This is a genomic window from Bacillus sp. VT 712 (assembly GCF_001614195.1).
Taxonomy (GTDB): domain Bacteria; phylum Bacillota; class Bacilli; order Bacillales; family Bacillaceae_H; genus Priestia; species Priestia flexa.
Genome location: NZ_LWBK01000018.1, coordinates 1 through 53,688, shown reverse-complemented (window position 1 = coordinate 53,688; position 53,688 = coordinate 1). Strand labels below are relative to the sequence as shown.

General features: G+C 36.5%; 53 protein-coding genes, 2 tRNA genes and 3 rRNA genes. 3 read left to right on the top strand and 55 right to left on the bottom strand.

Translation table 11 applies throughout. The features are described from left to right. The 18 genes from A2U94_RS10880 to spoIIE all read right to left on the bottom strand — a co-directional run. Positions 1 to 448 (bottom strand): 16S ribosomal RNA (locus A2U94_RS10880); the annotation flags it as partial. A gap of 318 nt (positions 449 to 766) precedes the next feature. Continuing rightward, positions 767 to 3,658, bottom strand: a complete 2,892-nt coding sequence (pulA, locus tag A2U94_RS10875) for a type I pullulanase (protein WP_226372987.1) — start codon at positions 3,656 to 3,658, stop codon at positions 767 to 769. A 166-nt stretch (positions 3,659 to 3,824) separates the two neighbouring features. Then, positions 3,825 to 5,309, bottom strand: a complete 1,485-nt coding sequence (lysS, locus tag A2U94_RS10870) for a lysine--tRNA ligase (protein ID WP_025909854.1) — start codon at positions 5,307 to 5,309, stop codon at positions 3,825 to 3,827. 329 nt (positions 5,310 to 5,638) lie between these two features. Then, positions 5,639 to 6,151, bottom strand: a complete 513-nt coding sequence (gene folK / locus A2U94_RS10865; protein ID WP_025909853.1) for a 2-amino-4-hydroxy-6-hydroxymethyldihydropteridine diphosphokinase — start codon at positions 6,149 to 6,151, stop codon at positions 5,639 to 5,641. Further along, positions 6,151 to 6,510 carry a dihydroneopterin aldolase gene (gene folB, locus A2U94_RS10860; protein ID WP_025909852.1) on the bottom strand — a complete coding sequence of 120 codons (360 nt, stop codon included), beginning with the start codon at positions 6,508 to 6,510 and terminating at the stop codon, positions 6,151 to 6,153. The genes folK and folB overlap by 1 nt, the downstream gene beginning before the upstream one ends. Then, positions 6,503 to 7,357, bottom strand: a complete 855-nt coding sequence (gene folP, locus A2U94_RS10855) for a dihydropteroate synthase (protein WP_025909851.1) — start codon at positions 7,355 to 7,357, stop codon at positions 6,503 to 6,505. The genes folB and folP overlap by 8 nt, the downstream gene beginning before the upstream one ends. After that, positions 7,335 to 8,228, bottom strand: a complete 894-nt coding sequence (gene pabC / locus A2U94_RS10850; protein ID WP_025909850.1) for an aminodeoxychorismate lyase — start codon at positions 8,226 to 8,228, stop codon at positions 7,335 to 7,337. The genes folP and pabC overlap by 23 nt, the downstream gene beginning before the upstream one ends. Positions 8,229 to 8,231: 3 nt before the next feature. Beyond that, positions 8,232 to 8,813 carry an aminodeoxychorismate/anthranilate synthase component II gene (gene pabA / locus A2U94_RS10845; protein ID WP_025909849.1) on the bottom strand — a complete coding sequence of 194 codons (582 nt, stop codon included), beginning with the start codon at positions 8,811 to 8,813 and terminating at the stop codon, positions 8,232 to 8,234. A gap of 6 nt (positions 8,814 to 8,819) precedes the next feature. Beyond that, positions 8,820 to 10,226, bottom strand: coding sequence for an anthranilate synthase component I family protein (locus A2U94_RS10840; RefSeq protein WP_025909848.1), 1,407 nt, complete (start codon positions 10,224 to 10,226; stop codon positions 8,820 to 8,822). A 147-nt stretch (positions 10,227 to 10,373) separates the two neighbouring features. After that, on the bottom strand, positions 10,374 to 11,318 hold the full coding sequence (cysK, locus tag A2U94_RS10835; RefSeq protein WP_025909847.1) for a cysteine synthase A: 945 nt from the start codon (positions 11,316 to 11,318) through the stop codon (positions 10,374 to 10,376). A 201-nt stretch (positions 11,319 to 11,519) separates the two neighbouring features. Beyond that, positions 11,520 to 12,398 carry an Hsp33 family molecular chaperone HslO gene (gene hslO, locus A2U94_RS10830; protein WP_025909846.1) on the bottom strand — a complete coding sequence of 293 codons (879 nt, stop codon included), beginning with the start codon at positions 12,396 to 12,398 and terminating at the stop codon, positions 11,520 to 11,522. A 17-nt stretch (positions 12,399 to 12,415) separates the two neighbouring features. Continuing rightward, positions 12,416 to 13,183, bottom strand: coding sequence for a type III pantothenate kinase (locus A2U94_RS10825; protein WP_025909845.1), 768 nt, complete (start codon positions 13,181 to 13,183; stop codon positions 12,416 to 12,418). Between the two features lie 157 nt (positions 13,184 to 13,340). Beyond that, positions 13,341 to 15,254, bottom strand: a complete 1,914-nt coding sequence (gene ftsH, locus A2U94_RS10820; protein ID WP_025909844.1) for an ATP-dependent zinc metalloprotease FtsH — start codon at positions 15,252 to 15,254, stop codon at positions 13,341 to 13,343. Between the two features lie 93 nt (positions 15,255 to 15,347). Continuing rightward, the gene (hpt, locus tag A2U94_RS10815; RefSeq protein WP_025909843.1) at positions 15,348 to 15,887 is read right to left on the bottom strand and encodes a hypoxanthine phosphoribosyltransferase; all 540 of its coding nucleotides are present in this window, start codon (positions 15,885 to 15,887) and stop codon (positions 15,348 to 15,350) included. A 27-nt stretch (positions 15,888 to 15,914) separates the two neighbouring features. After that, a complete protein-coding gene (gene tilS / locus A2U94_RS10810) occupies positions 15,915 to 17,294 on the bottom strand; it encodes a tRNA lysidine(34) synthetase TilS (protein ID WP_025909842.1) in 1,380 nt (459 codons plus the stop codon). An 84-nt stretch (positions 17,295 to 17,378) separates the two neighbouring features. Then, positions 17,379 to 18,341, bottom strand: coding sequence for a serine/threonine protein kinase PrkT (gene prkT, locus A2U94_RS10805; protein ID WP_035320698.1), 963 nt, complete (start codon positions 18,339 to 18,341; stop codon positions 17,379 to 17,381). Then, positions 18,310 to 19,053, bottom strand: coding sequence for a vWA domain-containing protein (locus tag A2U94_RS10800; RefSeq protein ID WP_025909840.1), 744 nt, complete (start codon positions 19,051 to 19,053; stop codon positions 18,310 to 18,312). The genes prkT and A2U94_RS10800 overlap by 32 nt, the downstream gene beginning before the upstream one ends. 70 nt (positions 19,054 to 19,123) lie before the next feature. Continuing rightward, a complete protein-coding gene (gene spoIIE / locus A2U94_RS10795; protein WP_025909839.1) occupies positions 19,124 to 21,601 on the bottom strand; it encodes a stage II sporulation protein E in 2,478 nt (825 codons plus the stop codon). Positions 21,602 to 21,927: 326 nt separating this feature from the next. On the opposite strand from spoIIE, the gene A2U94_RS10790 reads away from it, so the two are divergent. After that, positions 21,928 to 22,001 (top strand) — tRNA-Met (locus tag A2U94_RS10790). Positions 22,002 to 22,012: 11 nt separating this feature from the next. Then, positions 22,013 to 22,084 (top strand) — tRNA-Glu (locus A2U94_RS10785). Between the two features lie 106 nt (positions 22,085 to 22,190). Here A2U94_RS10785 and A2U94_RS10780 read toward each other — a convergent pair. From A2U94_RS10780 to metG, 25 genes are all read right to left on the bottom strand, one after another. Beyond that, a complete protein-coding gene (locus tag A2U94_RS10780; protein ID WP_025909838.1) occupies positions 22,191 to 22,658 on the bottom strand; it encodes a S1 domain-containing RNA-binding protein in 468 nt (155 codons plus the stop codon). 89 nt (positions 22,659 to 22,747) lie between these two features. After that, on the bottom strand, positions 22,748 to 23,119 hold the full coding sequence (locus tag A2U94_RS10775; protein WP_025909837.1) for an FtsB family cell division protein: 372 nt from the start codon (positions 23,117 to 23,119) through the stop codon (positions 22,748 to 22,750). A gap of 4 nt (positions 23,120 to 23,123) precedes the next feature. After that, the gene (yabQ, locus tag A2U94_RS10770) at positions 23,124 to 23,747 is read right to left on the bottom strand and encodes a spore cortex biosynthesis protein YabQ (protein WP_025909836.1); all 624 of its coding nucleotides are present in this window, start codon (positions 23,745 to 23,747) and stop codon (positions 23,124 to 23,126) included. After that, positions 23,744 to 24,031, bottom strand: a complete 288-nt coding sequence (gene yabP / locus A2U94_RS10765) for a sporulation protein YabP (RefSeq protein WP_483295843.1) — start codon at positions 24,029 to 24,031, stop codon at positions 23,744 to 23,746. Before yabP ends, yabQ begins: the two co-directional genes overlap by 4 nt. A gap of 117 nt (positions 24,032 to 24,148) precedes the next feature. Then, entirely contained in the window at positions 24,149 to 24,412 is a 264-nt protein-coding gene (locus tag A2U94_RS10760) for an RNA-binding S4 domain-containing protein (RefSeq protein ID WP_025909834.1), read from the bottom strand. Positions 24,413 to 24,432: 20 nt separating this feature from the next. After that, positions 24,433 to 25,887, bottom strand: coding sequence for a bifunctional methyltransferase/pyrophosphohydrolase YabN (yabN, locus tag A2U94_RS10755; protein WP_025909833.1), 1,455 nt, complete (start codon positions 25,885 to 25,887; stop codon positions 24,433 to 24,435). Between the two features lie 27 nt (positions 25,888 to 25,914). Next, positions 25,915 to 27,510: a putative polysaccharide biosynthesis protein gene (locus A2U94_RS10750; RefSeq protein ID WP_025909832.1), complete on the bottom strand. Its 1,596-nt coding sequence runs from the start codon at positions 27,508 to 27,510 to the stop codon at positions 25,915 to 25,917. 220 nt (positions 27,511 to 27,730) lie between these two features. Beyond that, positions 27,731 to 28,267 carry a stage V sporulation protein T gene (gene spoVT / locus A2U94_RS10745; RefSeq protein WP_025909831.1) on the bottom strand — a complete coding sequence of 179 codons (537 nt, stop codon included), beginning with the start codon at positions 28,265 to 28,267 and terminating at the stop codon, positions 27,731 to 27,733. A 196-nt stretch (positions 28,268 to 28,463) separates the two neighbouring features. Continuing rightward, positions 28,464 to 31,994: a transcription-repair coupling factor gene (gene mfd / locus A2U94_RS10740; protein WP_025909830.1), complete on the bottom strand. Its 3,531-nt coding sequence runs from the start codon at positions 31,992 to 31,994 to the stop codon at positions 28,464 to 28,466. Between the two features lie 68 nt (positions 31,995 to 32,062). After that, a complete protein-coding gene (fin, locus tag A2U94_RS10735) occupies positions 32,063 to 32,293 on the bottom strand; it encodes an anti-sigma-F factor Fin (protein WP_025909829.1) in 231 nt (76 codons plus the stop codon). A 61-nt stretch (positions 32,294 to 32,354) separates the two neighbouring features. Continuing rightward, positions 32,355 to 32,912, bottom strand: a complete 558-nt coding sequence (gene pth / locus A2U94_RS10730; protein ID WP_025909828.1) for an aminoacyl-tRNA hydrolase — start codon at positions 32,910 to 32,912, stop codon at positions 32,355 to 32,357. Between the two features lie 89 nt (positions 32,913 to 33,001). Next, a complete protein-coding gene (locus tag A2U94_RS10725) occupies positions 33,002 to 33,634 on the bottom strand; it encodes a 50S ribosomal protein L25/general stress protein Ctc (RefSeq protein WP_025909827.1) in 633 nt (210 codons plus the stop codon). 149 nt (positions 33,635 to 33,783) lie between these two features. Further along, positions 33,784 to 34,737 (bottom strand): ribose-phosphate diphosphokinase, encoded by a 954-nt coding sequence (locus A2U94_RS10720; protein ID WP_025909826.1) that lies wholly within the window; start codon positions 34,735 to 34,737, stop codon positions 33,784 to 33,786. Between the two features lie 18 nt (positions 34,738 to 34,755). Continuing rightward, on the bottom strand, positions 34,756 to 36,135 hold the full coding sequence (glmU, locus tag A2U94_RS10715) for a bifunctional UDP-N-acetylglucosamine diphosphorylase/glucosamine-1-phosphate N-acetyltransferase GlmU (RefSeq protein WP_025909825.1): 1,380 nt from the start codon (positions 36,133 to 36,135) through the stop codon (positions 34,756 to 34,758). A gap of 195 nt (positions 36,136 to 36,330) precedes the next feature. Next, positions 36,331 to 36,621: a septation regulator SpoVG gene (spoVG, locus tag A2U94_RS10710; RefSeq protein ID WP_025909824.1), complete on the bottom strand. Its 291-nt coding sequence runs from the start codon at positions 36,619 to 36,621 to the stop codon at positions 36,331 to 36,333. 144 nt (positions 36,622 to 36,765) lie between these two features. Beyond that, positions 36,766 to 37,143, bottom strand: coding sequence for a RidA family protein (locus A2U94_RS10705; RefSeq protein ID WP_025909823.1), 378 nt, complete (start codon positions 37,141 to 37,143; stop codon positions 36,766 to 36,768). A 20-nt stretch (positions 37,144 to 37,163) separates the two neighbouring features. Continuing rightward, entirely contained in the window at positions 37,164 to 37,985 is an 822-nt protein-coding gene (gene purR, locus A2U94_RS10700) for a pur operon repressor (protein ID WP_025909822.1), read from the bottom strand. A gap of 56 nt (positions 37,986 to 38,041) precedes the next feature. Further along, complete coding sequence (ispE, locus tag A2U94_RS10695; protein WP_025909821.1) at positions 38,042 to 38,911, bottom strand: 4-(cytidine 5'-diphospho)-2-C-methyl-D-erythritol kinase; 870 nt, start codon at positions 38,909 to 38,911, stop codon at positions 38,042 to 38,044. Positions 38,912 to 39,091: 180 nt separating this feature from the next. Beyond that, positions 39,092 to 39,265 carry an alpha/beta-type small acid-soluble spore protein gene (locus A2U94_RS10690; RefSeq protein WP_025909820.1) on the bottom strand — a complete coding sequence of 58 codons (174 nt, stop codon included), beginning with the start codon at positions 39,263 to 39,265 and terminating at the stop codon, positions 39,092 to 39,094. Positions 39,266 to 39,412: 147 nt separating this feature from the next. After that, entirely contained in the window at positions 39,413 to 39,646 is a 234-nt protein-coding gene (veg, locus tag A2U94_RS10685; RefSeq protein ID WP_025909819.1) for a biofilm formation stimulator Veg, read from the bottom strand. A 291-nt stretch (positions 39,647 to 39,937) separates the two neighbouring features. Then, positions 39,938 to 40,804, bottom strand: coding sequence for a sporulation peptidase YabG (gene yabG / locus A2U94_RS10680; protein ID WP_025909818.1), 867 nt, complete (start codon positions 40,802 to 40,804; stop codon positions 39,938 to 39,940). Between the two features lie 85 nt (positions 40,805 to 40,889). Further along, entirely contained in the window at positions 40,890 to 41,768 is an 879-nt protein-coding gene (rsmA, locus tag A2U94_RS10675; protein ID WP_025909817.1) for a 16S rRNA (adenine(1518)-N(6)/adenine(1519)-N(6))-dimethyltransferase RsmA, read from the bottom strand. Then, a complete protein-coding gene (rnmV, locus tag A2U94_RS10670) occupies positions 41,765 to 42,325 on the bottom strand; it encodes a ribonuclease M5 (RefSeq protein WP_025909816.1) in 561 nt (186 codons plus the stop codon). Before rnmV ends, rsmA begins: the two co-directional genes overlap by 4 nt. 167 nt (positions 42,326 to 42,492) lie before the next feature. Continuing rightward, a complete protein-coding gene (locus A2U94_RS10665) occupies positions 42,493 to 43,263 on the bottom strand; it encodes a TatD family hydrolase (RefSeq protein ID WP_025909815.1) in 771 nt (256 codons plus the stop codon). A 72-nt stretch (positions 43,264 to 43,335) separates the two neighbouring features. Beyond that, the gene (gene metG, locus A2U94_RS10660) at positions 43,336 to 45,348 is read right to left on the bottom strand and encodes a methionine--tRNA ligase (protein ID WP_226372975.1); all 2,013 of its coding nucleotides are present in this window, start codon (positions 45,346 to 45,348) and stop codon (positions 43,336 to 43,338) included. A gap of 504 nt (positions 45,349 to 45,852) precedes the next feature. Between metG and abrB the strand changes: the two genes are divergently transcribed. Then, positions 45,853 to 46,137: a transition state genes transcriptional regulator AbrB gene (gene abrB / locus A2U94_RS10655; RefSeq protein WP_025909813.1), complete on the top strand. Its 285-nt coding sequence runs from the start codon at positions 45,853 to 45,855 to the stop codon at positions 46,135 to 46,137. A gap of 24 nt (positions 46,138 to 46,161) precedes the next feature. Here abrB and rsmI read toward each other — a convergent pair whose 3' ends face one another. The 12 genes from rsmI to A2U94_RS10595 form a co-directional block, all read right to left on the bottom strand. Further along, positions 46,162 to 47,037: a 16S rRNA (cytidine(1402)-2'-O)-methyltransferase gene (gene rsmI, locus A2U94_RS10650; RefSeq protein WP_025909812.1), complete on the bottom strand. Its 876-nt coding sequence runs from the start codon at positions 47,035 to 47,037 to the stop codon at positions 46,162 to 46,164. Continuing rightward, on the bottom strand, positions 47,015 to 47,302 hold the full coding sequence (locus A2U94_RS10645; protein WP_025909811.1) for a GIY-YIG nuclease family protein: 288 nt from the start codon (positions 47,300 to 47,302) through the stop codon (positions 47,015 to 47,017). Before A2U94_RS10645 ends, rsmI begins: the two co-directional genes overlap by 23 nt. Further along, a complete protein-coding gene (locus A2U94_RS10640) occupies positions 47,289 to 48,035 on the bottom strand; it encodes a tRNA1(Val) (adenine(37)-N6)-methyltransferase (protein ID WP_025909810.1) in 747 nt (248 codons plus the stop codon). The genes A2U94_RS10645 and A2U94_RS10640 overlap by 14 nt, the downstream gene beginning before the upstream one ends. A 50-nt stretch (positions 48,036 to 48,085) precedes the next feature. Then, positions 48,086 to 48,451 (bottom strand): DNA replication initiation control protein YabA, encoded by a 366-nt coding sequence (yabA, locus tag A2U94_RS10635; protein ID WP_025909809.1) that lies wholly within the window; start codon positions 48,449 to 48,451, stop codon positions 48,086 to 48,088. Positions 48,452 to 48,465: 14 nt separating this feature from the next. Continuing rightward, entirely contained in the window at positions 48,466 to 49,293 is an 828-nt protein-coding gene (locus A2U94_RS10630; protein ID WP_025909808.1) for a PSP1 domain-containing protein, read from the bottom strand. 4 nt (positions 49,294 to 49,297) lie between these two features. Beyond that, positions 49,298 to 50,290, bottom strand: a complete 993-nt coding sequence (holB, locus tag A2U94_RS10625; RefSeq protein WP_025909807.1) for a DNA polymerase III subunit delta' — start codon at positions 50,288 to 50,290, stop codon at positions 49,298 to 49,300. Between the two features lie 37 nt (positions 50,291 to 50,327). Then, positions 50,328 to 50,657 carry a cyclic di-AMP receptor DarA gene (gene darA, locus A2U94_RS10620; protein ID WP_025909806.1) on the bottom strand — a complete coding sequence of 110 codons (330 nt, stop codon included), beginning with the start codon at positions 50,655 to 50,657 and terminating at the stop codon, positions 50,328 to 50,330. Between the two features lie 54 nt (positions 50,658 to 50,711). Next, positions 50,712 to 51,338: a dTMP kinase gene (tmk, locus tag A2U94_RS10615; RefSeq protein ID WP_025909805.1), complete on the bottom strand. Its 627-nt coding sequence runs from the start codon at positions 51,336 to 51,338 to the stop codon at positions 50,712 to 50,714. A 13-nt stretch (positions 51,339 to 51,351) separates the two neighbouring features. Beyond that, positions 51,352 to 52,785 (bottom strand): aminotransferase class I/II-fold pyridoxal phosphate-dependent enzyme, encoded by a 1,434-nt coding sequence (locus A2U94_RS10610; RefSeq protein WP_062687040.1) that lies wholly within the window; start codon positions 52,783 to 52,785, stop codon positions 51,352 to 51,354. A gap of 113 nt (positions 52,786 to 52,898) precedes the next feature. Then, entirely contained in the window at positions 52,899 to 53,081 is a 183-nt protein-coding gene (locus A2U94_RS10605; RefSeq protein WP_025909803.1) for a sigma factor G inhibitor Gin, read from the bottom strand. Between the two features lie 151 nt (positions 53,082 to 53,232). Further along, positions 53,233 to 53,348 (bottom strand): 5S ribosomal RNA (gene rrf, locus A2U94_RS10600). Between the two features lie 103 nt (positions 53,349 to 53,451). Further along, positions 53,452 to 53,688 (bottom strand): 23S ribosomal RNA (locus tag A2U94_RS10595); the annotation flags it as partial.

Sequence of the window (53,688 nt, the reverse complement as noted above, 5' to 3'; positions counted from 1 at the left end):
AACAGAGTTTTACGACCCGAAAGCCTTCATCACTCACGCGGCGTTGCTCCGTCAGACTTTCGTCCATTGCGGAAGATTCCCTACTGCTGCCTCCCGTAGGAGTCTGGGCCGTGTCTCAGTCCCAGTGTGGCCGATCACCCTCTCAGGTCGGCTATGCATCGTTGCCTTGGTGAGCCGTTACCTCACCAACTAGCTAATGCACCGCGGGCCCATCTGTAAGTGATAGCCGAAACCATCTTTCAATTTTCTCTTATGCAAGAGAAAATGTTATCCGGTATTAGCTCCGGTTTCCCGGAGTTATCCCAGTCTTACAGGCAGGTTGCCCACGTGTTACTCACCCGTCCGCCGCTAACGTCATAGAAGCAAGCTTCTAATCAGTTCGCTCGACTTGCATGTATTAGGCACGCCGCCAGCGTTCATCCTGAGCCAGGATCAAACTCTCCGAAGAAATGTTTGACTTGCTCATAAAAGTTTAAAAAATTAACGTTGCGTTTTTCGCTTTGTTCAGTTTTCAAAGTTCAACCGTCGCTCTTAAGCGACTTTTCTATCTTACCAAGTTTCGAACTCAGTGTCAATAGTTTTTTTATTTCCTTTGAGATTCGTTTGTGTCTCTCAAGGACATTTATAAATATAACAGACATATTATCATATAGCAATACCAAAATAATAAGTTTAAATTTTCTAATATCTTCTATTCGTTATATCAGTTGAATAAAAAGGAAAAAGACAGCTTTTAAACTATCTTTTTCTAAGTAATAGTTAAACTTTACTTCCTAAAAGTATTACCTTCTAAAATAAATGTACTAAAAGCCGGTACAGTTACATTATCACTTTTTATTTTCTTTATAGACTTTGTACCAGCTTTTTTTCCATCGACAAGCAGGGATAGATTGCCTTTGCTAGAGACTTTCATTTTTATCTCATTGGAATTGGCATTGTGTATGATAGTTAGTTGATTTTTGTTTTTACCTTCCAATGTATAAGCTACTACATTTTTAGGTGCATTTAAGAATGATAGGTTCTGACGAATCTCAGAGGCAGTTGTCATACGAAATACTGGATACTTTTTACGAATCTCAATTAAACCTTTCATATATTCAACCTCTTGATTAAATGCTAAACGCCGCTCCCAATCTAGTTGATTTACAGAGTCTGGTGATTTGTAGCTATTATGGTCCCCACCTTTAGTTCTCATAAACTCTTGACCAGCATGTATGAAAGACACTCCTTGTGAAGTTAACACCATAGATGAAGCAAGCTTATGCATTTGCTTACGCTCAAGCTCAGTAGCATTTGGATTCGTTAATAGTAGTTTGTCCCATAAAGTATGATTATCATGGGCTTCTACATAAGTTACTACTTGTTCAGGATCTTGATAAGTAGATGTTGAAGAATCGTATTGAAGGCCACCTGCTATACTCTTTTTCATCGTGTCTTCCATACCTTGTTTGCCATTTACAAAGCCGCTATCTTCATCATAAAATACACTACCTTTTAAACCATCACGAATAACATCATTAAAATGCGCTACGCCTGGCATTTTGTTTGCATTCTTCTGGTTTGCTTTTTGGTCAGCAGGTAAAGGCGTATTTAAATCCCAACCCTCTCCTAAAACAATAATACTCGGATCAATTTTATTTAAAGCGTCTCGTACCTCTTTCATGGTTTCTACATCATGAATTCCCATTAAATCAAAGCGAAAACCGTCTAAATTATATTCTGTTGCCCAATATTTTACAGAGTCTACAATAAACTTCCTCATCATTTTACGCTCTGATGCTGTATCGTTTCCAACACCTGTTCCATTAGCTAACGTTCCATCTTCATTATATCGGAAATAGTAACCTGGTACCAACTCATTAAAGTTTGACTCACTTACAGCATACATATGGTTATACACAACATCCATAATTACGCGTAAATTATTTTTGTGCAGTGATTGAACCATCTGCTTCATTTCTTTAATTCTTACTTTAGGTTCATATGGATTTGTAGAATAAGAACCTTCCGGCACATTATAGTTCTTTGGATCATATCCCCAATTGTACTGCGGCTCGTTTAATTTTGTTTCATCCACTGTGCGGTAATCATAGATAGGAATAAACTGCACGTGCGTCACACCTAAATCTTTAATATGATCTAATCCTGTTTTAACTCCACCAGGTCCTCTTGTTCCTTCTTCAGTAATGCCTAAAAACTTACCTTTATTTTTAATTCCACTATTTGGATCAATCGATAAATCCCGTACGTGCAGCTCGTAGATAATAGCATCTTCGCGGTTTTTCAAGAATGGCTTTTTCGCTGGCCACTTCTCTGGGTTTGTGGTTTTTAAATCTACCACTACACCTTTATCTCCGTTTACAGTTACAGCACGTGCATACGGATCAACAGCCTCATTCCACTTATCTCCAATTTTAACTTTATACGTGTAGATTAATCCATCTTGATTTCCTTTTAATTGTGTAGTCCATGTACCTCGCTCTGCTTTTTTCAGTGGAATTTCTGTTCCGCTAGTTGAGTCCCACCTTTTATATGAGACTAGTTTAGCTTCAGTAGCAGTAGGAGCCCATAAGCGAAAAGACGTTTTATCTTTTTTATACGTATTTCCTAAGTCATTTCCATCATAATAAAACATGTCATCAAATTCTTTAGAACGCACTGCTGCTCCAATTTCAACCGTCGCGCTTCCAAACAAGGATTTCGATATCTTATATACCTTTGTTAAATCTAAGTTATTTTTCGTCACAACTCGAACCTTGTTCGTTGTTTTTTCTTCCTTATTTAATGGTATCACTTCCTTAATTTCTACTCCTTCTAATGTAATACCAGAGTTATCTGCCTCTTCTATAGCGAATGGAACGTTTGTTTGAAGCGTAATTTCATTCATTTTATCAATAGTAGCTCCAACAATCTTTGGATTTAAATCAATTTGGCTTGGATCGTAGAATACACGCTCGATTCCTTGAGCAATCCAAATTTCAGCTGATCCATCTTCTTTAAATTTCGTGATATAGCGATTATCTAATTCTTTATTCCCCCATTCGTCTCCATTTATGCTTTGTCGAGCAATAAACCCTACCTTTTGAATACCTTGGGGATCATTCAATTCAAAAGTAGCAACTTTTCCAAAATCATCTTCATCTTTAAACTGAACGGCTTGTCCACTCTTTCCATCTGGCCAGACCCACAAATCCCAGTCTTTATAGTTCTTATCATAACGTGCATAATGAATGGTTACTTTAACGTTCTCATAAGATGGTAAATCACGATACTCTCCATCTGGTGGCTCGTTATATACTGTGTTATCTCCACTTTTTATCCATACTTCCCCTTCACCATTTTGGATATCAACCCAGCGATCTTCCCCATCTTTTTCCCAAGTATCTGTCCGGACAATAAATCCTACCTTTTTGGTGTTTGTAGGAATTTCAATCTCAGCAACTTTTCCAAACGCATCTTCCCCTGTAAAGTCGTACGCTTTCCCTTCCCCGCCTTCAGGCCAAATCCATAGGTTCCAATCTTTTGTGTTATTCGGCGCTTCTTGATAATGAATAATTACTTTCCCTGCATTTGCAAACGTTTGCATAGGGAAGCTCGAAAAAGCGGAGGCAAACATTGCAAAAACGATTAGAACAACAAAACATCGATTAATTTTCATAAAGCCCATCCCCTTTGTTTATAGTCGATAACAAATCTATTATATAAAAACTGAAAACGTTTTCACAATATAAAATTTTTAATTTTCGAAAATTAAATCCAAAAGACCTATTAAAAAAAATAGATAATAATAAATAAAAAAGACAGCCAATTAGCTGTCTTTTTTATTAACGGTGGCGCATTTGCGGGAATAACAGTACATCACGAATAGAAGGAGCGTTTGTTAATAGCATAACTAATCGATCAATACCAATTCCTAAACCACCAGTTGGCGGCATACCATATTCTAACGCTTCAATGAAGTCATCATCCATCTCATGTGCTTCATCGTTACCTTGTTCTTTTTCTTTTAACTGCGCTTCAAAGCGTTCACGCTGATCAATTGGATCGTTTAACTCCGTGAAGGCATTTGCATGCTCTCTTGCTACAATAAATAACTCAAAGCGATCAGTAAAGCGAGGGTCATCCTCATTCTTTTTCGCTAATGGTGAGATTTCTACAGGATGTCCGTAAATGAATGTTGGTTGAATTAATTGCTCTTCTACTTTTTGTTCAAAGAATTCATTTACAATGTGCCCGTATAACATATGCTCTGTAATTTCAACATTGTGTTCTTTTGCAAGAGCACGTGCCTCTTCAACAGATGTTTCTTTCCAGAAATCAACGCCTGTATATTGCTTAATAGCATCTACCATATGAAGTCTTGTCCATTCTGGAGTTAAGTCTACTTCATACTCCCCATACTGGATTTTAGTCGTTCCTAATACTTCCTGAGCAATATGTGCAATTAAGTTTTCAGTTAATGCCATAATATCTTTGTAATCAGCGTATGCTTCATAAAGCTCAATCATTGTAAATTCTGGGTTGTGACGAGTTGATACCCCTTCATTACGGAAGACGCGACCAATTTCGTACACTTTTTCTAAGCCACCAACAATTAATCGTTTTAGGTGTAGCTCAATTGCAATACGCATATAAAGCTCCATATCTAGAGCATTGTGATGAGTAACGAATGGACGAGCCGATGCACCACCAGCAATTGAATGCATCATTGGTGTTTCAACTTCTAAGTAGCCATTATTATCTAAGTAGCGGCGCATTGATTGAATAATACGGCTTCGCAAGATAAATGTTTGTTTACTTTCTGGATTAGTAATTAAATCTAAATAGCGCTGACGATAGCGTTGTTCAATATCTTTTAAGCCGTGATATTTATCCGGTAAAGGACGTAAAGCTTTTGATAATAGCGTGAAGTCTTTTACTTTAATTGATAATTCACCAACTTTTGTTTTAAACAATACGCCTTGTACACCAACATGGTCACCAATATCAACTGTTTTAAAGATTTCGTATTGTTCGTCCCCTACTGAATCTTTACGAACATAAAGTTGAATTTGACCCGTTAAATCTTGAACGTGAGCAAAGCCTGCTTTTCCTTTTCCGCGCTTTGTCATAATACGTCCTGCTAATGAAACTGAAACTTCATTTTCCTCTAAAGCTTCTTTTGTTAGTTCTTCATATGCATCAATTATCTCTTGTGATGTATGTGTACGTTCGAAGCGTTTTCCAAATGGATCCATACCTTGTTCTCGAAGGTTGTTCATTTTTTCACGACGAACGAGAAGTTGATCATTTAATTCTTCATGATTCATTATGTGCTCATCTCCATCGTATTAATAAATTTTCTAAAACAGAAAAAAGGCCAGCTTTTCCACTGGCAATTCCTACGTTTCTTTAAAATTATTATAAATTCAGTCGTTTCTCTATGTCAAATCGCTTTAGACTTACAGTGTGTTCTTGTCTCAAGCTAAAACAACTTGATATAGTAATCCAACTGCCTTAATGCGTAATTATATCGCTTCTTTTCTTTACGCACTTTCGGCCTTATCGAATTCTAAATAATGTTTGGTTATCAATTTCTTATTGTAACGAACTAAGAAAAGCAAGTAAACCTCCTGGCTCTTAAAAACAAAAAACGTTTTTATGGAGCCGTTACATCATATAAGTTACCAATTAATTTAATCCCTTGTTCTGCAGCTAGTCTTTCCGCTAAGTATACTGTCGATGTATCCTCAATAGGTATAATGAGGTCACTAGCAATTTCTGCTAGAGGGACCATTACAAATGCTCTTTCTGTCATCCGAGGGTGAGGAACAATAAGTCTAGAACTATGTATAACCTCTTCATTATACAGAAGAATGTCCAAATCTAACGTACGAGGTCCCCATACAACCTCTCTTTTTCGGTTCTGCTGTAGCTCAATCGCCTGCAAAACATCGAGCAACTCTAGAGAAGAAAGTTCTGTTTTAATTTCGGCTACCATATTTAAGAAAGCGCTTTGGTTAGTATAGCCAACCGGATCCGTCTCATATACGGAAGAAAGATTTTCTAATAAAATGCCTTCATGACTGTCTAGTGATTGAACAGCTTGCTTTAAGTAGTTACTGCGGCTTTTAATATTAGACCCCAGGGCTATAAAAGCTCTATTGTTCATTAGCGGCTCCTTGTAATTTCGACGGCAACCGAATCATAATGACCTTGAATCGGAGGGTCGGGTTTATATACTTTTACGGTACAAGCTTGAATTAGATGATAAGAGGATAAAACCGTTGACGCAATGGTCTCAGCAATAGTTTCAACCAGCTTAAACGTTTCTTTCTCCACAATGTTTTTACAGACTTCGTAGAGCTCTGCATAACTTACAGTTGCTTCTAAATCATCCTCTTGTCCAGCTTTTTTTAAATCTAATTCTACTGTTAAATCTACATTAAAACGTTGACCTAACTTATTTTCCTCAGTAAAAACGCCGTGATAACCATAAAAGCGCATATTATTCACATAAATTTTATCCATTCTCGATTACTCCTTTACCTACTAAAACATCCATCATCTTCGTAAAGCGAGCAATCTCTTTCACATCGTGTACTCTTGTCATATGAATACCTTTAGAAATACCCATTCCAATAGTAGCAGCAGTTCCTTCTATTCGTTCCTTTGGAGGCAAATTAAGGACGTGTCCAATTGTTGACTTTCGAGATGTAGCCAACAACACAGGATAGCCTAGTGCTGTAAACTTATCTACATTTTGAATAGCTTCAATATTTTGCTCTACTGTCTTAGCAAATCCAATCCCTGGGTCTAAAATAATATTCTTATCTTTTACACCAGCACTTTTAACGATTTTTATGCTTTCATATAAATCAGCAATCATATCTGGAATGAGGTTTTGATAATTTTTATTGTCTCTATTATGCATGAGGATGATAGGTACATTATAATCAGCAGCTACTTTTGCCATCTCCGGGTCAGCCTTTGCTCCCCACACGTCATTAATAATGTGTGCACCTGCTTCAATTGCTTGCTTTGCTACCTCAGATTTATACGTATCAATAGAGATAGGTACGTCTAGAGTTCGAGATAATTCTTTGATAACGGGAATTGTACGCTCTAATTCTTCTTCCACACTTACTTTATCGCTTCCTGGACGTGTTGATTCACCACCGATGTCAATGAGGTCTGCGCCATCTATGACCATTTGTTTAGCATGCTCAATTGCTTTATCGATATGGTTAAATGAACCACCATCTGAAAACGAATCTGGGGTTACGTTCAGGATCCCCATAATCAATGTCTTTGTAGAATAATCTAACTTATGGGAACCACAATCGATAAATTGACTATTTACTACCGTTTTTGTCATCTAAGACTTCCTTTCGTACGCCTTCTTTACTCCATAAATGCGAAGTATATTTCTCATATTGTCGCTGTAATGTATAGGTTAGCGTTTGTTCACCCGTTTTAAACTCTTTCTCTCCAATTTTATGGATAGCAAAAATTTCTTGAATTGAATTTGTCATAAAGATTTCTTCGCTCTCAAGAAGCTCTGATAGTGTAAAGAATCCTTCTTTAATAGAAATCCCCTTCACACTTAAAAGCTTACATATAAATTGGCGAGTAATACCGTTTAATATTCCCGTTTCAACAGCAGGAGTAAAGACGGTGTTATCTTTCACAAAGAAAAGGTTTGAAACAATTCCTTCCGCTAAGAACCTTTCCTTTGTTAAAAAAATCCCTTCCTTACTTATATCGTTTCCAACTTCTCTTTTAGCTAAGATATTATTTAAATAATGATGAGATTTCAACCGTTCATTACTTTCGGGAGTATTTCTTTTTGTTTCAAGAATAACCCCCTCTTTTATAAGAGGGGTTTTCTTATCAGGCATAGACTTCATATAAACAATAAGTGATGGACGAGTATATGCTTCTACCTGTAGTCCAATTTCACCTACACCTGCTGATACGTTTAGTCGAACATACGCATTTTGGAGATTATTCTTTTGCAGCAACTCATTAAGAATTATAAGTATATCTTCCTTTGAATATGTCCATTCAATATTTAAAAGCGATAAACCACTTTGTAATCGACTCAGATGATCATCTAATAAAAATGGATGACCATTATAGATTCTCATTGTTTCAAATAAACCCAGGCCATACATATAACCATGATCAAAAGGAGAAATAGTTGCTTTGCTTCTTTCTAAAATCTCTCCGTTTACATAAATGTACAAAGGTTACACGCCCTTTTTCTGATACGTATTAATAAAATTTTGCAGCATTTCTCGACCATATGAAGTCATAATGGATTCAGGGTGAAATTGGACGCCCTCAATTGGCATAGTTTTATGGCGAATAGCCATAATCTCATTTTCATCTGTCCATGCTGACACCTCAAAACAATCAGGCAGAGATCCAGCTTCTACAATTAAAGAATGGTAGCGAGTAGCTGTAAACGGATTGTCCAACCCTTCAAAGATTGTTTTTCCATCATGGTGCATTTCTGACGTCTTACCATGCATAAGCTTATCAGCTCTGATAACATTTCCACCAAATGCTTGACCAATGGACTGATGCCCAAGACAAACGCCAAAAATCGGAATTTGACCAGCAAAATATTTAATTGCTTCTAAGCTAATACCAGCTTCATTTGGGCTACATGGCCCTGGAGAAATCATTAAAAAGTCAGGGTTAAGGTTTTCAATCTCTTCAATTGTAATTTCATCATTACGCTTGACGACTAACTCATGGCCTAGCTCACCTAAATACTGTACTAAATTAAATGTAAATGAATCGTAGTTATCAATCATTAAAATCATCTGTTCTCATCCTCCACTCAACTCTTTTTCACTCTGCTCTTTTGCTTTCCATAAAGCCATAGCCTTTTTCAATGACTCTTTGTACTCATACTTAGGGTTGGAGTCAATAACAACACCAGCTCCCGCCTGTACATGTACTTGACCATCTTGAACGACCATTGTACGAATTGCGATGTTAAGTTCCATCTCGCCGTTATAGCCTATCCAACCAATTGATCCTGTATAGACACCTCTTCGAACGGGCTCTAGTTCTTCAATAATTTCCATTGTCCGAACCTTAGGTGCACCTGTGATGGTTCCTCCTGGGAATACTGCATCTACTACATCTACAATGTCTTTATTGTCAGCAATTTCACCTTTGACATTTGATACGATGTGCATAACATGGGAGTATTTTTCAATCACCATAAACTCATCTACACAAACAGTCCCATACTTACTTACTCTACCTAAGTCATTTCGCTCTAAATCAACAAGCATTACGTGCTCCGCACGCTCTTTCTCATTTTCAATTAACTCTTTAGCCAGTGCACTGTCTTCTTCGTTTGTCTTCCCTCTAGACCGTGTTCCTGCAATTGGTCTTGTACTAAGCTCAACTCCTGATTTTTTAACTAATAACTCTGGTGAGCAACTCACTAAATGAAACTCATCGGTTTGCATATACGACATGTATGGAGAAGGATTAATCTTTCGGACTTGTTCGTAAATATGCATTGGATGTGTATTAAGAGGCTGTGACTGTCTTACAGATAAGTTAACTTGAAACACATCACCTTGTCCAATATATTCCTTTATCCTTTCAACAGCCACACCAAACTCTTCTTCTGACATTGACAAAGTTGTGTGTGTATTAACACTCTTCACTTTCTCATAAACAAGAGTATACTTCGTTTCAGACAACCATTGATTTTTATATGAAGTTAAACGAGCTTTAGCATTCTCTTCATCTGTATGGTTAACCATTATCCATAGCTCTTCTTTATGGTGGTCATATACAAAAACATCATCAAAAATTAAGAAATAAATATCAGGCATCTTTAACGGATCATCTGCTATTGTTGGTACATGTTCTAGATACCTTATGTAATCATAGCTAATATAACCAATGGCCCCGCCTTGAAACGGAGGTAGCTCTTTACGCTGAGGTGTTTGGTACTTCTTCATCCATTTACGCATTAAATGCATTGGATTACCTTTTTCAACACTTCTTCTTCCTTGCTCTATAATATGAAGCTCGTTAGACTCTCCTCGTAAAATAGCGATAGGATTAAGGCCCATAATATGAAAGTTACCGCCTCGCCCACTTTCCAACAATATATGATGCGGCTCATCTACAGATAATTCTTGATACTTACTAAACCATTTATCCTTAGGAATCGAAATCGATTCACCCCATGTCATTCGTTGCTGCATTTGCTCACTCTCCTAAAATGAATCACCTATCCTTATTTTACATGATTTTAGAAAGTTATTCACTAGATGAAAAAAACTACCCCTTTAAGCCACAAAGTTACTATGACTTAAGGGGGTAGCTAAATAAGAATTATTTATCGTAGCTTATCAAGACTGACCTTGTGTTTGCTCTTCGAATTGGAATAATGGTGTACTTAAATAGCGCTCACCGTTACTTGGAATAATGGCTAACACTTTTTTACCTTTTCCTAATTCTTTTGCTACCTTTAATGCTGCAAAAATTGCTGCACCTGAAGAAATTCCGACTAATACACCTTCAGTTTTAGCTACTTTTCGAGCATAGTCAAATGCTTCTTCATTTTTCACAGGAATAACATGGTCATATAGGTCGGTATTTAACACACCTGGTATGAAGTTAGCACCAATTCCTTGAATTTTATGAGGTCCTGGCTGACCACCACTTAAAATTGGTGAGTCAGCTGGTTCTACAGCATAAAGCTTAATCTCTGGGTAAGCTTCTTTCAATACTTCTCCAGCACCCGTAATTGTTCCACCTGTTCCAATCCCAGCTACAAAAGCATCCAGTTGGTCACCGAATTGTTCAACAATTTCTTTACCTGTTGTTTTACGATGCACTTCAGGGTTTGCCTCATTTTGGAACTGTTGAGGAATGAAGTAACCATGTTCTTTTGCTAATTCAGAAGCTTTATTAACAGCTCCTTTCATTCCTTCAGGTCCTGGTGTTAAGACTAACTCTGCGCCGTATGCACGAAGTAGGTTACGACGTTCAATACTCATTGTTTCAGGCATTGTTAAGATTGCGCGATATCCCTTTGCTGCTGCAACCATAGCTAGACCGATACCTGTATTACCACTTGTAGGTTCAATGATTGTGTCGCCAGGCTTTAAAACGCCTTTGGCTTCCGCATCTTCAATCATTGCCAATGCAATGCGATCTTTCACGCTGCTTCCTGGGTTCATAAACTCCAACTTTAAATATACATCTGCCATATCTTCTTCAACTAAACGATTTAATTTAACAATTGGTGTTTGACCAATTAATTCCGTAATTGAATTTGCTACGCGTGCCATATCTCCACTCCTAATCCCGAGTAATTTTATTGAATTTGTATACAATTTATCAGTTATTTTCTAAATTGTCAATCATTTTGTTTTGTGACAATGACTTTTTTTCTATTTTTCTAGACCATTATATCCTTACTGTACCATTTTCAGACCAAACTTCAAAAGAAAAAGACACCGGCTGCATGCGGTGTCTTTTCAGAGACTTATTTATATAGCTTCTTCTTTCATTTCTTTTAGCTCTTCTGCAGGAAAGTGATACATTTCATTACAGAAGTGACATTGCGCTTCAGCTTTGCCATCTTCATCAATCATTGATTGAATTTCATCTTTTCCTAAGCTAATAATTGCATTACCAATGCGCTCTTTAGAACATTGACATTTAAATTCCACAGGCATGGTTTCAAGAATTTTAAGGTTATCTTTTCCTAGAACTTCTTCAAGAATTTCTTCTGGTGTTAATCCACGTTGAATAAGCTTAGAGATAGGTTCAATGGTTTGCAAGCGCTGTTCAATTGCTGAGATTGTCGCTTCATCTGTTCCTGGTAACAGCTGAATAATGAAGCCTCCTGCAGCCAAGATGGTGTTATCAGGGTTTACTAACACACCAACGCCAACTGATGAAGGAACTTGTTCAGATGTTACAAAATAATACGTGAAATCTTCTCCTAATTCACCTGATACAATCGGTACCTGACCATTAAATTGATCTCTCATTCCAACGTCTTTTACGACACTAAGCGTGCCTCCCGTACCTACTGCACGAGCGACATCTAATTTACCGTATTTGTTTAATTCAAAATGTGTTTGTGGATTTGTAACATAACCACGAACTTCCCCTTTGGCATTGCTATCCACAAGGATTGCGCCAATCGGTCCGCCACCTTCGACTTTTATTGTTAACTTCTGCTCTCCCTTTAACATCGCACCCATCATTACACCGGCACTCATCGCACGTCCTAATGCAGCTGAAGCTGTTGGCCATGTATAATGGCGACGCTGCGCTTCACCTACTGCCTCCGTTGTTTTCACAGCGTAGGCACGAACTTGATTATTATAGGCTAAAGCCTTGACTAAGTAGTCACTCATAATAATACTAACTCCTCTTATTCCATATTTTTCGTATAAATAATCTGTAGACCTTTTAGTGTTAAAAACGGATCTACGATGTCAATAATGTCTGACTCTTTTGCGATTAATGTTGCTAAACCACCTGTTGCAATTACTTTAGGATTTACGTTTGATTGCTCTTTCATTCGTGTAACAATACCTTCAACTTGTCCAACATATCCATATAAAATTCCCGCTTGCATCGCAGAAACTGTATTTTTACCTACAATGCTATTCGGCCTAGCAATTTCAATCCTCGGAAGTTTAGATGCCCTAGAATATAGCGCTTCAGTGGAAATATTAATACCAGGTGCGATAGCTCCTCCCATATACTGTTTGTCTTCATCAATGTAACAGTAAGTTGTTGCTGTTCCAAAATCCACAATAATTAATGGGCTGCCATAAAGCTTAATACCTGCTACTGCATTTACGATTCGGTCTGCCCCAACTTCTCTTGGATTTTCATATTTAATATTTAAACCTGTTTTAATACCAGGACCTACTATAAGCGGCTTTAAATGAAAATATTTTTGGCACATACGTTCCAATGCAAACATAATTGGTGGCACTACAGAGGAGATAATAATACCATGAATATCTTTAAAAGATAAACCAACGTGCTCAAGGAGTGCCTTAATTGTCATTCCGTATTCATCTTCTGTTTTATTACGACTCGTTTCAATGCGCCAATGATATTTTAGTTCATCACCATCATATACTCCTAATACAGTATTCGTATTTCCAACGTCTAATACAAAAATCATGTTAATCACCACTTCGCCTTTAATCAATATTTACACTGAAACCATCATACCATAACTAAGAAAAAGGGGTGTACAGTAAAAGAAGCTTTTCCTTTTCCTTACTAAGGTTCGTATAAAAAACAAAAAAAGTAAGATGCTCCTAGGAGCATCTTACTTTTTATTCTTTAGGCTCTTCCTCTTGATCTGGCTTCGATTGAATGTTTACTTTTACATCTTCATCGCTGCTTTTTGGAGAACGATCTGGAAGCGTCCCATGATCAACTAAATGCTTGATTTGCTCAGCATCTAACGTTTCAACTTTTAATAACGTTTGAGCAATAAGTTCTAACTTATCACGATTTTCAGTTAGAATTTGTCTTGCACGCTCGTAGCTATCTTTAATAAAGCGTTGAATTTCTAAGTCAATTTGATGAGCAATTGCGTCACTGTAGTTTTGTTCATTTTGGATGTCACGTCCTAAGAACACTTGGCCACCTTGCGATTGACCAAACTGCATTGGACCTAACTTATCGCTCATACCGTATTCAGTAACCATACGTCTTGCGATACTTGTTGCACGTTGGAAGTCATTATGTGCACCCGTACTTACTTCGCCAAAGATTAATTCCTCAGCAACACGTCCACCTAATAAACCAACAATCTTATCTAAAAGCTCTGGTTTTGTCATGAAATAGCGATCTTCTTTCGGAAGCATTACAGCATAACCACCTGCTTGCCCACGTGGAACAATCGTTACTTTATGTACCATGTCCGCTTCATCTAATACAACACCAATAATTGTGTGACCAGCTTCATGGTACGCGACAATATTGCGTTCTTTTTTAGAGATAACGCGACTCTTTTTAGCTGGTCCCGCAATTACACGGTCCGTTGCTTCATCAATATCGCTCATATCAATCTTTTTCTTATCTTGTCGCGCAGCTACTAAGGCAGCTTCGTTTAATAAGTTTTCTAAGTCGGCTCCTGAGAAGCCTGGTGTACGCATCGCAATGGCATTTAGATTTACATTTTCATCTAAAGGTTTGTTGCGAGCATGTACTTTCAACACTGCTTCACGACCATTTACATCTGGACGATCTACAGTAATCTGACGGTCAAAACGTCCTGGACGTAATAAAGCTGGATCTAAAATATCAGGGCGGTTTGTTGCTGCAATGATAATGATTCCTTCATTAGCACCAAAGCCATCCATTTCAACAAGCAATTGGTTTAGAGTTTGTTCACGCTCATCGTGACCTCCACCTAGACCAGCACCACGTTGACGACCTACAGCATCAATTTCATCGATAAAGATAATACAAGGCGCGTTTTTCTTTGCATTTTCAAACAAGTCACGCACACGTGATGCACCGACACCAACAAACATTTCAACAAAGTCTGAACCACTGATTGAGAAGAAAGGCACGCCTGCTTCACCAGCTACAGCTCTCGCTAATAATGTTTTACCCGTTCCTGGAGGACCTACAAGAAGTACACCTTTTGGAATTCGAGCGCCTAAGTCGGCAAATTTACGAGGGTCTTTCAAGAACTCTACAACCTCAACAAGTTCTTGTTTCTCTTCGTCTGCACCTGCAACATCTTTGAACTTAACTTTCTTCTTTTCTTCACTGTAAAGTTTCGCTTTACTTTTACCAAAGTTCATTACACGGCTACCGCCACCTTGAGCTTGGTTTAGTAAGAAGAAGAAGAGGATGAAGATAATGACAAAAGGTATAATTGATGTAAAGAATGTTACCCAACCACTTGTTTCATCTGCTGGGTCAACCTTCACCTGAATGTCCTTACTATTTGCAGCGGCATTAATACGCTCCAACGCTTGATCACCATCTACAATGTAAGTTTGGAATTTCTGATCTTCATTATAAGATTCTAATTTCCCTTGTACGACATAAACCCCACGTTCAGGCTTCAATGTTAATGATTCAATATCTCCACTTTCCAAGTGTCCTACAAATGTGTCATATCGCATTGCTTCAGTCTTCTGGTTGGAACCACTGAAGAAACTGACCACGCCAATAATGACTAAAAATATAAGTAAATAAAAGATGGTATTACGGAAGATCCGATTCATTTCTTACCTCCTCCCACGATAAACAAATACTGTATTCAATAGTACCATAGAACCTATATCCTATCCAACAAATTGCATTTGCAAATATGCTAATTAATTACTATACACTTCTGGTTTTAAAACACCAATGTAAGGTAGGTTACGATATTTTTCCTGATAATCTAACCCATACCCTACTACGAAAGCATCTGGAACCTCAAATCCAACGTAATCTGCTTTAATATCCGCTTTACGACCCGTTGGTTTGTCTAATAGTGTTACGATTCTAATTGATTTTGCTTTGCGATACTTAAATAACTCTACTAGATAGCTTAGAGTTAATCCGCTATCAATAATATCTTCTAAAATTAAGATGTCTCGACCTTCTACAGAAGTATCTAAATCCTTTAAGATTTTCACTTCACCAGAAGAAACCATTTCTTTACCATAGCTTGATACATCCATAAAATCCATTTCTAAATATGTATCGATGCGTTTAATTAGGTCAGACATAAAAGGCATTGCACCTTTTAATACACCAATTACTAAAGGAAAACGACCTTCATACTCTTCAGTGAGTAGTTGTCCTAAATCCTTTACCTTTGCCTGTATTTGTTCCTCTGAAATTAGAATTTCTTTAATATCATGCTTCATTCCTTGCTTGCCTCCTAGAAGTTTTCCCTACTTATAGTATAAAATAACATATCTTAACTTATGAGTGTGTAATTCATAAGCAGATTTTTTTAATTTTGGCAGCCATAAAATTGTACCATTACTATCTTCTACAACCGGCCACGCATCTCTTTTCTCTAAAGGCACTTTTTCATCAATAAAGATATCCTTTACCTTTTTATGCCCCTTCATGCCTTTTAATTGAATTTTATCTCCTGGCCTTCGCGTCCGAACTCGAATTGGAAACCTAACCTTACTTTCATCTACTAAAAAGATGTCAGTTTCTTTCTTATCATATTTTCCATTATGTATTCTAGCAGTAAGGGAATGACCATTCGGCAGCTGAATGACCCCTGGAATGGGGATATCATATTCATATGCTGGAATAGACTGCGTTAACTCAAAAGTGAACACACAATCGTCATACGAACGAGAAATGGTCAGCTTGTTTGGAAAGTGAAGCACACCAGAAGGTTTATCAGCTTCTAAAAACCTCAATAAATTATTAATATGAACTGAGGAAAGATCTGAAGGGATTTTTTTATAGAGATAGTTTAATATTAGTTGAATCCCACGCCTTTGTAAAGGTTTGCTTATATTAAGGAAAGACCCTCGACTCATTAAAAGATATCCTTGTCTTTGCTGTTTAATTACCTTATTCATCTCTCGAGTTGTTAATTCCTCTAAATAGGCTTGATCTTCATATAAGTTTTCACTAAAAGCTTGAAATTTTTCATGTATATCGTGATACTCATCCTTTAAAAAAGGTAATATATATTGTCTAATGCGATTACGAGTATACGTATCCTTCTCGTTAGTAGGGTCCATTCTAGGATTTAAGTTAAATCTCCTGCAATATAACAAAATTTGTTCTTTTGTAACGGATAAAAAAGGGCGAACGAGAGACCCTGTGGCATAAGGACGCTTTGCCTCCATCCCTCCATACCCTCTCATCGTACTACCACGTGCCAACCTCATGAGTATTGTTTCTACTTGATCATCTCCATGATGAGCTAAAGCTAGTACTTCTGCACGGTACTTATTCATCATCTCTTCAAAGAACGCATACCGACATTCTCTAGCTGCTACCTGAGCAGATACTTTGTGCTTTTTCTGATAAGTTGTTACATCGATACTAACGCCTTCAAATGCAATACCTGCATCTCTACAATAAGCTTGCACATATTCTAAGTCATTTTTAGACTCTGCTCCTCGAAACATATGATCAACGTGTAACGCCACTAAATTTAAACTTCTGTGCACTTGCTCCCTATGTAGAAAATGAAGCAACGCTAAGGAATCTGGACCTCCAGAAACACCCACTAAGACTGTTGCATTAATTGGTAAAAGGTTATGTTTATCAATAAATTCTGTTGTTTCCCTTTCCATTATTCTGTTCATCCTTACGTGATTAAGACTAGTTACCACTATCCCTTTCTCATTTTACGGATATTCCATTAAAAAGTTTCACATTTATAATACTTGAATGAAAAGATATAACAAGTACATAAACATGACGGATGCTCCTAATAAAACGGTTTCTAGGAAATGTGTACGCTTCTTCTTTACTTTAACACGCTTTGGACTATGCTGACGAACCTTTTGATTTCCTGAAGATTTAACCGATTCACCACTCTTGATCCCTTCAATCAAATCTTGCTTCATCTCATGAGCTGTAAGATAGTTGCCATGAATCGATTTATACAAAATCGAACGATGTGCTGACAGAGCATTATGCGTTTTTAATAATCTTTTTAGCTGTTCATTAGGTTTATCAGCTTTGTTTAAACGCTCGCCGATTAATAGCTCGATTATAATCATAGCTACAGCAAACAAATCATATGCTGGTTCTGCTTTTCGAGAGCCAAACCCCCAATATGCTCGGTCATAGTAGTCGGTAAACTCTTTGATAGCTCTCCCTTGCATTGTTGTTCCACCTACATCGATTAAACGAATCTTGACAGGGTGATTGGTAACAACCAAGTTCTCTGGCTTCAAGTCTCCAAAAACCCAACCCGCTTTGTGTAATTCATGTAAATCCCCCAATAGCTGCATGACCAGTACATTTACCCATTCCTTTCCTCTTTTCGCAACGAAAGCTTTTAACGATGTTCCTTTTACATATTCCATTACATAAAAAGAGAGTGCTTGATTACGATAAACCCAGTCATCTACATCGAATAAGAAAGGCCCAAGAGACTTGCCATGGACCTTTGAGAAGTTACGTAATACATTTACTTCAGCCGTTACTGAGTTGTTGTCAAAGCTTAACTTTAGCGCTGCAGTTTCTCCATTTGGTGATTGAACCAAATACACAACTCCAGTTGCACCTGTGCCTAGTTGTTTCATAATGGTGTACTGATTATGATGCCACTTCCCTGTTAATGTTGTACCGGCTGATAAATTACATACCAGATTCTTCATTGTAGTGTTCATCACTTCTTAACATCCCCCTTAAGGAACGTTTCTTCTGAACAAAGTGGTTTGTTGCCGCTTTAATTGCTGGACCAGTAGGTGTAATACCACCAGCTGTTAACTTCGGAAATATAGTAGATAACGATTCTAGCTTTGGATTCCAGTCCATAAGCTTTTCAACATCTTTCTTTTTCCCTGGAAATAAAAATACTGAAAATTGGTTGTACCCAATTCTAGCGTTGAGGCTGAGGGATAAATCTAATAATGCTTCCTTAACAGTTGGAAGCTTCGACTTCATGCTTCCACTCATATCAACTAAAATGAGAATCTCTAAATCAACTGTTTCACCTAACTCGTCAACAACTTCCATAATTTCTCCACGTTTTTCCGGAGGTAAATCTTCCATTTTTGAAGCTGATGCACCCAATATTTGTTGAAGTTCTTTATTTACTACGCCTTGTAACGTTTGAGTCATCGCTTGTCTTGTAACCATTTGAACGGTTTGAGAAAGTTGCTTTACATAAACGATTTGGCTAACTCCTCCACCAGACATAGCAATACCTTCAATTTCGTTTTGACTTTGTTCATCAATCACGTCTTCTTCCATAACTCCTATAACATTCACACTGATGCCTTGTTCCTTTGCTAGTGCTGCCATTGCAATTGGATCTTCTCCTGTATTAGAACCTCCATCTGTAATGACTAACATTTGCTTTAACGTTCCTTTTTTCATAAATAAAATCCCCTCCTCATTATCAGTATTAACATGATAGACGAGGAAGGGATAATTTATACTCTATAATCTACTGTGCTTTTTTACGATACGCATATGTTGGAATGGAAGACCATTTTGGCGTATTATGCTTCAGTTTAGCAACCACCACGGTCATATCATCTTCAATTAAACCGGACCTTGTTCGAATGACTTCTTCCATAATTAAATCTGCAATTTCTTGTGGATCATCGGTTTGTAGCTCTCCAATTTTACGCTTCATCCACATCTCGTAATTCTCAACATGTCTTGGGCCTTCAAACACCCCATCACTCATCATAATGAGCAAGTCCTGTGCTTTCATTTGTTCACTCACAACGTCTACTTCAAACTCTTCAATAATCCCCATTGGTAAATTACTTGCTTGTACCTTGATTACTTTATCACCACGCTTAATAAAGCTGGGTGTCGAGCCAATTTTCAAGAAGTTTACGTTTGCATCTTGTAAATCAATCATTGCCAAGTCAAGCGTCGAAAAGATTTCATCACTCGTTCGCAACGACAGAATAGAATTAATAGATTTTATTGCAATTGTCTCTTCAATCCCGGTTTGTAGGATTTGTTTCAGTAATTGTAGTGTTTCACTACTCTCATAGTGAGCTCTTTCACCGTTCCCCATACCATCACTGATCGCTAATGCATATTTGCCAGCATTTAATTCAATCATTGAATAGCTATCTCCTGACACAAATCCTCCTCCTTTTGCAGCGTGAGCAACCCCTGTATCTACTACATACGCTTTGGTGGAACCAAAGGAAACGTGACAATAACCTTGTGGATATTTTGCACACTCTTCATTTTTTACCACGATACTTTCACCAAGTATATCCGTAAGCATTGGGGCAATAATTTTTTCACACTCACCTCTGCCGTGACAGTAAGGAACCCACATTTCTACATCTACATTACCAGGCTCTAAACTATAAATTTCAATTTGGTTAATTTCCATGCCAAAGCTTCTCAATGCTTCGACAATCTGTTCTTCTTGAACATTTAAGTTTTCTCTTTCTCTTTTTATTTCTTGAGCGAAATTATTCATGACTTGCGAAACTCCATGCAACTGCTCAGCTACAATCCGACGACTTTCATGAATCTGAGATTTCAACTGCTGATTGGCTTTAAAATACGTCAGCTCATGCTCAATAACATCGATTACTTTTTTGGACTTCACACAATGCTTGTCCATCTCTCTGACTAGCTTGGGATTTTGTTCTAATGAATTATTATCAATTTCTAGCATAATTTCTTTCAGATATTCATAGGTTGTATCAAACTGTTGAGCCCAACACTGCTCTTTCTTGAAACAGAATTGACACGTTCTCTCCGTTACGCTACTTAGAAAATAATCTATTTCTTTTTCTTCATTTCGCTTTTCTTCATAAAATCCATTTTGAGTAAAACTATCAGATAAAGCCTGAAATACGTTGGAGAATTGTTCTACTCGATTTGCCGTTACATCTCTTACTTTTCGAATATACTGCTGTTGCTCCATCATATTTTCAGATGTACCTGGAACGAGCTTACTTAAGTTTTTCAAAAGAAATGTTGGTGTTAATAGAAATAAAGCGACAGCGATAAGCGACTCATATAAATTGGTTGAAAGTGCCTGTTCAGCTTGTGAATAGAGCCCAATTAAAAGAGATCCCACAATCAATCCTAAAGATGCACCCATTTTTTTGCCGTCTTTTAGTAATCCTCCTAACAAACCTGAAAAAGCTAGTAAGCTCATTTCATATAAACTCGTTACGTTAGCAAAGCTTAAGATTAATCCCGTGACTACACCAACAGTAGCTCCAATTGTCGGACCTGATACAAAAGCAAAGATTAATACTAAATAACGTGATAGTACGTGTTCTGCCGATAAACCGTACATGACCCAACCAATGGTTCCTGTCATGACCGATGCTAAAAGAATAATAAGAGAAATAACTTCTTCTGTTTTAAGAGATTGCTTTCGCTTTCGATATGAAATAAGAGGTACACTCTGTAGAAAAATCATTGTTAGAATAAAGCTCAAGCCCGCTTCTACAGCTATAAATGCAAAGTCATACATTGTGACTCCTTGTGAAAACAAGTAGAAAATTCCTAATTTCGTTAGAAACATAGAAATAAACACAGTAAACGGTAACTTTTTAAGAGGATCTATGGTTATAAAACCACTAAAGCGATGAAGAAGTAAAAATACGAATAGGGAACAGAAGACAACCCCACCGTTTTGTAAGGATAGACTAAATGCTCCAGCCAAGATGGCCAGGCCTGCAAGAGCTGCCTTATCTTTCTTAATAGCAAGTACAGCCGCAAAAAATGGTAATGCAAACGGCATAATTTCCATTAAAATTAAAGCTCGTCCTAATAAAAATCCTACTGCTAATAAAATTAATCCCCATTGGAACAATACCTTTTCTGTTTTCAGACTCGTTTTCGTAAAAATGCGTGCCATTTCTAATCTAGTACGATTAAAAACAGCTTCAGTTGCTGGACCGGCAAAGTTCCGCTCAGTTTTTTGCATTTTTCCACCACCCGCTAATTATACTTATAAGCTATTATAGCGAGAAAGGGATTAATATTTTGTCAAATCGACTCTCTCTCGTACAAGAATCGTTCGACGACTTTCTAGTTAGAGACCGAAAACCATACAAAAATATGTATAATATTACATTGCAACTTAAAATATTTTAGAAGTTATGCTCTAAACTAGTATTTTCTTGCACTAATTTATTTAAATTTATGAAGTTTATTATTTATATTTTTTGGTTTGCCATTATTTTAAAAAATGTTATTGACAACCAATGAGGATTTTTATATTATTATACATGTCTTTTATAAAGAATTTATGGCGGTGTAGCTCAGCTGGCTAGAGCGTACGGTTCATACCCGTGAGGTCGGGGGTTCGATCCCCTCCGCCGCTACTTATTATAAAGGCCCGTTGGTCAAGTGGTTAAGACACCGCCCTTTCACGGCGGTAACACGGGTTCGAATCCCGTACGGGTCATCCAAAAACATGTACATCATTGTACATGTTTTTTTATATGCAAAAAAAGCACCTTCACTGAAGGTGCTTTCTAGAACTCGCTATCTATAACGTGATAAGCAGCAAGTTAGCCGCGTTTCGCGCCGCGTCCGCCACGTTTTGATTCTGTATGGCGTTTTAGGGAAGATAAACGTTCTTCACTATCTTTTAAGAAACGATTCATTTTTTGCTCAAACGTTTCTTTTGAACGGAAGTCATTACCACCACCGCGATTATTACGCTGTGGGCGATGTGAGTCACGAGGTCTGTCAGAACGTGGTGCACGCGCTGGTCGCTCTGGACGTTCTGGGCGTTCTGCACGCTCTACAGCTTTCTTAATTGAAAGACCAATCTTGCCATCTTTCTCTACGTTAATAACTTTTACTTCAACTTCATCGCCGACTTTTAAATGGTCGTTAATGTCTTTTACATAGTTATCAGCCACTTCACTAATATGAACTAAGCCTGTTGTTCCCCCTGGAAGCTCCACAAAAGCTCCAAAGTTTGTAATACCTGTTACCTTTCCCTGTAACTTGCTGCCTACTTCAATTGACATAAAAAAAATGCTCCTCCTTAAAATGATAAAAGAAATCAATTTACTCTATTATACAAAAAGCGAAAATATGCTGTCAACGCACCTTGGATTTAGTCTTTTTTGATGTTAAAGATAATCTCACCGTCTTCTGATAAGAAGTAATCTCTTCTCGCAATTTTTTTAATATACTCATCATCATTTAATTTAACAATTTCAGATTCAAGTTGCTTTTCCTTGCTTTCAAGCTTTGTTAACTGTTGTTCTAACTTTTCTTTTTCAGCTTTTTTATTTTCGATAGCTGATGCTTGAGTAATCAACGTTGTAACAATACCTATACCAATAAGTAGAGCCAAAACACCAAAGAAAGTTAGACGTCTAATTAAGCCAATGCGCTTTCGATCTGTTTGTTTTTTAAGATTTTGTTGCTGTTGACTATATTCTGTATTTAACTTTGTTACATTTTTCTTGCGTTCAGCACTCATTAACCTAGTCGTCCTCCTTATTTTTAAAAGTGTTTAACCATGATACAGCTCTCATTATGGTATTCTTTACACGTTGAAAAATTCCTTCTAAATACGTAAAACACCTCTGTAGAAATCGTCTTACAGATTTAGGCATGATTCTCCAAGAAATTAAGAATACCCATCTTATTGGTACAAAAATTACCTTTAGTATAAATGAAACAAGGCCGTATCCAAAGCGATAACATAATAAGCCCAAGGCATTTATACACCTTAACAGCATTCGAGCAGGCTTGACCAATATAATAGTAAGAATCGTTAGTAAAGCTCGATAAACGGCTAACACACTTGAAACAATAAATTTTAAAACTTTTAAATAAATGGATTGAATTAAGCTCTGATAAGCTGCGAATCCGCATAATAAAGCAAGAAATGCATAAAATCTTAGCTCACCTTCATTAACTAAAAACAACACATAAAAGATGAGTAGTGCTTGAACTACCCAAAACAGTAAGTCGCTAATAAAGACGAACCACCTTACTGTTTGAGCCCGATTTACAAAGTAGCGATATGTATCCAATGATGCTCCAACACATCCACCCATCGAAATCATCGCAAGCATAGTATAGAATTGTATATTAAGGCTCATCGAAACAACTTACTAAAGAATCCTTTAGCTTTCTCCGACTGGTTCTCATCTAAGTAAACTATATCAAAGATTTTTCCTTTTATCGATACAATTCCTTTTTCAACATCTAAATTTTTCATTTGAAGGTTTTGACCACGTACAGATAAAAACCCCATCACAGTTTCAAGCAAAAATTCCTCATTGTCAAAACTCTCTACTTGCTTGACTCCGGTAATATCTAAGAGGCGTCTCCCCTTCATTACTAAATCATGATTTGGAGTTTGATCTTTATTTGCACTGCCCATTTCGTAAAATTGACTCATCTTCATCCCCACCTCATTATTAAGCTCTTCATTACGTTTGGTTTAAACATATGAAGTGAGAATGAAGTTTAGAACAAGCTCACAGATGTCCTAACTGTTTTATGAGTTTGATACTTTTTCTTCTCTTACTAAAGAGTATAAGTTAGCAGCTTCTTCTTTCTTAGCGTTTTCTTGAAGGGCTTCTATCTTTACTGTCACAATCTTTGTCCCAAATTGAATAGCTAACTCATCACCTACTTTTACGTTTGAGCTTGCCTTTGCAACAATTCCGTTAATGGAAATTCTTCCTTTGTCTGAAATCTCTTTTGCTAACGTACGACGTTTAATTAGACGAGATACCTTTAAAAACTTATCTAATCTCATAGTTCCCTCACCTTTCTTTATTACAAACCTATTTTTTTTGCTTCATTCCAAAATTGGTCTAACTCTTCTAATGTAAAGTTTGCAAATGATTGACCAGATTTCTTTACCTGCTCTTCAATATAGCGAAAACGCGCACCAAATTTCTCATTCGTTTTAGCTAATGCGGTTTCCGGATCAATTTTGTAGTAGCGAGATACGTTTACTAACGCAAATAAAAGATCGCCAAACTCATTGCTCATCTCTTCCAGATTCTCCGCCTGCACTTCTTCTTCAAATTCCTGAAGCTCTTCTTTTACTTTATCCCACATCGGCTCAATCGTTTCCCAATCAAACCCGACTTTGGCAGCTGCCTTTTGATATTTATATGCTCTCATCAAGCTAGGCATGGTAGACGGTACATCATCTAATAATGAAGAAGGTTCTTCCCCTTTTTCTTGCTTTTTAATTTCATCCCAGTTTTGAAGAACCTCTTCCTCATTATCGGCTTTTACGTTGCTAAACACGTGTGGATGACGCCTAACCATTTTTTCTGCTACGGTAGAAATGACGTCCTCAATGGTAAACATTCCTTCATCTTCACCAATTTGAGCATGTAGCATTACTTGTAGCAGAACATCTCCTAGCTCTTCAACAATATGGTCGTCATCTTGTTGATCGATAGCATCTAGTAGCTCATAAGCTTCTTCAATTAAATAACGCTTTAACGATTCATGCGTTTGCTTTTTATCCCATGGGCACCCATTTGGCCCTCTCAGTATCGCAATAATACGGCGAAATTCTTCAAATTGGTGATATAACAATGCAGAGTCTTTTACAGGTGGAACATAAACCGTTGTTAGATTATTGAGCTCCATTCCATGATCAAGCTCATACAGTTTGACTTTTTTAATATGCTCATCTGAGCTACCTGCCGCTGTTACAATGTATACTTCATATTCATCTGGCAGCTGCTCCATTAGTGTAAGCTTTACATCAGAAGCTACAAACTGGTCATACACCTGCCCTATTAAAATATGCTGTTGCAACCTTAGCTCATCACGATGTAGTGCAGTGCCATCTAAAAGCTGAAAGCCTTCAATTGGGTCAATTTTCAATGACGTAAAAATAGGATCTAGAAAACTTTGTCCACCTTTCACATCAATTTCAATACCTTCTTCGTTTTGCAGTAACAGCTGAACTGTTCTTTCAGCAACTAGAGGATGACCTGGAACAGCGTAAAGAACATTGCCATTCTTAGCTTGTTCTAACAGTTGCTTTGTAATACTTTCGTATACATCATCGAATGAATCAAATGATTCATAGACACCATCAAAAGATTGATAAGAAAAACCTTCTTCTTCTAATGCTCTCACAGCTGGGTGCTCTTTCGTTCTTAAAAACACGCTCTGATTTTGTTTTAATAAACGATAAATTCCTACTGGAAGCTGGTCAAGATCTCCTGCACCTAAACCAACAATGGTTATTTTATTAGTCATGGAATCCTCCTTCATGTTCTAGTTAAACTATAAGATGTATTTTATGAGCCACTTTCCTAGGGGAACGTCTCTTAATTCGTTTTTGGTAAAAATGCTGCTTTTGATAATTAAAGCTAAATAAAAAAGGCCACCAAACATAACACCTGATAGTGCAATACCCACATTTAATCCTCTACTGACTGAATGTGCATCTAGTATACCATTCATTGTCCACAAATACCCTCTTAATACCATTACCATTAAGAGACCGACTGCTATAATTTTTACCGCATGACGAATGAGCTTGTTTTTTGGGCCAAGTACTTTATACAAAAATATGCTGTTCATAACGGTAATAACTAAGAAGCTAATAGCAGACGAAATCGCGGCCCCTTCTGTGTACATAATAGGAACAAGCCACAAATTAAGCAGGGTTTTGATAACCACACCGATACAAATGGCGTATGCAGGTGCTTTCATTCGACCAATCCCTTGCAGTACAGCGGCTATAGTAGCAGATATCGTTGTAAAAATAACGAGCATACTTAACATTTTAAGGACTTGCGAACCTTCAATGTTCCCGTATAACATGTGGTTAATTGGTTCCATTAAGCCCGCTAGTCCACAAGATGCACCGACACCAACAACCAACGAAAGCTTGATTGAAACGTTAACCTTACTTTTTACAAATGCCCAATCATTTTGAGCGATAGCTGAAGATATAACCGGAACAAGTGAAAGTGAGAATGCTGTTCCAACAACCGTTCCAAGCTGAATTAAAGGCACGCCTCGGTCATAAATACCTTTCATTCCCTTAGCTTTTTCAGCGTCAATTCCGCTTGTCAGAAGAGAAGGATATAAGGTAAAGGAATCAATCAGTTGAATTAATAGCAACCCCATCCCACTAATACAGATGATTATGCCTTGAATGGCTACCTTTTTTAAAATAGGAACTGCCCCTGTAAACGTTTGTTTCGAGAAACTCCATGTAGTAACTACACGACTTCGAAATAAAAAGAAAATGAGTACCATTAATGAAAAAGTAATACCTACAACTGAACCAAATATTGCGCCTGCGCCTACTATATAAGGACTGTAGTTATTTTTAACGAGCAGAAAAGATAACAGTAAAATTGTTGCTACGCGAAGCGTTTGTTCTGATACTTGAGACACAGCTGTTGGGAGCATTTCATTTAACCCCTGATAGTATCCTCGAATGCTTGCGACAAATGGAACAAATAAAAATGAAAATGAAATAATTTGAATTAATAGCGTTAACTCTTTATCTCCCATTAAGGTCGCAATATTCTCTGCAAACCCATACTGAATACCGAACAGCATGAGGCTTAACATGCTCAAAAACACAAAACTGACTTGAATAACCTGGATAGCTTGTTTTTTTTCATTATTCGCCACATGTTCTGAGACCAGTTTTGAAATAATGACGGGAAATCCATACGTGCTAATTTGTAAGATAATCCCGTATAAAGGATATACTTGTTGATAAATATAAAACCCAACATCACCTGCAATATGATGATATGGAATTCGGTAACTAGCGCTTAATATCTTTGTAAAAAGACCAGCTAAGGTTAAGATAACAGCGCCATTTAGTAACATTAAAACATTTGATTTCTTCTGCATCATGACACCTTTCGTATTATACCAATTCTTTATGATGACCTTGCAATATCAACCTCTAAAGGCATATGCAGTTAACCTGGTATTGTAAGACTTTTATATTATAGCACGTTCTCATTGCGTGCTCTTTATGTGTTTTACAGAAAAAACCACATAGAAAAAAGACAGCAGTTCTGCTGTCTTTTCATAGATAAATTAAAATAACATTGATTAGATCTGTCGCTTATTGCTCCATTTGACGAGATAAGAAACCTGCAGCAGTTTCAGCCGCTTTATGCTCTACTTCACCAAGGGATTTCTCTTTTGAGAAGAGAATTACCGCTCCAATCGGGTCTCCATTCGCAATAATTGGACCAATTGTATAAGATGAAATTTCTTCTTCATGCCCATCAACAAACTCTAAGCTTTTGCCTTCCTTCACTAAAGTTGAGCTTCTACTTTCCATTGTAGATTCAACTAGAGAACTAATATTTTTATTTAAATACTCTTTTTTTGAAATACCTGCAATAGCAATAAATGTATCGCGATCACAAATTAATACGGGATGACCTAGGCTATCGTAAAGAGCTTCACCATATTCTTTAGCAAAATCACTTAACTCGCTGATTGGTGAATACTTTTTCAAAATGACTTCTCCATCACGATCAACAAAAATCTCTAATGGATCGCCTTCACGAATACGGAGCGTTCTTCGAATTTCTTTTGGAATTACGACACGCCCTAAATCATCAATACGACGAACAATACCTGTTGCTTTCATTGATTAAAGCCTCTCTTTCATCTGATGATTAAAAATAGTAGGTGAATGAGTGAAATAATTCATTAATCATTCACCGGTGTTGAGGTTAGTATTCGTTACTATGCAACTTCTATTCACCAACCATCTCTTTTTTGTTAAAAAGTTCCCTTTTTCTCAAAAAACAAAACCATTTGTCAGCGACAAATGGTTTTGTTTTTTAATTTGGAACTTGTTCCTTCTTAACTTTTGCTAAATCACGCGTTAAATGGTGAACAATTTTCAGCCATTCTTTTTGTGCAAGTTCTTTTGTATTAATAACAACCTTCACTTTTTTACCTTCCATACCTAGGCTGACCATTCTGCCAAACTCATTACCTAACATAAATAATTTTTGACCGTCTACAGTAGAGCTAGCTTCTTCAGATAATAAAATCGTAACGTCTTGCTTTGATTGAGTAATGGATTCCACTAGGTTCGTATTGGCATATACTTTTATTTCAGCTACCGTAAATAAATGCATCACTTCAACTGGATATTCACCAAAACGATCAATCATCTCATCTTGTAAGTCTTGAATATCATCAAATGTTTCAATAGCACGGAAACGCTTGTACATTTCAATTTTTAAACGCCCGTCTGTAATGTATTGATCCGGTATATATGCGTCTAGGTCTAGATTAATTTCAACCTGTATTTTCTTTTTCTGCTCATCTGTGCCGCGTCGTTCTTCAATGGCGTCTTTAAGCATTTGAGAATATAAATCAAAACCAACTGAGTCAATAAATCCATGTTGTTGTGCACCTAGAAGGTTTCCAGCCCCACGAATAGATAAGTCGCGCATCGCAATCTTAAACCCTGAACCAAGCTCGGTAAACTCTTTAATTGCTTGTAGCCTTTTCTCAGCGACTTCTGTCAATACTTTATCTTTGTGGTATGTGAAATATGCATACGCAACGCGGTTAGAACGACCTACACGCCCCCTGAGCTGATACAGCTGCGATAATCCCATTTTATCTGCATGATTAACAATAAGCGTATTAACATTTGGAATGTCAACACCTGTTTCAATAATTGTCGTACTAACTAACACATCATATTCGCCTTCTAAGAAGCTTAAAATAACAGCTTCTAATTCCGTTTCATTCATCTTACCATGAGCATACGTTACGCGAGCATCGGGTACTAACATCGAAATCTCTTCAGCTTTCCTCTCAATATCTTCAACCCTATTATATAAAAAGTATACCTGGCCATCTCGCGCTAGTTCACGCTCAATTGCTTCACGTACTAATACAGGATTGTACTCTACTACATACGTTTGAACTGGAAAACGATTTTCAGGCGGCGTTTCGATGACTGATAAATCCCTTACACCTAGCATTGACATGTGCAGTGTACGTGGAATTGGCGTAGCAGTCAGCGTTAGCACGTCTACATTTGCTTTCATTTGCTTAATTTTCTCTTTATGAGTTACACCAAAACGTTGCTCTTCATCAATAATTAGTAGTCCTAAGTCTTTATATATCACATCTTTTGATAATAAACGATGGGTTCCAATTACGACGTCAACCGTACCGTCCTTTAAACCTTTAATTGTTTCTTGCTGTTGCTTTCGAGTTCTAAAGCGACTTAAGAGCCCAATATTAATCGGATAGTCTTGAAACCTTTCTCGAATCGTTTCAAAGTGCTGTTGAGCTAAAATCGTTGTTGGCACGAGTATTGCGACTTGCTTACCATCTGTGACCGCTTTAAAAGCAGAACGAATAGCGACTTCCGTCTTCCCATACCCAACGTCACCGCATAGTAAGCGATCCATTGGACGCTCTTTTTCCATATCCTTTTTGATTTCTTGGATAGAGCGCAGTTGATCTTCAGTTTCTTGGTACGGGAATGAAAGTTCAAATTCACGCTGTAGGTCTCCATCTGGAGAAAAAGCGTATCCTTTGCTGGCTTCACGCTCTGCATACAGTTTAATTAAATCGTCAGCAATATCTTGGACAGAAGATTCTACTTTACGCTTCACTTTCTTCCAATCATTACCGCCTAGTTTGTATACTTTTGGCTCTTTGCCTTCGGAGCCAACGTATTTTTGCACTTGGTCGATTTGTTCAACAGGAACATATAATTTATCAGAGCCTTCATATTTAATATGGATATAGTCTTTATGATTTCCATTTATCTCAAGAGTTTCCATACCTAAATAGCGACCAATTCCGTGATTCACGTGTACGACATAGTCGCCAACATTTAATTCAGAGTAACTCTTAATACGCTCTGCATTAGATAGTTTTTGGCGTCTCTTTGTCTTTTTTACACGCTTTTTAAATAGTTCCTCTTCTGTTAATACCGCTAGCTTTTGCATTGGAAGTTCAAACCCAGCCTGAAGATCCCCTTCAATGACTTGAACAATCCCTGGCATTAACTGGCCATCGCCGTCTAAAATAGCTGCTTCAATATCATAATCAGCTAATACACTCTCTAGTTTGGTAACTCTCTCACGATCTGCTCCAAGCATAACAATTGTGTAGTTTGCTTTTTTCCATCGTTCAATTTCGCCTTTTAATAAATTCATCTGCCCATAGAACTGCTGCATTTGCTTATATGAAATAGTCACGATATTTTGTGGATTTGTATATGAAACATGTTTTAGAAATAACGATGTGTAAATTAGCTGATGTGGCGTTGATTGAATTAATCCTGCAAGCGGATGCGAAAGCTGTACATCTCGTACAACCTGACCTTGTCCCAGCAGCTCCGTTACCCATTCGCCTTCTTCACTATCAAGTTGTTCAGACGTCTCTTGGATACGAGTTGTCTCATCAAAAAAAACAACTCCACCTTCTGGAAGATAATCTAGCAAACTAGCGGGCTGTTTATAGAACAGAGACAAATACTTAAACATATTGTCTAATGTTTGTCCTTGTTTTAGCTGTTCAATTTCCCCTTGAATGTTTTCAATCAGCTTTTCCTTTATTGCTTTATCTTTTACTTTGGCTAAACTATCACTTAAACGCTTTTCAAGTTCCACTGTTCCATCTTTTAACTCATCCTCTGAGAAAATAAACTCTGTAGCAGGTCCAATACTAATTTTATCTAACTGCTTTTGAGAACGTTGATCTTCAAGCGTAAAAGTACGAATAGAATCAATTTCCGTATCAAAAAGCTCAATTCGAACAGGAAGTTCCTCTGTCAGTGGGTAAACATCAATAATTCCCCCACGTACGCTAAAATCTCCTGGAGCTGAAACCATTGACACTCGTTCATATCCCAACTGAATTAACTTTTGCAAATAGTGGTCAACATCAATATCATGACCATTTTGAAATATTAACTGAGTTTGTTCCCACCTAGCTTTAGGTGGAAGAATTTTTCTTACTCCTGATACAGTGGTTACAACAATACCAGATTGTTTATGGCTCCAATGGTTTAATGCTTCAATCCTTTGTGCTTTTAACTCTGGGCTAGCAATTCCTACTTCTGTTGCTACAAGATCATTAACTGGATAGAGAAACACATCTTTGTTCGGTAAAAGATGTACTAAATCTTCATACACCTTTTGAGCCTGAAATAAGTTATGAGTAACCACTAACAACGGATAACCTTCATTTTCATTCAGTAGCCCCATTAAAACTGAACGTGCTGAACCAGAAATTCCCGTTATTAATTGTTCTTTTAGACCTTCTTTTAAGCTATTAACAATTGTATTTATTTCACCATTTTCAACGAAACGTTGTATAATCCCTCTCAAGGAATTCCCTCCTCCCATGTTGCTATGTAAGTAAATAGAAAAACGCTTTGGTATATAACCAAAGCTTTTTATTGTATAAATGTTTCATACTGATGATAGTCTGGGTTTCGATCTAAAGCCTCCTGGCAATCTTCACAAATTGTTTTGACAATTAAATCGCCATTCGCTTGGTATTGAACTAGCTCTTGCCTTTCATCAGCTGTCAAATGATGAAAGCCTAGTTTTTCTGTGCTATATTCTTTCCCTTCTATCATACCGACTTTTGCATGACAATGTCTACAGAAATAATGAATAGACAGAATAAAGCCCTCCTAAATGTTTTATTGTTAGTATTAGCATTTAGAGAGAGCTTTATTCCTGTTAATTATATCGATTCATTACTTCTAAGAACGGTTTAGATAACCACTCTTCACTAGCTTTAACCGATTTCTCCATGGCTCCATTCATTTCAATCATCTCTTCAGATGTAAACCTTCCAAGTACATAGTCTACAACTTTCATGCCATTTTTAGGACGATCAATGCCAATGCGAACACGGTTGAATTCTTGTGTTTTTAAGTGCTGAATAATTGATTTAATTCCATTATGACCACCTGCACTGCCTTTTGTTCGCAAGCGTATTTTTCCACAAGGCAAATCCAAGTCATCATAAATAACAAGCAAATCTTCCACATCGATGTCATAATATTCCATAAGCGGACGAATGCTTTCTCCCGAGAGGTTCATATATGTTAATGGCTTTAATAAAAGAACTTTTTCTCCTCGCACCATTCCCATGCCATAAAGTCCATTAAATTTTGTGCGATCCAACTTAATATCAAAGTAATCTGCAAGTTCGTCAATTGTCATAAAACCGATGTTATGACGTGTTTGATCATATTCTTTTCCAGGGTTACCCAATCCAACAATTAATTTCAACGAAATGCTCCTTTCTCTTTAAACACTCTACCCTTCTTATTATAATCAATTCATCATAAAAGACGTAACCTTTTGGTTACGCCTTTGTATTATTCTTTGTCTTTTTGTTCTGTTGCTTCTACTTCTTGATTTTCTTCATCACCTTGTTGTTCTCCACTATCAGGTAATTCTTCTTGTTGTGGAGGTAGTACTGAAGCAACTGGCTCTTCAAGACTTTGTGTAATTTCAATTTTACCATCTACTTTTACATCTTGTAGGGTTAATACATCGTTAACCCCCAACTCAGTTACGTCTACATCAATTGATGATGGAATATCCTGCGGTAAACCTTGCACTGTTACTTCGTATAGGGACTGCTGTAACACGCCGCCTTCTTTTGTACCTTTAGCTTCCCCAACTAACGATAAAGTAACCGTAGACTCAATTTCTACAGACATATCAACAACTTGGAAATCCGCGTGTACAATTTCGTTTTTTAATGGATCAGTTTGAATTTCATGCAAGATAACTGAATGTTTGTTCTTGCCTACATGTAACGTTAATACGCCATTTCGACCTGCTTCGCGAATTGTTTTAATAAACTCAGCGCTATTTAAGTAAATTGACGTAGGTTCTACTTTATTACCATAAACAACTGCTGGAAAATTACCCTCTTCACGAATTTTTCTATTTACAGAGTTTTGAAAGCTCGTTCTTTCTTTTGCCTGAATTGAAATACTCATATTCTTCACCTTCCAGTATGTTTTCTATATTAAAATCTACCCTAATTAGAAAATGATTAAACCTCAAAATCAAATTAATTTGTATTAGTGCTATGATTACAATAAAAAAGAAGCTTCTCTCACAAGGAGAGAAGCTTCTTTTCAACAAATTAATCGAATAGTGTGCTCACTGATTCCTCTTCATGAACACGAATGATTGCTTCAGCCATTAAAGGAGCAACTGAAAGCTCTGTTACTTTGTCAATTTTCTTTTCTTCTGTTAGTGCAATCGAGTTTGTAACTGCTAATTCTTTAATTTTAGAATTTTGGATGCGCTCAATTGCAGGTCCTGATAGGACTGGATGTGTACAACATGCATATACTTCTTTTGCACCTGACTCAATAAGTGCATTTGCTGCCAATGTAATGGTACCAGCTGTATCGATCATATCGTCAATTAAAATTGCCGTTTTGCCTTCTACTTGACCAACAATGTTCATTACTTCCGCAACGTTTGGACGTGGACGACGCTTATCAATAATAGCAATTGGTGCTTTTAAACGTTCTGCTAAACGACGTGCGCGTGTTACACCACCGTGGTCTGGAGACACGATGACAACGTCATCAAGGTTTTTACTCTTAAAGTATTCACCTAAGATTGGAACACCTACTAAATGATCAATTGGAATGTCAAAGAAACCTTGAATTTGTGGAGCATGCAGATCTAATGTGATGATACGAGTCGCACCAGCTTTTTCAATAAGGTTTGCTGTTAATTTAGCTGTGATTGGCTCACGAGCACGTGCTTTACGGTCTTGGCGAGCGTAACCGTAGTAGGGAATTACGATGTTAATTGTTTTAGCAGATGCACGTTTTAAAGCATCAATCATAATAAGTAACTCCATTAAATGTTCGTTAACAGGGGCACTTGTTGATTGAATAATAAATACATCGCAACCACGAATACTTTCTTCAATATTAATTTGAACTTCTCCGTCGCTAAAGCGATCTACAGAACACTTTCCTAATTCAACACCAATCACCTTAGCAATTTGTTCAGCTAAAGCCTTATTAGAATTTAACGTAAACAATTTCAAATTTTCATCAGCATATACATTTGGCATTTTGTTGTAAAACCTCCGTTAGGATTTTTTATTAATATCAAGCTTTTCAGCGTAGTTCTCTTTATTAACTTGTTTTGCACGAGCAATTGATAAAGCTTTACCCGGCACATCGTCTGTAACGGTAGATCCAGCGGCTACATAAGCGCCTTCTCCAATCGTTACTGGTGCAATTAAATTTGAATTGCAACCAACAAATGCACCATCTTGAATCTTAGTTAAGAATTTGTTTTTCCCATCGTAATTAACGGTAATTGATCCGCACCCCAAGTTTACATTCTGACCTACTTCTGCATCCCCAATATAACTTAAATGTGAAGCTTTACTTCCTTTACCAAATGATGCTTTCTTAATCTCGACAAAATTTCCTATTCTTACCTCATCATCAATCATAGATTGTGGACGAATATGCGCGAATGGTCCAATCGTTACGGATTGACCAATTTCACTATTATGAGCGACTGAATGGCGAATAGATGTATTATGTCCGATTTGGCAATCTTTGATTTCGCTGTTAGGTCCGATTTCACAGTTTTCACCGATGGATACAGCACCTTGAATTACTGTTCCTGGATAAATAACCGTATCGCGTCCAATGACTGTATCTGCTGAAATATATGTGTTAGATGGGTCAATGATTGTTACCCCATTTAACATATGTTTCTTATTAATACGTTTCTTCATTGTTTCTTCTGCTTGTGAAAGCGCAAAGCGATCATTTACACCTAATGTTTCAGCAAAGTCACTTGTTTGATAAGCTGAAATGATTTCCCCTTCATTTTTCAAAATCTCAATCACATCCGGCAAGTAATACTCACCTTGAACATTGTTATTTGATACTTTTGAAAGCGTCTCAAATAGCTTTTCATTATCAAAGCAATACGTACCTGTATTAATTTCTTTTACTGCTCTCTCTTGTTCAGTTGCATCCTTGTGCTCAACTATCTTTTCAACTGAGGCAGAGCTATTGCGAATAATTCGCCCATATCCAGTTGGATCTTGAGCATGAGCTGTTAAAATTGTTGCTTTTGCATTTGTCTCTTCGTGATGCTTGAGCAACGCTTCGATTGTTTCCGTTGTAATAAGTGGCGTATCACCACAAACAACAATTGTCGTACCCTTTTCATGTGCAAGTAAAGATTCTGCTTGCATGACTGCATGAGCTGTTCCTAATTGCTCTTCTTGCAAAGCAAATAAGCTTTTATCTCCAACATGTGATTTCACTTTTTCGGCACCATGGCCTACAACAGTAATTAATTTACTTAATGAAACATTTGACACTTGGTCGATTACATGTTGTACCATTGGTTTTCCACACACAGGGTGTAACACTTTATATAAAGATGACTTCATACGTGTACCCTGACCAGCTGCCAATATGACTGCATATCTTTTTGACATAACAGGCCTCCAATTTTACCTTTTTATCCATTAAGAATATTATATCAAAAATGACCTCATTTCAAGAAATCATTCGAAAGTCATTCATTTTATTTTAAAATTTTGTTAAATTTTTATAATGAAGAAAGTTTATGGATAGAAGAGACGGACAAAATAAAAAGCCTACCGTCAAGTAGGCTTTTAATCTATCATATGTTATGAAGCACCCGCTTCTTCAAATTCAATTTCTAGTTCACCTAATCGATGATACTCTGCTAAAACAGCATCTTGAATTTTTCCGCGAGTATTAGAATTAATTGGATGTGCAATATCGCGGAACTCACCATCAGGTGTACGTTTACTTGGCATTGCTACAAACAAGCCGTTATTACCATCAATCACTCGAATATCATGAACAACAAATTCACCATCTAATGTGATTGAAGCAATCGCTCTCATACGTCCTTCAGTGTTTACGCGGCGTAATCTAACGTCAGTTACTTCCATTTTGTTCACCACCTTTTCCTATGCGAAGCTTTACTACATAAATTCCACGGAATTTTTGTTTTTCCTGCTTCTACAGAAAAGTTTTTAGAAAATTTTCGCAAAAAAAGTGAACAATTGGAAATAATTTGGTTTTAGTTAGTTAATTTATCCTTTTACTAGCGCAACTACTTCAATTTCAACCAAAACATCTTTTGGTAACCTTGCTACTTCTACACATGAACGCGCAGGTTTATGATCACCAAAGTATTGTGCATATACTTCATTAAGGTCAGCAAAATTATCCATATCCTTAATAAATACAGTTGCTTTTACTACCGTATTCAGTGAAGCACCAGCTTCTTCTAAAACTGCTTTAAGGTTTTGAAATACTTGTTCAGTTTGTGTTTTAATATCCCCTTCAACTAGCGTTCCATCTGGACGTAAAGGAATTTGCCCTGAACTGTAAAATAAATTATTAACAACAATTCCCTGAGAATAAGGTCCAATAGCCTGTGGCGCTTGCTTTGTTTGAACTTGTAACATGATTACTTCCTCCCCCAACCTTAAATATATTTTAAATAGTTCCCTTCCTGTACGCTGATATGTTTCTCTTTTATGTTAACATCTTTCAGTTGTACAAGAGAGATGTATTCATCTACTAGACGCTCTTCAATGTCTTCTGATTCAACTAAAACTCCAATTCCCGCAACTGTTGCATCAAACTCTTCAAGCAAGCTAATCATCCCATTAACTGTTCCGCCTGCTTTCATAAAATCATCAATAATTAAAACGTTCGACCCTACAGCTAGGCTTCTCTTGGCTAACAGCATGGTTTGAATACGCTTTGAAGAACCGGATACGTAATTAATACTTACCGTTGAACCTTCAGTTACTTTACTATCTCTTCTTACTACCACAACCGGTACATCTAAGTATTGTGCTACTGCATAAGCAACTGGAATTCCTTTTGTTGCCACAGTCATAACTACATCGATTTTGCGATTAGCAAATAAAGATGCGTATAGACGACCAATCTTATTTACAACACGAGGGTCTCCTAAAATATCTGTGAGATATAAATATCCACCGGGTAATAGTCGCTCTGGTTTTTCAATCATCCCACATAACTCTTCAACAAGTTGACTTGCTTCTTCATTTGACATCTTTGGCATAAATTTCACGCCACCAGCTGCCCCTGGTAAAGTAACAAGCGTACCAATACCTTGTTGTTCAAAAGTTTGCTTTATAATCGCCATATCTTCACTTATAGATGATTTTGCAGAGTTATATTTATCTGCAAAATATGTCAGAGGAATAAGGCGCTGAGGGTTTTGAATGAAATAATTCGTCATATCAATTAAACGTCCACTACGTCGAAACTTCATAACTTCCTCCCTAAAATCCGAATATTTTATTATAAATATAACACTAATATACGTATTTATTCAAGCGTTATTCGTTCTCCAATAAGCCGGACAGCGTATACCTTATCACAGAAACCTCGTAAGCCGTTATAAATACGGTGCATACGAGAATCATGCTGTACAAGTCCAAAAACCGTTGGTCCGCTACCGCTCATGAGAACTGCATCTGCTCCAAATCGCTTCATTTGTTCTTTAATTAATAAAACTTCCGGATGCATCTTTAACGTTACTTCTTCTAATACATTCCCTACACATTTACACATTTCCCTATAATTTCCTTCTTCAATTGCTTCAATCATCCCTTCTACATTAGGATGACTCACATTTTGCACCTTTAAATTGCGATATACATCTGCTGTTGATACACCTATTTCTGGCTTTGCTAAAATCACCCAGCAGTTTGGAGGTGCTTCAATATGTTCAATTACTTCTCCTCTTCCTGTTGCAAGGGCTGTGCCACCATACACACAAAACGATACGTCAGACCCAATTTCTGCTCCAAGCTCTGCAAGCATATCTAGAGACAAACCTAAGTCCCACAATTGGTTCAGCCCTCTAAGGGTAGCTGCTGCATCACTGCTTCCTCCTGCTAAACCAGCCGCTACAGGGATTTGCTTATCAATTAAGATATTGACACCCTTGTCCACTTTGCAACGCTTTTTAAGCAGCTGTGCAGCTTGATATGCTAAATTCCGCTGATCATCAGGAACAAAACGATTATGTGAATAAATAACGATTCGACCATCTTCACGCTCCGAAAGCTCAATACGGTCTGCTAAATCAATTGTTGTCATGACCATCTTAACTTCATGATAACCATCCGTACGCTTATGTAACACATCAAGGGACAAGTTTATTTTAGCTGGTGCCTTAACCATTAACTTCATAAATCTTTCACCTACTTCATCTAATCAATTGTAAAGTTATTTTATCACAAAATGGGAAGGTTTATATATCTTTACATAAACAGTGTATAAAAGTATAAAAACCACTAAAAAGCCGAAGTGATTTCCACTTCGGATCCTCATTCCTTTATTCTAAAAAAGCAAGTAGAACATGTTTACTACCTAAGACTTAGCCAGCTGTTCTTTCGCTATCTCTACGGCACGCTTTACCATGTTACCTGCATCCTTGGAATGAATAGCACCCCATCCATGGCTTTTTACAACATCATAAAAATCAAGTTCTTTAGCCAATTCCTCTTTACATTTCATTGACATAACGCCTCGACGTCTGCTCATTTAGTAAAGCCTCCTTTAAAACACCTCAAACCGTACTTATAGTATAAATCACCAAAGAGAGAGTATGTTTTGAAAAAAAGCCCAATAAAAAAAGCAGTAAACCAAAAACGTCCACTGCTCACCGCTACGTACTATATTACTTTTGGTTTAAAAAAACTTTAGCTCAACCGTTTCAGTTAACACGTCGGCATAGCTATAAGAAACTCGCTCTAAAGAGTTTTCTTCTTGATCTAGCTCCACAATAAAAACAGAAGGATACGTTTCAGTTAAGACTCCTGAACGCTCTACCGTTTTTCTTCGTCCACCGTTTGCTTTTAAAGTCAATCGTTGACCTAGGTGCAAATCCAGCGCTTGCTTAATATCAGATAAAGTTTTCGCCATATTGGTCCACCTCACTATACGTAGTGTAACACAAAAAGATAAAAAAGTCAAAAACATAAAATTATAACAATGTATGTCTAATGATGTCAACAAATAATTTTCTACATAAATCTACATTTCCTTTATATTTTGTGCAAACAAACTTACAATATGTATAAGTTTTACATTTATTTAAAATAATTCTTATAAAAGAAATGTATAGCACATAAATTCACCTATGATATAGATATAGATAAAAAAACTGCTATACAAAAGGTTAAAATCCTCTTTTGCATAACAGACTTATACTCATTATTCCGCTTCATAAGGCATACCTGTTCGTAAAAGTCCTCTGGTTTCTATTCCACCTAACCCCTTTGCACCTGTTAATGTATTACGCAATACATCCCACACGTTAATACGATCATTAAAAGGCGTAAAACTTAACTTTGCTACAACATATACAGGATCTAGAGCATGAATGTTCACTCTGGATGGTGAACTTGCAAAATTTGCACCTGCTTGTATTAGCTGTTCGAAGTGAGATTGACAAGCGCCGGCAAAAATCACAAGCTGATCTAGATTTGCAATTTTACGTCTTGCCTCGTATACCGTTTTTACATAATATTTAGAGTGGCGATAGGCTAATAAATCATTTTTATTACCTTTTGACTTTGAATAGGCATCATGTCCAGTTAATACTAAAATATCAGGCCTCACTTCTTCTAATAAGGCGCTTATTTTATTTGGCATTTCCGATTCTGTACAATGTACACCATATACAGGAACGCCTATCTTTTCATACACTGCTAAACATTTCTGTAAATAGTTAGGGTCTCCATCTACATGTAGCACCTTGCCTGGCATCTGAAAAAGGCGGTGTGAATGATTATACCCATTTGTCATACCATATTCGGCTTTTTCTCGAATGAGGTCGTAATCTTGACGTAACAGCTTTAGAGACCTCTCTAACAGTTGCTCTTCTTGTTCTTTTCGTCGCTGTTGCTCTTGAACATCTACAACTTCTAAATCGGATAAAGGAGCATCAGCAATAAGGCGGATATCTTCTCCAATTAATGTTGCATATTGTTCCTCTCCTTCATTAACCGCGATTACGCGAAATAACAAATCGCGATCATAAGAAGGACGTGTTACAATATCACCAATTTCGATATTCATAAACTTCACTCCGTCTTTACTACTTAAAAGCTAAATATTCAACTCTCTTCATAGCCTATGAACACGAAGCAAAAAGGTGATTATTCTATGCGAACGATTTTCCTAGCTCATCGCTTAACTTACCAAACTCTTCAATTGATAATGTTTCTCCTCTTCTTTTTGGATCAACTGAAGCTTCTGAAAGAGCTTGTTCAATCGCAGCTTTATTTGCTTTTCCATTAGGTAAATTATTCACTAGATTATTTAAGATGGTTTTACGTCTTTGACCAAAACTTGCTCTGACAACTTTGAAGAAGAATGCTTCATTTTCAACCTTTACGGCTGGTTCATTACGTCGAATTAAGCGAATAACAGCTGAATCAACATTTGGTTGAGGGTTAAATACCGTTTTGGGGACGACCATAACTGTTTCAGCTTCCGTATAGTATTGAATAGCAATAGAAAGAGAACCATAATCTTTTGTCCCTGGCTTTGCTGCGATACGGTCAGCTACTTCTTTTTGTAGCATAACAACAATTCCTCGAACAGGAATCTGCTCCTCTAGCAACTTCATTAGAATTGGAGTTGTAACATAATAAGGTAAGTTTGCTACTACCATTAAGTCTTCAATACCTTCAAACTCTTGTGCTAAGGTCTCTTTCAAGTTGGCTTTAAGTACGTCTTGGTGAATGACTTTAGCGTGCGGATAAGGTGAAAGCGTGTCAGCTAAAATGGGTAACAGGCGTTGGTCGATTTCAAAAGCCAATACTTTTTTTGCGCGCTTTGCCAATTGCTCAGTTAGAGCCCCAATCCCAGGACCAATCTCAATAGCTCCTGTCTCATCTGTCAACTCAGCATGGTCAACAATACGATTTAAAATATTAGTATCAATTAAAAAGTTTTGTCCTAAGCTCTTTTTAAACGTAAATCCGTATTTCTTTAAAATTTCTTTCGTACGAGTTGGGGTTGCAATATCTTTTGTCACGATTTTTGTTCCTCCTGATTAATTTTCTGAACGGCTTTGATAAACTCATCTTTTGAAATTTGAAACATTTTTAGTCTTTTGTGTAGCTGTTTTCCGTTTGCATAACCAATTTTCAAAGATTTACCTATTCTCTCACGCCTACTTTTTGCTTCACTATCACCTATTAAGCGAGCAACAATTAAATCCTCTTGTGTAATTTGTTCATCGATTCCTTGCCATTCTTGTTTCACGTCTTGTAAAGCTTGTCTAATATCTTCAATAGACGCATGCTCAACGCCTATACCTTTTCCATTTTTACCTTTTGCTTGTTCTTTTGACAAAAATGCATGCTTACATCCCGGAACTTTTTCTGAAACAATATTACGAATACGCTGACCCGGATAATCAGGATCTGTAAAGATAATAACGCCTCTCGTTTGTTGTGCTAGCTTTATCTTTTCAATGGTTTCATCGTTTACGGCTGAACCGTTCGTCTCAATTGTATCAGCTTGTACTGCTCGACGAATTGTAACAGTGTCATCCCTACCTTCAACCACAATTATTTCTTTAATCTTCATTATGAACCTCCTCAAAAATGAAGTCTTTCTCTCTTCATTTTGCTTCTAACCTATCAGTATGAAATCAACTGAAAAAAGGCAGAGGATTGCAAGACCCTCTGCAAGTGTTATTCCATTTAATACTTTTTATTTTAACATTGTTTTAAACCAATAGATATGTTAAACATTTAGTCATTAATTCGGAATAATTTTAGCGCATTTTCAGTAGTATGCTTTGCTAATTCATCGTAGCTAATACCTTTTAATTCCGCAATCTGTTCTGCTACGTATGAGACATATGCTGGTTCATTTCTCTTTCCTCGATAAGGGTGAGGTGTCAAATATGGACAATCTGTTTCTATTAATAATTTATCAAGTGGAATTTCAGCTGCTACCTCTTTTGGCTTCTTCGCATTCTTAAACGTGACAGGTCCACCAAATGAGATGTACATATTCATACCCATACACTGTTTAGCAACTTCAATGCTCCCAGTAAAGCAGTGCATGATACCACCAACTTCTTCCACTGACTCTTCCTTTAAAATGGTTATGACGTCTTCTGTTGCATCACGATTATGAATAATGATTGGAAGATTTACTTTTCTCGCTAAACGAATTTGTCTACGAAATACTTCTTTTTGTATATCTTTAGGTGACTTGTCCCAATGATAATCTAATCCCATCTCTCCAATAGCCACCACTTTAGGATGTGCTGCTAGTTCTTCAATCCAAGTTAAATGTTCATCTTTCATATCAATAGCATCTACGGGATGCCAACCAACGCTAGCATACATAAAATCATACTTTTCAATAAGTTCCATCGCTCGATTAATGGTTGGTTCATCAAACCCAACCACGACCATCTTTTCTACATTGCGCTCTTTTGCTCTTTCAATAACATCCTCTAAATCATCATTAAATTGGTCTGCATTTAAATGTACATGTGTATCAAATAACATATTAGTGCTCCTTTCATTTACGAAATAAAAGAGGGCTTTCCCGTGTTCCACGTGAAACGCCCCCTTATCTTATTATTTTACTTTAGTTCCGTTGCTTAAAGATTGGTCAACCTCTGCAAGTGATAAGCCATTAGCATCCTCACCCGCTAAAATCATTCCTTGTGAAAGTTCTCCACGTAATTTTACTGGCTTTAAATTCACAATACAGATGACTTTACGGCCAATGAGTTCCTCTGGCTTATAAAATTTAGCAATGCCTGATACAACTTGACGTTTTTCATAGCCTAAGTCTAGCTGGATTTTCAATAGCTTATCTGCTTTCTTTACAGGCTCAGCATGAATAATTTCTGCTACGCGTAAATCAACCTTTAAGAAGTCATCTAAACTAATTTCTTCACTTTGTTCTGGCTGAACCTCTTCTTTTTTCTCTTCCTGTGCTGGCAATGAACTTAACATTTTTTCTTTAATAAATGTAATTTCTTCATCACGATCTAGACGTGGGAACATTGGTTCACCTTTTTCTACTTTCGTACCTTCACGAAGCATGTTAAACGTTTCAATACTTTCCCAACTCTTTAACACATCTTCTTTCACACCAATCTGTGAAAAGATTTTTTCTGGTGTTCTCGTTAAGAATGGTTGTAGGAGAACAGCTGTATGACGGATAGCTTCTGCTAAGTGTACCATTACTGAAGCTAATTCATTACGCTTCTCTTCATCCTTAGCCAGGGTCCAAGGCTTTGTTTCATCAATGTATTTATTTGTACGACTTACATACTGCCAAACCGCTGATAATGCCACTGAGAACTCCATATTTTCCATGGATTCTTCGTATTTTTTCACCATATCTTTTTGAGCTTGCACAAGCTGAGCATCAAACTCTGTTACATTCCCCTCATACATAGGAATGACACCATCAAAGTACTTATTAATCATTGCTACTGTACGGTTAACTAAATTACCAAGATCGTTTGCTAAATCAAAATTAATACGCTCTACAAATGCTTCAGGTGTGAACACTCCGTCCGAACCGAAAGGGACTTCTCTTAATAAATAATAGCGTAAAGCATCTAAGCCGTAGCGATCAATTAATGTTACTGGATCAACGACGTTCCCTTTTGACTTAGACATTTTACCATCTTTCATTAATAACCATCCGTGTGCAAAGACTTTCTTTGGAAGAGGTAAATCTAATGCCATTAAAATAATTGGCCAATAAATTGTATGGAAACGAACAATTTCCTTTCCTACAAGATGAACGTTAGCAGGCCAGTACTTTTTGTATAATTCGTCATTTTCAGTGCCGTATCCTAATGCTGTAATATAGTTTGATAATGCATCAACCCATACATAAATAACGTGCTTGGGATTCCCTGGAACTTTAATACCCCAATCAAAGGTTGTGCGTGAAACAGCCAAGTCTTCTAATCCTGGCTTAATGAAATTATTAATCATCTCATTTTTACGAGATTCCGGTTGAATAAAGGTTGGATTTTCTTCATAAAAAGCTAATAAACGATCTGCATATTTACCCATTTTAAAGAAATAAGATTCTTCTCTTACTAATTCCACTGGATGCCCACTGTCTGGACTTTTTCCTCCCACTACTTTTCCATCTTCAATAATTGGATCTACTAATTGAAGTTCCGTATAGTAAGTTTCGTCAGGAACTGAATACCAGCCTTCGTATTCATCTAGATAAATATCACCTTGCTCCAGTAAACGATTGAAGATTTTATCAACAACCTCTTTATGTCTAGATTCTGTGGTGCGAATAAAGTCATCATAGGAGATGTCCATTTTCTCCCATAAGTCTTTAATCCCTGCTACAATATTATCTACATACTGCTGAGGAGTCACATTTTCTTCTTCTGCTTTGCGCTGAATTTTTTGCCCATGCTCATCCGTACCCGTTAAATAACGAACATCGAATCCTCTTAATCGCTTATAACGAGCCATTGCATCCCCTGCAACTGTTGTATACGCATGTCCTATATGTAATTTACCACTTGGATAATAAATTGGCGTGGTAATGTAAAACGTATTATTTCCCATCTGTATAACCTCCAAAATCCGTTTAAACACTTCCCAAATACAGTATTTTGTATTTCGAACAAAAATAAAATCAACTATTTATTCTATCTTCTATAATACTATTTTCTAGGACGTTTTGAAAACCATCTAGCTAAAGACATTAGAAATTTAAATAAATGCTGTTTACTTCTACCATTTTTGCCTCTTTTATAGATAAAATACCTTATTACTTTTTGGATGAACTCTAAAGAAAGTAGTTTTTGTCTTATTTTGTCGAAAAATGAATTTTTGATTAAAAAAGCTTGAATTCAATCATCTTTATATCAAATTTATTATGTTATTTTTTTCAATATACTACCTAAAGATATTATTGGTATTCTTCACAAACCCTTTTATATAAGTGTTTTTATATTTTTTTATTTCCATCTACATTTTTTTACATACAAAATGATTGACTAGTTTTGGAAACGTTGGTATTATAAAAGTACATTGAATTTGTCGAATAATGACGAAAGTAATAACATAGAAAACTAAAAGGTGAGAGGGGAAAATAAGATGAAATCTACAGGTATTGTTCGTAAAGTTGATGAGTTAGGACGTGTAGTAATTCCAATTGAATTACGTCGTACATTAGGGATTGCTGAAAAAGATGCGTTAGAAATTTATGTTGATGAAGAGCGTATCATTTTAAAGAAATATAAACCAAACATGACTTGCCAAGTAACTGGTGAAGTTTCAGATGAAAATATTCAATTAGCTGGTGGTAAGCTAATTTTAAGCCGTGAAGGTGCAGAACAAATTATGAAAGAACTTGAAAATAACCTACAATCTTCAAACTAAAAAAGCTGTCTAACGACAGCTTTTTTAGTTCACATGATATTCACTATATATCTCTCTTTTTGATTGATTACGATCTTTTGCTACTTGTTTGATAGCATCCTTATTACTAAATTGCTGATCATTTATATAATAGTTCACATGTTCAATAATTGTTAACTCTGTCCACCAAGCTTCTTTATCTTCTATAATGTCTTCAGTTGTTCCTGAAACAATGAAACAAAATTCTCCTCTAAGTTCTGTTTCGTTAGCCCAAATTATTGCTTCTTCAATAGTTCCTCTTAAAAACTCTTCATAACGCTTTGTTAACTCTCTACATAGTACAATCTCTCGGTTTCCAAAGGCTTCAAACATCAATTTTAACGTCTCTTTTAAACGATGAGGTGCTTCATAGAAAACCATCGTTTCTTTTTTTATAGATAAAAGTTGAAGTTCCTCCTTTTTACTTTTTTTATTTCGATTTAAAAAACCGTAAAAATAGAATTCATAAGTAGGTAGTCCAGAAGCAATCAAAGCTGTCAACGCAGCATTCGCACCTGGTAAAGGAATAACAGTATAACCTTTGTTGGTCGCTTCTCTTACTAATTCATATCCTGGATCAGAGATACATGGCATACCAGCATCACTCACAAGACCAATTTTAAGACCTTTTTCTAAATCTTGAATAAGCCTCTCGGTTTTCGTTTCTTTATTATGATCATGATAGCTAACGATTGGTGTCCCAATCTCAAAATGGTTACACAGCTTCTTTGTATGCCTTGTATCTTCTGCAGCAATATAATCTACTTCTTTTAATAATCGAATTGCGCGAAATGTCATATCTTCTAGGTTACCAATAGGTGTTGGAATTAGATATAATACTCCTTTGTCTTCAATTCCTTCATAACTTTTTTGTGAGTTCATTACTTTTCTTCTGCTCCTTTAGGATATATTGTTCTTTCTGTCTACGGCTTAACTGTTTAAACCAGTATTCTTTTTTCATGGCTTCAATTTTAGTTTCGTACTCTTCATGCCATAAAAGTACAACTGGTAAACGACTTTTAGTATATTTAGCACCTTTGCCACTATTATGAACGGCTAAACGCTTATTCAAATTATTTGTGTATCCTGCATAATAGCTTTGGTCTTTACATTCTAATACGTAAAAATAATGCTTAGTTTGTTCCATACAAAATTTCCTTTAGCTCGTTTGTATATTCATTGTCTTCCTTATAAACAACGAGTGGTGGAAGGATTTTTAAGTCTGCATTACCATCTTTAATTCCTTCAATTAAAATGGTGTTAGCTTCTTTATTTTTCTTCGGATAGATAAACTGTAAGCGTTTTGGCTCTAAACGGTATGCCCTCATTAACGTAATGATATCAACAAGTCGACCTGGTCGATGTACAATTGAGACCTTTCCCCCTTGCTTTACTAGTTGACTACTTACACGAATCACATCTTCTAGATTACAATGAATTTCATGCCTAGCAATTGCATAATGCTCATTTTTATTTTGCTCATCAACTTTAGGAGTAGGAAAATAAGGAGGGTTACATGTTACTACATCATACTTTCCATGTCCTAATTTCTGTGGCATGTCCTTCAAATCGCCTAGAACAATGTTAATTTGATCATTTAAGTTATTGTAATCAACACTTCTAGTGGCCATGCTAGCTAAACGCTCTTGAATTTCTACACCCGTAATCTTAGCATTTGTTCGCTTTGATAAAAATAAAGGTATAACTCCGTTCCCTGTACATAAATCAATGATATTCCCTTTTTTTATAGGTACATACGCAAAGTTTGATAGCAAAACAGCATCTAATGAAAATGAAAAGACAGAATGACTTTGAATAATGCGCATACTTTCGTCCGCTAATAGATAATCAAGTCGTTCATCTTCATATAATTGAACCATGTTCCATTTCTCCTTATACAAAAGCAGCCTCTCCTTGTGGAGAGGCTTTGTTATTTTTTATTTAAAAATGATAAGCAAAACAAACAATCTCCATCTTGACGGACGCTACCATAATGAATGTTACAAATATGGAAGCCTTCTTGATACAGTCTAGCTAGATTATCGTATCCTTCTCCGATATCTATCTGCTTTTGTACTTTTGTTTGACTACTTACCTTTTGATTATGACTTTTGGGCTTTGTTTCCAAATTGGTTTGGTCAAGGCGGCGGCGCAAATGGTCATTTTCAATCTGTAAGTGATGATTTTCTTCAATTAGTTCAGCTAAATACTCTTTTAAGTCTCCTAATTGTTTGTATAAGTGACCAATTTGTTCCTCCATATTTGTAACCGAATCAAAAATCTCTTTTTTATCCACCTTTACCCACCTCGTTAATCTGTGGCTTGAAACGAAACAGCACCTTCATTAATAATTTCATCTAATGTATACTCTAAGATTTGCTCACGATTTGATAATTCTACCTGTATAATACGCTCTAAAATATTTAGACCTATTACACGACCTGAACCTTCAGGTGTTTTAATGGTAGATCCAATATCAGGAAGCTGCTCTTTCGCTGTTTCGTATTCATCATTTTCGTATTTAAGACAGCACATGAGACGACCACATAACCCTGAAATTTTTGTAGGATTCAACGATAAGTTTTGGTCTTTTGCCATTTTAATTGACACTGGCTCAAAATCTCCTAAGAAAGTTGAGCAACAAAGCATTCTTCCACAAGGACCAATACCACCAAGAAGTTTCGCTTCATCTCTAACACCAATTTGACGTAATTCAATACGTGTACGGAAGATGGCTGCTAAATCCTTTACTAATTCTCTGAAGTCGATACGTCCATCTGCTGTGAAATAAAAGATTACCTTATTACGGTCAAATGTATATTCTACATCTACTAGCTTCATATCTAGGTTATGTGCCTGAATCTTTTGAACACATACACCATATGCTTCGCTAGCAGCTTGTTTGTTTTCCTCAACAATGAGCTTGTCTTTAGGCTCTGCAATACGAATGACTTTTTTTAGTGGGAGAACAACATCATGTTCACTGACTTGCTTTTTATTAATAACAACCCTACCAAATTCAACACCACGGATTGTTTCAACAATAACAAACTCCCCATCTGGTATTGTTAAATCACCAGGATCAAAATAATATATTTTACCCGCTTTTTTAAAGCGAACACCTACTACATCATACAAGCTTTTATCCCTCCTGCAAATCCAACACCAGCTGTTCCATCAATAACTGTATATTCATATTTGAATTTAATTTATTTTTAGCTCTTAAAATAACTTCAATCTTTGCAATAATTTTTTGTTGAGTAGCTTGAAGTGCATGAGATTTTAAATGATCTTCTTTATAAAAATAAATAATCATTGGCTCTTCTTCTACTTGCAACGTTAAAACATCGCGATACAGAAGCATTAGTAAATTTAACCCAATATGAGCTTGTTCTTTTTCTTTAAAATGAGGTACCCATTTTTCGTGAATAAAGAGAAGCGCTTGTTGAGGTCTAGTTGTTAACACTTCATATAATTGTATCACTAACTTTCTTGCAAGTCCAAACCATTCATCTTCACTTAATTCAATTGCTTCTGTAATACTATTTGTTAAGTATGGCATCAGCGTTGCATCTGCTCTGGAAAGGTTATGGTTCATTAGTTGTTCGGCTAATTGTTTTTCTGTTAAAGAACGAAGAGAAATAACCTGACATCTAGATATAATTGTATCCAACAGCTTCTGAATAGTCTCTGTTAACAAGATTGCATATGTACCATCCGTTGGCTCTTCTAAAAACTTTAATAAACTATTAGAGGCACTTACTGTCATCTTATCAACATGATTAATAATATATAACTTCTTATTGGATTCAACACCAGTTTTTGTGAATTCAGCTTGTAAATATTGTACTTGTTCTTTTTTAATTGATAAGCCATCTGGCTCAATAAAATGTACATCCGGATGATTACCAGAATCAATTCTTTTACAGTTAATACATTCATAGCATGGTTCATGTTCATGAGGATTTAAGCAAAATAATCGTTTTGCAAATAAAAAGCTAATCTCCTTTTTTCCAGTTCCTTTACTTCCTTCAAGCAGGTAAGCATGAGCTACTCTATCTTTCACAATACTGTTTTTTAACATTCTAAGAGCAGTTGGTTGGATACCTTCTAGCTCTCCCCACTTTTTATTCATTTCATCACACTTTCTACTTCAATTGTAAGGCAATTTTTTAAAATTGATGAAATTGGTCAATTGGCAACACAAATACCGTTGCTCCTCCAACTTCTACTTCCACTGGATAAGGAATATATGAATCTGCATTACCACCCATTGGAGAAACTGGAGAAATAAATTGATTACGATTTTGACATTCACCTTTGATAATATCTAACACCGTTTGAACTTTTTCGTCTTCTGTTCCAATCATAATGGTTGTATTTCCAGATTTTAAAAAACCGCCAGAACTAGATAATTTTGTTGAGCGGAAACCTTTTTCAACTAATGCGTTTAACAACTTTGTACTATCTGAATCTTGTATAACTGCAATTACTAATTTCATGAATATGCACCTCATTATGAACTTATTTACTTTATTATATCAAGAATTATTTGCTTACAAAAATCCTCTTAACACATCACATATATCGTTGTATACATCATCAACGCTTTGCTCAGCATTAACTTCTTTGATACGATTTGGAAATTGATTTAATAAAAGTTTATACCCTTCTCTTACTTTATAATGAAAGTCGATTTTCTCTAAATCTAAACGATTAATTTCATGACTACGACCTTTTTCTATTCGCTGTAATCCTATTTCAGGTCTAATATCTAAATAAAAGGTTAAATCTGGCATAAGGTGATCAATAGCAAATTGATTAATCCCCAATACTTCTTCAATGCCTAAACCTCTCGCGTACCCTTGATATGCAAGAGAACTATCAATGAATCGATCACATATAACAACTTTACCCTGTTCTAGCATGGGAATAACTTTTTCAACTAAGTGTTGCCTTCTAGCTGCCGCATATAAAAGAGCTTCTGTTCTACCGTCCATTTCTTTGTTTTTAGGACTTAAAATAACTTCACGAATTTGCTCTGCGATTGAAATACCACCTGGTTCCCTTGTCAGAACAACATCTATTCCTTTTTCTTTTAACATATTTTCAACCATTTGAATAACTGTCGTCTTTCCAGCACCCTCAGGCCCTTCAAATGTAATAAAAATTCCCTTTTGCATTGCAATTCCCCTTTTACTTAAACACACGAATGAACCCATGTCTTATATTTGTACTTCCTTGTATTTTACCTTTAAAAGATAAGGTTTGCTTTAAATACTTTAAATGATGTAATGAAATCTCTTCACCTTCTAACAGCAGTGGAATGCCTGGGGGGTAAGGTATAATGGTTTCCGCACATATCTTTCCTACAGCGGTATCTAGTGAAACTATCTCGGTTTCATTTTTATGAGTATATATTTTATGTGTAATTTTTTCAGGGTAGTAAAGAGTATGAATCATATCTTTTACAAACCCACCTTGTGCACTTAATCCAACTGCTTTTTTGATTCGCAATAACGTATCACTAAAATCAAATGATGATGATAAAGGTAGCACTAATAAAACATACAAAGGATCTGCTAGCTCTGTATATATTCCTTCCGCTTCTAAAGCTGCCTGAAGCTCATAACCAGTGAGTCGCGTAGATGATAAGATGAGTTTTAATAAATCAACCTTAAGATTCCCCTCCTGATTTAACTCTACAATAGAAAGGGTATCAATCTGATTTAACTCGTTATAAAATCCTTTTAAATTAGCTTTAATTTTTGCTGTACCTTCATTTTTTAAACACTCTACATAATAACGTGCAATATCTAAAGAAACCATAATAGGATAAGATGGACTACTAGATTGTAAAGCACCCAAAAGATAAGATAATCTATTTTTATTAATAAAGTTTCCTTTCACATGTAAATATGAGCCCATTGTCATTGCTGGCAGTGTCTTATGAGCGGATTGGATAACAATATCTGCACCAAACTCTGTAGCTGACTTTGGAAAAGGAGCTCCTAAAATAAAATGAGCGCCGTGAGCTTCATCCACAACAACCGGAATAGAATGTTTGTGTGCCAATGAAACAATCGGAGCTAAGTCAGTTGAAACACCGTAATAAGTAGGATTTGTTAAGACAATTGCTTTTACCGAACTAGGAGCGACTTTAAGGGCTTGTTTGATATCTTCAACATTTATACCTACCGTTAATTTTGAAATCAAATCAACTTCAGGAGAAACAAAGATAGCATTGGCTTTTGCTAAATTAATTGCATTAAAGATTGACTTATGCGAATCCCTTTGCACAATAATACTATCTCCTTCTTCACAAAGAGATAATATTGCAGCTAAGTTGCCCACAGTAGAGCCATTCACTAAAAAATATGTTTGATCTACCCCGTATAAGTTGGCAGCTAATATCTGAGAGTCTTGAATAGCTTCTTCTGCTTCATGCAAATCATCTAAGCCTGTTATTTCTGTTAAATCATATTTTAAGAACTGTAGAAAATCTTTTTCAACACCTTTAGGAAAGACATAACCATTCTTATGTCCCGGTACATGATAAGATAGAGGCCTTTTATTGATATGATTTAAAACGCAATCATATAAAGGCAGTTTGCTTCGTAGATGTTCCAAACTTATAATCTCCTTTTATCTCTTACACATTTATAAATCAAGACTGTGTCTATTATAACAAATTCGCAATAGCTTTTTCATCATGCAAAAAAGCCCTTAAAAGGACTTCAGGTTTATTTATAAATTTCTATTTTCTTTAATTGATTTAAAATATCATCATATTGCTGATTGGATAAATTTATTTCTGTAATATCTTTTTCACAGTGTTGACATATCAATGAAGAAAAAATTGTAATACCTTTAACTGTTCTTTGATTGCAAACTAAGCAAACTGTATCATGATTTTTTCCGTTCATTATTCTACACCTCCACTATGTCATTGTGAACCATTTGTTTATTTCCTATACCTATGAGAATTTTAAGTCTACAATACATTATACGCAGATAGCTTATACCTTGTTAAAACAAAATAAAAAGACTAGCTAATTTAGCTAGTCTTTTAAATCCGCCTGGCAACGTCCTACTCTCACAGGGACAAAGTCCCAACTACCATCGGCGCTAGAGAACTTAACTTCCGTGTTCGGCATGGGAACGGGTGTGACCTCTCTGCTATCGCCACCAGACATATTATATTATACAACTTCTTTGAAAAAAAGCAAGACTTTTTTATCTTGTTCTCTCAAAACTAGATAACATTTTTCGCTGAGTACTTCATGTACTATCATTTTGGTTAAGTCCTCGATCGATTAGTATCAGTCAGCTACACACGTCGCCGTGCTTCCACCTCTGACCTATCAACCTGATCATCTTTCAGGGATCTTACTAGCTTGCGCTATGGGAAATCTCATCTTGAGGGGGGCTTCATGCTTAGATGCTTTCAGCACTTATCCCGTCCACACATAGCTACCCAGCGATGCCTTTGGCAAGACAACTGGTACACCAGCGGTGTGTCCATCCCGGTCC

What these genes read in the sequence shown, in the direction of transcription:
- pulA (WP_226372987.1), bottom strand. Translation starts at nt 3,658, where the DNA reads ATGAAAATTAATCGATGTTTTGTTGTTCTAATCGTTTTTGCAATGTTT.
- lysS (WP_025909854.1), bottom strand. Translation starts at nt 5,309, where the DNA reads ATGAATCATGAAGAATTAAATGATCAACTTCTCGTTCGTCGTGAAAAA.
- folK (WP_025909853.1), bottom strand. Translation starts at nt 6,151, where the DNA reads ATGAACAATAGAGCTTTTATAGCCCTGGGGTCTAATATTAAAAGCCGC.
- folB (WP_025909852.1), bottom strand. Translation starts at nt 6,510, where the DNA reads ATGGATAAAATTTATGTGAATAATATGCGCTTTTATGGTTATCACGGC.
- folP (WP_025909851.1), bottom strand. Translation starts at nt 7,357, where the DNA reads ATGACAAAAACGGTAGTAAATAGTCAATTTATCGATTGTGGTTCCCAT.
- pabA (WP_025909849.1), bottom strand. Translation starts at nt 8,813, where the DNA reads ATGATTTTAATGATTGATAACTACGATTCATTTACATTTAATTTAGTA.
- A2U94_RS10840 (WP_025909848.1), bottom strand. Translation starts at nt 10,226, where the DNA reads ATGCAGCAACGAATGACATGGGGTGAATCGATTTCGATTCCTAAGGAT.
- cysK (WP_025909847.1), bottom strand. Translation starts at nt 11,318, where the DNA reads ATGGCACGCGTAGCAAATTCAATTACGGAATTAATTGGTCAAACACCA.
- hslO (WP_025909846.1), bottom strand. Translation starts at nt 12,398, where the DNA reads ATGAGTGACTACTTAGTCAAGGCTTTAGCCTATAATAATCAAGTTCGT.
- A2U94_RS10825 (WP_025909845.1), bottom strand. Translation starts at nt 13,183, where the DNA reads ATGATTTTTGTATTAGACGTTGGAAATACGAATACTGTATTAGGAGTA.
- ftsH (WP_025909844.1), bottom strand. Translation starts at nt 15,254, where the DNA reads ATGAATCGGATCTTCCGTAATACCATCTTTTATTTACTTATATTTTTA.
- hpt (WP_025909843.1), bottom strand. Translation starts at nt 15,887, where the DNA reads ATGAAGCATGATATTAAAGAAATTCTAATTTCAGAGGAACAAATACAG.
- tilS (WP_025909842.1), bottom strand. Translation starts at nt 17,294, where the DNA reads ATGGAAAGGGAAACAACAGAATTTATTGATAAACATAACCTTTTACCA.
- prkT (WP_035320698.1), bottom strand. Translation starts at nt 18,341, where the DNA reads ATGAACACTACAATGAAGAATCTGGTATGTAATTTATCAGCCGGTACA.
- A2U94_RS10800 (WP_025909840.1), bottom strand. Translation starts at nt 19,053, where the DNA reads ATGAAAAAAGGAACGTTAAAGCAAATGTTAGTCATTACAGATGGAGGT.
- spoIIE (WP_025909839.1), bottom strand. Translation starts at nt 21,601, where the DNA reads ATGCAAAAAACTGAGCGGAACTTTGCCGGTCCAGCAACTGAAGCTGTT.
- A2U94_RS10780 (WP_025909838.1), bottom strand. Translation starts at nt 22,658, where the DNA reads ATGTCAATTGAAGTAGGCAGCAAGTTACAGGGAAAGGTAACAGGTATT.
- A2U94_RS10775 (WP_025909837.1), bottom strand. Translation starts at nt 23,119, where the DNA reads ATGAGTGCTGAACGCAAGAAAAATGTAACAAAGTTAAATACAGAATAT.
- yabQ (WP_025909836.1), bottom strand. Translation starts at nt 23,747, where the DNA reads ATGAGCCTTAATATACAATTCTATACTATGCTTGCGATGATTTCGATG.
- yabP (WP_483295843.1), bottom strand. Translation starts at nt 24,031, where the DNA reads ATGGGCAGTGCAAATAAAGATCAAACTCCAAATCATGATTTAGTAATG.
- A2U94_RS10760 (WP_025909834.1), bottom strand. Translation starts at nt 24,412, where the DNA reads ATGAGATTAGATAAGTTTTTAAAGGTATCTCGTCTAATTAAACGTCGT.
- yabN (WP_025909833.1), bottom strand. Translation starts at nt 25,887, where the DNA reads ATGACTAATAAAATAACCATTGTTGGTTTAGGTGCAGGAGATCTTGAC.
- A2U94_RS10750 (WP_025909832.1), bottom strand. Translation starts at nt 27,510, where the DNA reads ATGCAGAAGAAATCAAATGTTTTAATGTTACTAAATGGCGCTGTTATC.
- spoVT (WP_025909831.1), bottom strand. Translation starts at nt 28,267, where the DNA reads ATGAAAGCAACAGGTATTGTTCGTCGTATTGATGATTTAGGGCGTGTC.
- A2U94_RS10725 (WP_025909827.1), bottom strand. Translation starts at nt 33,634, where the DNA reads ATGAGTATTTCAATTCAGGCAAAAGAAAGAACGAGCTTTCAAAACTCT.
- A2U94_RS10720 (WP_025909826.1), bottom strand. Translation starts at nt 34,737, where the DNA reads ATGCCAAATGTATATGCTGATGAAAATTTGAAATTGTTTACGTTAAAT.
- glmU (WP_025909825.1), bottom strand. Translation starts at nt 36,135, where the DNA reads ATGTCAAAAAGATATGCAGTCATATTGGCAGCTGGTCAGGGTACACGT.
- spoVG (WP_025909824.1), bottom strand. Translation starts at nt 36,621, where the DNA reads ATGGAAGTAACTGACGTTAGATTACGCCGCGTAAACACTGAAGGACGT.
- A2U94_RS10705 (WP_025909823.1), bottom strand. Translation starts at nt 37,143, where the DNA reads ATGTTACAAGTTCAAACAAAGCAAGCGCCACAGGCTATTGGACCTTAT.
- purR (WP_025909822.1), bottom strand. Translation starts at nt 37,985, where the DNA reads ATGAAGTTTCGACGTAGTGGACGTTTAATTGATATGACGAATTATTTC.
- ispE (WP_025909821.1), bottom strand. Translation starts at nt 38,911, where the DNA reads ATGAAGTTAATGGTTAAGGCACCAGCTAAAATAAACTTGTCCCTTGAT.
- A2U94_RS10690 (WP_025909820.1), bottom strand. Translation starts at nt 39,265, where the DNA reads ATGAGCAGACGTCGAGGCGTTATGTCAATGAAATGTAAAGAGGAATTG.
- veg (WP_025909819.1), bottom strand. Translation starts at nt 39,646, where the DNA reads ATGGCGAAAACTTTATCTGATATTAAGCAAGCGCTGGATTTGCACCTA.
- yabG (WP_025909818.1), bottom strand. Translation starts at nt 40,804, where the DNA reads ATGAATATCGAAATTGGTGATATTGTAACACGTCCTTCTTATGATCGC.
- rnmV (WP_025909816.1), bottom strand. Translation starts at nt 42,325, where the DNA reads ATGAAGATTAAAGAAATAATTGTGGTTGAAGGTAGGGATGACACTGTT.
- A2U94_RS10665 (WP_025909815.1), bottom strand. Translation starts at nt 43,263, where the DNA reads ATGTTATTTGATACACATGTACATTTAAATGCAGACCAATTTAATGAT.
- abrB (WP_025909813.1), top strand. Translation starts at nt 45,853, where the DNA reads ATGAAATCTACAGGTATTGTTCGTAAAGTTGATGAGTTAGGACGTGTA.
- rsmI (WP_025909812.1), bottom strand. Translation starts at nt 47,037, where the DNA reads ATGAACTCACAAAAAAGTTATGAAGGAATTGAAGACAAAGGAGTATTA.
- A2U94_RS10645 (WP_025909811.1), bottom strand. Translation starts at nt 47,302, where the DNA reads ATGGAACAAACTAAGCATTATTTTTACGTATTAGAATGTAAAGACCAA.
- A2U94_RS10640 (WP_025909810.1), bottom strand. Translation starts at nt 48,035, where the DNA reads ATGGTTCAATTATATGAAGATGAACGACTTGATTATCTATTAGCGGAC.
- holB (WP_025909807.1), bottom strand. Translation starts at nt 50,290, where the DNA reads ATGAATAAAAAGTGGGGAGAGCTAGAAGGTATCCAACCAACTGCTCTT.
- darA (WP_025909806.1), bottom strand. Translation starts at nt 50,657, where the DNA reads ATGAAATTAGTAATTGCAGTTATACAAGATTCAGATAGTACAAAGTTG.
- tmk (WP_025909805.1), bottom strand. Translation starts at nt 51,338, where the DNA reads ATGCAAAAGGGAATTTTTATTACATTTGAAGGGCCTGAGGGTGCTGGA.
- A2U94_RS10605 (WP_025909803.1), bottom strand. Translation starts at nt 53,081, where the DNA reads ATGAACGGAAAAAATCATGATACAGTTTGCTTAGTTTGCAATCAAAGA.